This is a genomic window from Pseudomonas pseudonitroreducens, assembly GCF_021603645.1.
In the GTDB taxonomy this organism is placed as follows: Bacteria; Pseudomonadota; Gammaproteobacteria; order Pseudomonadales; family Pseudomonadaceae; genus Pseudomonas; species Pseudomonas pseudonitroreducens.
Genome location: NZ_BQHJ01000005.1, coordinates 286,830 through 341,501 on the forward strand (window position 1 = coordinate 286,830; position 54,672 = coordinate 341,501).

A 54,672-nucleotide genomic window follows, 5' to 3' on the forward strand; every position below is an offset into this window, starting at 1 on the left:
GGCAGCGTGGGGGCGCTGGTCTACCGGGCGATACGCGGCCGCTGATGTCTACACTCGCAGTGGCGCCCCGCAACGCATCGAACGCAACCAGGAGATCGTCATGAATGCCCGCACACTGATTCCTACCGTTCTCGCCGCCGCCCTGTTGCCCTGGTCGCTGGCCCAGGCCGCGTCCCTCGGCGACGTCGCCGGCAGCCTTGGTGGTCTCGGCAACCTCTCGTCGGTGTCCTCCAGCAGCAGTAGCAACGTCGCCGGCCTGCTGGAGTACTGCGCGAAGAACAACTACCTGAATGCCGACGCCGCGACCCAGGTGAAGGACAAGCTGCTGGGCAAGCTGCCCGGCAACACCACCACCAGCGACAGCGGCTACAAGGACGGCGCCAAGGGCATCCTCACCGGCAGCGACGGCAAGAGCCTCGACCTGTCCGGCAGCGGCATCAAGGAGAAGGTGACCAGGCAGGTCTGCGACAAGGTCCTCAGCCAGGGCAAGTCGCTGCTCTGAGCCGTGCCGCGGCCTGAACGGAATCCAGCGCGGACGGCGTCCGCGCTGGATTTCCCTGGCGTTGCGGCCTGCTACGCCGAGCGCCTTTTCTCATAACGCACATCCCGCTCATCCACGCGTTCGGCGAACTGCCAGCCATGGCGGCGGTAGAAGGCGTTGGCACGAATTCCCTCGCCACCATCGGTCACCAGCCAGATGCTCGCGTGCTCGCGGAACAACTGCTCCTCGGCGGCCGCCAGCAACAGGCGGCCGATGCCCAGGCCCTCGTATTGCGGGCGCACGAACAGGGCGAAGAGTTCGCCCGCCGCGTTGTCCACCATGGCGAAGCCAGCGGCGATACCGTCGATTTCGCTGATCCAGGCGCACGGCGCGGCTTCGATCGCCTCGACCAGTGCGGCCGGTGTGATGCCCAGCTCGGTCAGTTGTTCGCGGCTGAGGTGGTTCTCCCGCACGCTGGTGCGGATGTCGAAAAGCGTGTCGATGTCGGCGACGTTGGCGCGACGAATTACGGGGCTCATGCGGATTCCCTCCATGCGTTGCCGTTTGCGCTTTCAGGACGCGGAAAAGGCCGGGTGGTAGGCGACCTGGCCGCTGGCCGCGGAGCCGCCCAAAGGCAGCGCCATGAAGAATTCCGGCGGTACCCCCTGGTAGCGTATCGACGGGTCCACGGCAAAGCCGAAGCGCTGGTAGTAACGCGGGTCGCCGAGCACTACGCAGCCTTGGGCTCCCAGAGCCTTCAACTGTTCCAGGCCGGCACGGATCAGTGCGCTGCCGATGCCCTGGGCGTGCAGGTCCGGACGCACGGAAACCGGGCCGAGGCCATACCAGCCAAGGTCCGCGCCATCCAGGGTGATCGGCGAGAAGGCCACATGGCCGAGCACTTCGCCGTTGCGCTGGGCGACCAGCGAAATGCTCAGCGCCCCGGCTTCGCGCAAGGCATCGACGATGTCGCTCTCGCGACCGTCGCTGTGTTCGGCCACGGCGAAGGCTGCCGCGGTCACCTGGCGGATGCCGGCCGCGTCTTCGGGCCGTTCGTTGCGGATATCTGTAGGCATGTTGCAATTCCTTTTTGTGCAGCCGGGCCGCCAGGCAGCCCGGCTGGCAGTCAGCGGTTATCCAGTTGCGGGCGCACGGCGCCCAGTCCGGTGGCGTTGATGCGATAGGGCAGGCCGCCGCGCGAGACGATCAGCCGCTTGTTCTTGAGCTTCCTGAAGACAGCCAGGGTGCAGTCAGCCAGTACATGCCCGTCGCGGGTATAGCACTCGACGAAGATGACGCGCCCGGAGTCGTCGCGCTGGAAGGAAATATGGCCGCCCTTGGCGAGGACGTGCAGGGTCCGTTGTTCCGGTCTGGAAATGTTCACGGTGGAAACCTGTAGGCAGTAGGTGCGTAGAAACCGCAGACACGACGTCGTGTCCGCCAGCGTTTATGCGCGTCGATAACCGTCCCGCCTTGTGGCAAGGCGCAGGAGGGTTATCGGATTACTGCTATCTCCAACATGAAACCTGTCTCAACGGATCAGCTGATGCCCGGAAGTGGGCCGCGTGATTCTAGGCTTTCAGCGATGCCGGGTTCAACCCGGCAGGCGACCGCACCCCGGCAGGGGCGGCCAGGCTCAGGCGGCTAGATCCGCCGCCACACGCTCGCCAGCCAGGGCTGCTGCTCCCGCGGCAGGCCGGCGGGGCGGTAGTAGTGTTCGAGCTCGCCAAAGCCTGCGTCTTCCAGCAGCCGCGTCCAGTTCTCCAGGTCGTGGTAGGAGCCGTAGCGGCCGCCGTTCCAGCCTTCCTGGTTTTCCCCGCGCGGGTTGGAGCTGAACAGCACACCAGCGGGTTTCAGCGTCCCATGCAACTGGCGCAATACACGCGGCAGTTCGCTGCGCGGGATGTGGAACAGGCTGGCATTGGCATAGATGCCGTCGAAGCGTTCGGCAGGCAGGTCGAGGGCGAGGAAGTCCTGCTGCCAGACTTCACAACCGCTCGCCGCGCGCGCCATGGCGACAAAGTCGGCGCAGCCGTCCAGGCCGACCGGCGCATGCCCCATACCTTTCAGCGCACACAGGTCGCGCCCCGGCCCGCAGCCGAAGTCGAGCACGGCAAAGGGCGCTTCGCCGCGGATATGCCGCAACAGCGCGGCGATGTTCTGGCTGACATCGTGGTCCCAGGTGCCTTCGCGAAACGCTTCGGCGCGCTCCTGGTAGTGCTGCAAGGTGACGCGGCTGATGTCGCGCAGGATCGGGTCTTCGGTGTTCATGGCGGTGATCGGTCAGGACGAGATATCTGATTCTACAGCGGCAATGCGCCGTAGGAGCGGACTCTGTCCGCGAACGATTCATCGCCGCGCCGGTCACCCGGGAGTACGGCCAGCCCATCGCGGACGGAGTCCGCTGCTACACCAATACGGATGCAAAGGCGCCCGGATTGACCGCCTCCTGCGCAGGCAATTTGAAAGTCGGCCTCGGAGCGCGGTGCATTCAGGCGCGGCCCTAGACTGAGGCATTGCCTTCACGGACCGCCGACATGCCCAACCGTAGTAGCCTCACCGAGCAACTGGCCAGCCTCGACTGGTCGACGCTCACCGCCCGGCTCGACGCCGATGGGCACGCGCTGATCCCCGGCCTGCTGGACCGCGCACAGTGCGAAATGCTCCGCGCGCTCTATGAGCAGGACGCGCCGTTTCGCAGCCGCGTGGTGATGGCCCGGCATAACTTCGGCCTGGGCGAGTACCGCTACTTCGCCTATCCCTTGCCGGCGCTGTTGCAGTCGCTGCGCGAAGCCTTCTATCCGCCACTGCGCGCCATCGCCAACTCCTGGCACGAACGCATGGGTACCGGCATCCATTACCCACCGGAGCATGCCGACTACCTCGCTCAATGCCATGCCGCCGGGCAGCGGCGGCCGACTCCCTTGTTGCTGCGCTACCGCGCCGGTGACTACAACTGCCTGCACCAGGACCTTTACGGGGAACTGGCGTTCCCGCTGCAGGTGGCCATCCTGCTGTCCCGTCCGAGCGGGGAGTTCGAAGGCGGCGAGTTGGTCCTCACCGAGCAGCGCCCGCGCATGCAATCGCGGGCGTCCGTGGTGCCGCTGCAGCAGGGCGACGCCGTGCTGTTCGCTGTGGCCCAGCGGCCGGTACGCGGCGCGCGCGGTTATCACCGGGTCAGCCTGCGCCATGGCGTCAGCCGCCTGCATACCGGCGAGCGCTTCACCCTCGGGCTGATCTTCCACGATGCGCTGTGAGGAGTAGCATGGATCGGTCCAGGGAATCGGGAGATCGCCATGCACTACGAAGTGATTCAGCGTCACCGCAGCGAGTACCCCACGCCCATCACCTTCGCCAAGGGCGCGCCGTTGTTCGTCGGCGAGCGCTACGAAGGCAGCCAGGGCTGGGAGGACTGGTATTTCTGCTCCACGCCCGGGCAGCGTGAGGGCTGGGTGCCGGCGCAGGTGTTCAACATGACCGCGCCGGGTGCCGCGGTGGCGATGGAGGACTACACCGCCCGTGAACTCGACGTCGAGGTGGGCGAGCGGCTCGAAGGCGGCCGCGAGCTGGGTGGCTGGCTCTGGTGCGTGCGTTCCGGCGGCGAGGCCGGCTGGGTGCCGCTGGACTGCCTGCAGGAAGTCAGCGCCTGACCCCGCAACGCCTGATCTGCAATCGAGTCAGGCCTTGTAGCGGCGCCCGGCGTGCTGCCTGAGCCAGGCCATCAGCCCGCGTTGCTGCACTACCGTGGGTTGCTCCACCAATAGCGCGGCGCTGGCCTTCTGGCGGAAGTCCAGCAGGCGGCCCATGGCCTCGGCAATTTCCTGGCGCGCTTCCATGCAGGGCGCCAGGGTTTCCTTGTCGAGGTAATAGGCCGCACCGTCGCTGAGGGCGGTGAATTGCGCCTGCCAGCCGGAGCCGGTGAGCACGCCGGCCTCGCCGAAGACTTCGCCCGGCCCCATGCGTCCGGCTTCGATGCTCTGGGCGTCCTGGGGCAGGGTGACGCTGACCACGCCCGAGTCGATGATCAACAGGCGGTCGCTGACATCCCCCGGCGCCAGCAGCACTTCGCCGCGCTTGAAGGGCCGGCGCTGCATGCGCTGCGCCAGCTCGTCGCGCTCCTCATCGCGCAGCGCGTCGAACAACCCCGAGCGCACCAGCAAGGCCCGCGCCCGCGAGGCGCTTTCGCGCATCGGTGCGTCGGCCTCGGCCAGCAGGTTGATGCCGGCAGCCTGCAGGTGGCGGTAGGCGAGGTCGAACAGCTGGTTGCGCACTTCGCGCTTCTCGCCCATGGCGGCGACGAAGCCACTCATTTCGTATTCCACGCCATCCGGTGCGGAGCTGCGCACGCTGACTGCCGGTGGCGGACTGGCCAGCAGGGCGCGGCAGCCGCCGAGGGCATGTTCCAGTGCCTCGATCACCTTGCGCGGGCGGATGTGCGGGCTGACCGTCAGGCTGACGCTGACCCCATACAGATTCGCCGGGCGGCTCAGGTTGAGCACCTTGGCCTTGGCGGCGAGGGAGTTGGGCACCACCGCCAGCGTGCCCTGGGAGGTCTGCAGGTAGGTGGAGCGCCAGTCGATTTCGGTGACCTTGCCCTCGACGCCGTCGATGGAGACCCAGTCGTCCAGCTGGTAGGGCTTGGTGGTGTTCAGCACGATGCCGGAGAACACGTCGCTCAGGGTGCTCTGCAGCGCCAGGCCGAGGACGATGGCGACCACTCCGGAAGTGGCCAGCAGGCCCTTCACCGGCAGCTCGAGCACGTAGCCGGCGGCAGCGATGATGGCGATGAGGAAGATCAGCGCGCCCACCACATCCTGCAGCAGCCGCCCGCCATGGCCGATGCGCTGCACCAGCAGGAAGCCCAGCACCACCGTCAGGCAGCGCGCGGCGAACAGCCACCAGATGATCTGCACGGCGGTGGCGACCATGTGGCTGGGCAGGTCGTCGGCCCAGGGCGCGGCGCGCAGTGGATTCATCCCGGCATTGAACAGCAGCAGGCTGAACAGCAGGAAACCGACCAGCCGCACGGCCAGGCGCCAATGCGGATGGGCCGAACCGACCAGCCGCCAGAGCAGCAGGTCGATCAGCAGCAGCACGGGAGCGGTGAACAGCGGGTGGCTAGTGAGCAGCGCGGGCATCGAGCCTCTCCTTGGAGCGATCGCAAGAAGATGGCACAGAATGCGCTTTCTGGCAGCGGCCTCAGCTCGGGTTGTGCGAGCCCAGCAGTTGCAGCCACTCATCGGTCTCGACTTCGCCGGCGATGCGCAGCTTCGGCTCGCTCTCGTCGAACAGTACCAGGGCGCTGCCGTACTCCGGCGTATCGGTCTCGCGCACCTTGAGGTTTTCCCGCAGCAGGTCGAAGCATTCGCTGTGGGTGACCAGCACCAGGTTGCGGTGCGCGGCCTTGTGCTCGCGGATCTGCGTGGCGAGGTCGCCGTCCTTGCAGGTGAGCAGCCAGTCCTGGCGCGCTATCGGCTGATCGAACATCAGGTCGGCGGTCTGTGCGGTGCGGTTGGCCGGGCTGCTGTAGATGTCGGTGGCGCTGAGGCCCAGGCGGGTGATGCTGTCGCCCATGCTCTGCGCCAGGGCCGCGGCGCGTGCGGTGATGCCATCGGCGGCGCCCAGGCATTGCGCGCTGGAACGGTCGCAGCGCTCCATGTGGCGCACCAGCAGGACCACACCGCCGCGGGCCCAGTTGTGGGCGAACAGGCTGCTGCTCGGTACGTCCTCCAGTGGCGAAGGCAGCGCGCGCCAGGCCACCAGGGCGAGGGTGGTGCAGGTCAGCAGGGAGACGGCCAGAAGGCGAAGGCGGGGCAAGGGGCATCCTCGTGCGGAGGCGTCCGCGCGGGATGCGGGAAGCTTTGCGCGATGCTGCACCGGGTGGGTGACAATCACGCGATGAGTTGATGACCAGGCGGTGATGAAAGTTCCGCCAGCCCATCGGAATAGCGGGGACTAGGGAGCGCTCTCGACCACGCTGACGGTGGCGGTGGTGCCGGCGCGCAGGCGGTCACGGCCCTTGTACTGCGGGTCGATGGCGATGCGTACCGGGATGCGCTGGGCCAGTTTCACCCAGGTGTAGCTCGGGTTGATATTGGCCAGCAGGCGTGCGCCCGGGGCGTTCTCGCGGTCGGTGATGGCGAAGGCGATACTCTCGACGCGGCCATCGAAGCGCTCGCCGCTCATCAGTTGCACGTTCACCGCAGCGCCTTCACGGATACGCGGCAACTTGGTTTCCTCGAAGTAGCCGCCGACATAGAAGGAATCGCTGTCCACCAGCGCCACCAGTGAGTGCCCGGCACTGGCATAGTCGCCGGCGCGGGTCAGCAGGTTGGTCACATAGCCGTTCACCGGTGCCACCACCTGGGTCCGCTCGAGGTCCAGGCGCGCCTGTTTCTGCGCGGCTTCGGCCAGGGCCACGTTGGCCTGCGCCAGGCCCAGGTTGGCCTGTTCGCGCAATAGCTGCGCCTCGGCCACGGTGACGTCGGTCTGGGCCTTTTCCCATTCTTCGTTGGAGATCGCCGAGCGCGCCTTGAGCTCCTTGCGGCGGACTTCCTCGCTCTGCCGCTGGCGCAGCAGCGCCTGATTGGCGGCGATGGCTGCCTGGGACTGGCCGAGCGCGGCTCGGGCGACTTCCACCGCGCGGTCGGCGTGCAGCACCGCCAGTTCGTAACGCGCAGGGTCGATGGTCAGCAGCAGTTCGCCCTTGCTGACGTGCTGGTTGTCCTTCACCCGCAGTTCGACGATGCGCCCGGTGACGTCCGCCGAGACCGTCACCACATCGGCGCGCACGCGCGCATCGCGAGTCCAGGGCGCGCGGGTGTAGTAGGTCCAGGCGAAGTAGCCGAGCACCAGGGCGAGTGCCACCACGGCCAGGGTGATCAGCGTCGGCAGGGCTTTGCGCAGGCTGGCCATTCAGTGCAGGGCTCCCATGAGCAGGATAAGGCCGGCGCAGATACAGGCGTAGAGCGCGCCTTCGAACAGCGCCTCGTGCCAGACCAGGCGCAGCACGCCGAGGCGGCGCAGGCTCCAGTCCAGCAGCAGGAAGATCGGCAGCGCCAGCAGCAGGGCCTGGGCGAGTGGCGGCAGGTAGACCCCGCCCAGTTCGATATCAACGGGCATGCAGCGCGGCTTCCCCTGGGTCGTCGTGGAAGGCGGTGGATTCGCCGTAGAGATCGCGGAAGCGCTCCAGCAGGTCGGCGGCCACCAGCAGCGCCACGCCGCTGACGAACAGCGGGCGCATGGCATCGCCGCTGGGGTAGTTGCCGTGGCTTTGCAGCTCGTCCAGTTCGTTGCCCAGCTCGCGCATTGCCGGCAGCACGCGGTGCAGCGGCGCGGCCGGTGGCTGGTCGAGGCAGGCGGCGAGCTCATCGAGCAGCAGCGACAGGCGGGCGCGCAGGGCTTGTGGCAGGCCGCCGGGGTTGAGGCTTTCGCGGCGCAACTGGTGCAGCACCACGCCCAGGGTCATGCTTGCCAGGCTGCACTGGAAGCGCTCGCCGGACTGCGCATCGCGCGCCGCCGGCAGTAGCCCGAGCATGATCGCCAGGCGATCGACCATCCGGCTTTCGAACAGGAAGCGCCGCGCTTCGCTGGGTTTCGACAGCAGCACCGAGCGCACCTCGGCACGGGTCCGGCGGGATTGCCGGCGCAGCCGCGCATCGGCATCGAAGGGGAACACCCAGGCGTACACCAGCAAGGCCAGCACGCCGGCGCTGACATAGCCACCGGCGAACTCGAACCATTGCAGCGAGGTGTTGATCCACGCGCCCTGGTTCTGCGGGCCGACCAGCAGGAAAGTCGACAGCCCCAGGCCGATACCGATGCCGGCGGTCTGCGGATTGGCCAGGCCGACCGCGATCACGTAGAGCAGCGGGGTGAGGAACAGTGCGAGCATCTCGAAGTCGCCGACGCTGGGCAGCAGCAGGAACTGCAGCAACGCCGCCGCCAGCAGCGCCATGGCCAGGCCGCGCATGTACGCCAGGCTGGCCATGAGTGGGCGCGGGAAGGTGGCGAGCAGGGAGCAGAGGATGCCGATCAGGATCATCCCGGCACGGGCACCGTCCCAGGCAGTTTCCACCCAGATCCAGCCGGCACAGCACAGCGCGACGAAGGCGCGAGTGGCATTCATCGCGGCCAGGTGGAAGTCCAGGTGCAGCGCATGGGCCTGGCTTTGCGGGTACGAACTGCTGCCGGGGCGGCCTTCCTGGATCGCTTCGCTCAGTTCGATCATCTCGTCCAGTTGCTGCATCAGCCGCGCCTGTTCGAAGCGCAGCGCCCAGGCCAGGGAGCGCAGCGAGGTGGGCAGGCCGTCGGCGAGTTCTTCGGCCTGCCGCGCGGCGGCGTCGAAGCGCTGGCGCAGCTGGGTGATGCGCTTGCGGGTGGCACTGGGCAGGTCGCGACCGAACTCGGCCAGCTCGGCGAGGCAGGCCAGTTCGTCCTCGCGCAGGCGCCGCACGGATTCCGGCAGCGGCCCGCTCAGGCGCGCCTCGATCAGCTTGCGCTGGCGCCGCAGGATGGCCAGCCGCGAGGTCATCAGCACCAACTGGTTGGCCAGTTGCTGCACCAGTTCGTCGGCGCCGCGCAGGCGCGGAGCGTCGAAATACAGGTGGCGGCGGAGCATTTCCAGCGCGGCGATCTCGCCCAGCAATTGCTTCTGCCGTTGCTGGAAGTCCTCCTCCAGTTCCTCGCCACGGATCACCGTGGCGGCATGAATGGCGATCAGGCGGATCAGCTGGTCGACCTTGGCGAAGTAGCCGCGCGCCACGCTTTGCGGGCGCGCGAAGAACAGGCTGACCAGGGTCACGCAGGCCACCCCCAGCAGGGTCTCGGTGACCCGGGTGATGGCCAGGGTATAGGTGGATTCGGGCGAGGGCTGGGCCAGCAGCGCGACGATCACGGCGGTAAAGCCGCTGAGCACGAAGGCGTGGGAGTAGGTGAAGCGCATCAGGGTGCCGCCGGCCGTGCAGATCGCCAGCCACAGCGCCAGGGTGACGATGAAGGGCAGCGGTGCCTGGGGGAACAGCGCCATGATGGCCACGGCGACCATGGCGCCGATGCTGGTGCCGATCACCTGGGCAAAGCTCTTCTGCAGTGTCATGCCGGCCAGCGGGGTGCTGATGATGACCACCGTCATGGTCGCCCATTTGGGCTGGTCGAGGTCCAGCAGGAACGCCAGGTATAGCGTCAGCAGCCCCGCGAGCACGGTGCGCAGGGCAAACAGCAGGGTGTCGCGGCCAGGGTGGATGATGGCGCGCAGGTACAGCAGCATGGGTGACATGCCGACTCCCTCGATCGTGGCGGGAAGACGCACGGGCGCTAGAGCGTCGCGAACCCTGTTCAGTGTGGTCGAGGTTTTCCGGCTGTGGGAATTTTCTTAGCCTAGCCGGTGGCGTGCAGGGACTGCGCCAGGCGCTCCTGGATGAAGTCGAGGAAACACTGGATGCGCAACGCCAGCTGCGAGTTGCGGTAGTACACCGCGTGGATCGGCTGGCGGCGTTCGCTGGTCAGCTCCGGCAGCACGCGCACCAGACGCCCGGCGCGGATATCGTCGCAGGTCATGAAGCTTGCCAGGCAGGCGATGCCCTGGGCGCCGATGGCCAGTTGGCGCAGGGTTTCGCCGCTGGACGCGGACAGCGACGGGGTGACCGTGAGGGTGTCCCCGCCGGCATGGCGGATCGGCCAGATGTTCAGGGCTTCCGGTTGGGTGAAGCCCAGCAGCGAGTGGCCGAGCAGCTCATCCAGGCTGGTCGGAGTGCCGTGGCGCTCCAGGTATTGCGGCGCGGCCAGCAGGTTCAGCCGGCTGCTGCCCAGGGCGCGCGCGTGCAGGCTGGAGTCGGCGAGGTGGCCGATGCGGATGGCGATGTCGGTGCTCTGCTCCAGCAGGTCGATGTTGAGGTCGTTGGTATTGAGCTGCAGCTCGATGTCCGGGTAGCGCTCGCGGAAGGCGCCGATGTGCGGGACCACGGCGTGCAGCATGAACGGCGAGGCGGCGTTGATCCGCAGGCGCCCGGCCGGGGATTGCTGGCGCAGCGCCAGGCGCTCTTCCAGGGCGTCCATCTGTTCGAGGATATGGCGGGCGTTCTCGAGGAAGAACTCGCCTTCCTCGGTCAGCTTCATGCGCCGTGTGGTGCGGTTGAGCAGGGTGGTGCCGAGCTTTTCCTCCAGCTTCGACAGCGCCCGGCTCACGGCCGATGGCGTCAGCCCCAGTTGCTCGGCGGCGGCCGTGATGGAGCCGCAGTCGATCACCGTGGCGAAGGTCTTGAGTTCGTCGGAATGGGCTTTCATCGGCGGGCCTGTTCGGGAGCGGCGGGGTGGATTCTAGAGGTTTGGTCCAGGGGGGGCGCTTTTCTGTAGGAGCGAGCTTGCTCGCGAACCGCATCGCAGCGAAGGTTGGTTCGCGAGCAAGCTCGCTCCTACAGGCTGACTTCGGTGCTTCGGTGCTTCGGTGCTTCGGTGCTTCGGTTGTCGTAGGAGCGCCAGGGTGAGGTTAGCGTCAGTACGTCCCCGGATAAGCCCCGCCATCGAGCAACAGGTTCTGCCCGGTCAGATAGCCCGCCTGGGCGCTGCACAGGAAGGCGCAGAACGCCCCGAACTCCTCGGCGCTGCCGAAGCGCCCGGCGGGGATTTCCTGCTTGCCGGCCTCCACCAGCTCCTCTTCATCGCGCCCGCTGAGCTGGGCGGCGCGCTGAAAGCCGCTGCGCAGGCGATCGGTGTCGAAGGAGCCGGGCAGCAGGCCGTTGATAGTCACGTTGTTGCCGGCTACCTGCGGCTGTCGGGCAACCCCGGCAACGAAGCCGGTGAGGCCGCTGCGCGCGCCGTTGGACAGGCCCAGGGTGGCGATGGGGGCTTTTACCGAGCCGGAGGTGATGTTGACGATACGGCCGAAGCCGCGCTCGGCCATGCCGTCGATGCAGGCCTTGATCAGCTCGATGGGGGTAAGCATATTCAGCTCCAGGGCGCGCAGCCAGTCTTCGCGCTCCCAGTCGCGGAAGTCTCCGGGCGGCGGGCCGCCGGCATTGTTGACCAGGATGTCCACCTGCGGGCAGGCGGCGAGCAGTGCGGCACGCACCTCCGGCTGGCTGATGTCGCCGGCCACTTCGCGCACTTCCACGCCCAGCTGGCGCAGTTCCGTGGCGGTAGCGGCGAGGGTGTCGACGTCACGGGCGTTGATCGCCAGGTTCACGCCTTCGCGGGCCAGCGCCAGGGCGCAGCCCTTGCCCAGGCCCTTGCTGGCGGCGCAGACCACGGCCCAGCGGCCCTTGATGCCCAGATCCATGTTGTTCTCCTGTTCATTGCGAGTCGCCGGAGCGTCCGGCATCGGTAGGAGCGGACTCCGTCCGCGATAGGCTGGTCGTGCTCCATGGTTGGCCGGAGCCGTGGCGAAACTATCGCGGACAGAGTCCGCTCCTACGCATGATCGTGCCGCGGCGCGGCGCGGTCAGGCTACGACCTTCGGTGCCGGCAGCAGACTGATCCATTTACCGGTCCCTTCGCCGGACTTCAAGCGACGCAGCGCTGCGGGCAGTTCGGCGAAGGCGAAGAACTGTTTCGCCGGCGCCTGCAACTGGCCGTTGGCGACGCCTTGCATCAGCCGCGTCGCGGCAACGTGCAGCTCCTGCCAGTCCAGCGCTTCGCCATGGGCGTGGATGCTGTTGAGCGCCACTTCGTGCAGCGAGATGGCCGTGCTGAAGGCGGGTAACGGGGCGCTTTCCTGGCGGTCCTGGATGCACACCAGGTGGCCGTTGTAGCCCAGCAGCGGGGCGAGGCCGGCGGCGTGGTTGCCGCTGACGGTATCGAAGATGCCATGCAGGCGGCGCGGGCCGAGGGCCTCACGCAGTTGCTGGGTCCACTGCCCGTCGCGATAGTCGAAGACCCCGGTGACGCCCAGTTGCAGCAGATGCTCGCGGTGTTTCGCCGAGGCCGTCACCCACACGCGCAGGCCGCGTTGCAGGGCAAGTTGCGCGAGCAGATAGCCCACCGCACCGCCGGCGCCAGTCACCAGCACGTCACGGTTGTGGCAGACCGGCAGCTTGTCCAGCGCCTGCCAGGCGGTGAGGCTGGGGCAGGGCAGGCTGGCGGCGGAGGCGTCGTCCAGCGAATCCGGTACCGGATAGACAGCACGCGCGCGCAGCAGCGTGTACTCGGCAAAGCTGCCGCCACGGGTGAGGGATTGGTGGTAGGCGACGCGGGCGCCGACGCGCAGATTCACTTCGTCGCCCACCGCCATGACGATGCCGACGCCATCCACGCCGGGCACCTGGCCCTGCTGCCAGTCGTCACGGCCCCAGTCGATCATCTTCCAGTCCACCGGGTTCAGCGCGACGGCGGTATTGGCCACCAGCACCTCGTCCGGCCCGGGCGTGGGCAACGGCAGGCGGACAGGCTTCAGGCCGTCGATACCGGCGCCGGGGGTCCAGCTCCAGGCCGAATAGTCATTTGCGCTCATGAATACTCCTTGCAAACAGCAAAGCCGCTCCGAGGAGCGGCTGTCGATCAGTGATGGATCAGTCCCAGGCCGGGGCCAGGCTTTCCGGGCTGGTGATGCGCTCGTTGCGCTCCAGCGCGGCGATGGCGGCCATGTCGGCGTCGCTCAGGCGCAGGTCGACGGCGCGCAGGTTGCCCTCCAGGTTTTCGCGCCGGGTGGACGACGGGATCACCGAATAGCCCAGTTGCATGGCCCAGGCCAGCGCCACCTGCGCTGGTGTTGCGCCGTGGCGCTGGGCGATACCGATGATCACCTCGTCGCTGAGCACCTTGCCGTAGCCCAGGGTCATGTAGGAGGTGATGTGGATGCCCTGACTCCGGGCGAACTCCACCACCTTGCGGTTCTGCAAATAGGGGTGCAGTTCCACCTGGTTGGTGGCGATCTGGCTGGCGCCGACCGCGGCGATGGCTTCCTGCATCAGGGCGATGGTGAAGTTCGACACGCCGATCTCGCCGGTCAGGCCCTGGGCCTTGGCTTCGGCCAGGGCGCCCATGAACTCGGCGACCGGTACCTGGTCCTTGGGCGATGGCCAGTGGATCAGGGTCAGCTCGACGCGCTCGGTGCGCAGTTTGTGCAGGCTGTCCTTGAGGCTGGGGATCAGCTTGTCGGCGGCGTAGTTCTCGGTCCAGATCTTGGTGGTCAGGTACAGCTGGTCACGCTTGACCTTGCTGCCGGCGATGGCCTCGCCGACGTCGGCTTCGTTGCCGTAGATCTGCGCGGTGTCGATGGCGCGGTAACCCAGTTCCAGTGCGCTGCGGATCGAATCGATGACGGTCTGGCCCTTGAGGCGGAAGGTGCCGAGGCCGAAGGCGGGAACGCTCATGGAAGAACTCCTTGTGGTCGATCAGTGAGTGGGAACCGCGCCGACGGGGCTCGGTTCCGTGGAATTGCGCCGGTCGAGGCGACCGCTCAGGGCGGTCAGGCCGAATGCGGCAAGGGTGACGACAGCGGCGATCCAGGGCGTATGGGCCAGGCCCAGGTGGCTGACCACCAGGCCGCCGGCCCAGGAACCGCCAGCCACACCGAGGTTGAACGCGGCGATGTTGAAGCCGGCGGCCACGTCCACGGCGTCCGGTGCCACGCGTTCAGCCTGTTGCACCACGTAGACCTGCAGGCCGGGCACGTTGCCGAAGGCGACGGCGCCCCAGGCGAGCACGGTCAACACCACCAGCCAGGGGTTGCCGGCGGTGAAGGTCAGCACCAGCAGCACCGACGCCAGCAGGCCGAAGATGATCTTCAGCGCACTCACCGGGCCGCGCTGGTCAGCCAGGCGGCCGCCCCAGATATTGCCGATGGCCACCGAGACACCGTAGGCCAGGAGCACGGCGCCGACCATGTTCGGGCTGAAGCCGGCGAGGTCCTGGAGGATCGGCGCGAGGAAGGTAAAGGCGATCAGCGAGCCGCCATAGCCCACCGCGGTCATCGCGTAGACCAGCAGCAGGCGCGGCTGCAGCAGCACGCGGGCCTGGCGCAGCAGCGGAGCCGGCGGGGTGTGCTGGATGTTCTTCGGCACGAACAGCAGGCTGCCGAGCAGGGCGACCACGCCAAAGGCGGCCACCACCAGGAAGGTCACGCGCCAGCCCAGATGCTGGCCGATGAAGGTGCCCAGCGGAATGCCGGTGACGAAGGCGACGGTCATGCCGCTGAACATGGTGGCGATGGCGCTGGCGGCCTTGTCCTTGCTCACCAGGTTGGTGGCGATGATCGAACCGACCGAGAAGAACACGCCGTGGGCCAGGCCGGTGAGGATGCGCGCGACGATCAGCGATTCGTAGCTGGGTGCCTGCCAGGCCACCAGGTTGCCGACGGTGAACAGCGCCATCAGGCCGACCAGCAACGCCTTGCGCGGGATGCGCCCGGTCATGGCGGTGAGCAGCGGTGCGCCAATGGCAACGCTCAGGGCGTAGAGGCTGACCAGCAGGCCGGCGGAGGGCAGGGTGACGTCCAGGTCGCTGGCGATGGTGGGGATCAGGCCGACGATGACGAACTCCGTGGTGCCGATGGCGAATGCGCTGAGTGTCAGTGCCAGGAGAGCGAGGGGCATGCTGGGGCTCCGGTCGAATGGGGATGCGATGGGAGCATTGTCCGGAAGTCGGCCCTTGAGAAAAACGCGGCAAACGACAAAGGATAGTTGATCGCAGCTCACGAATCGGGGCGCGAATCAGTGAGCGGCTATGCTGCTCGCACTCATCGGCATGCATCCATCAGGAAGATCAGCCATGCATTACACCGGTACTTGCCACTGCGGCGCGGTGGCCTTTGCATTCGACGCGGAGCTCGATGAACTGGTGCGCTGCGACTGCTCGCTGTGCGGCAAGCGCAATGCGCTGATGGCAACCGTGGCAAAGGACAGCTTCCGCCTGACCCGCGGCGATCAGGCCTTGCGCCTGTATCGCTGGAACAGCGGCGTGGCCCTGCATTACTTCTGCGGGGCGTGCGGAATCTATGTCTACCACCAGCGCCGCAGCAACCCGGCGCTGCTCAGCGTGAATGCCTGTTGCATCGACGGCCTGGACCCCGAGTCGATCCCGACGCGACGGGTGGACGGCAAGAGCATGACTACCGTCGCCGGCCCCGGCCTGTAGGAGCGAGCTTGCTCGCGAACCTGGCCTCGCAGCGGGGCTGTTCGCGAGCAAGCTCGCTCCTACAATTGAGGCCCCGCTGGAGGGCATCCGAGGGGCGCGTTGTTGCCATCCTGCGCCACGGCCCACAAAAAAACGCACGCGACGGGTGGACGGCAAGAGCATGAGTACCGTCGCCGGCCCTGGCCTGTAGGAGCGAGCTTGCTCGCGAACCTGGCTTCGCAGCGGGGGCGTTCGCGAGCAAGCTCGCTCCTACAATGGGGCATCGCTGGGGGTTCATCCGTGGGGCGCGTCGTTGCCATCCTGGGCAATGCCCACAAAAAAGCCCCGCATGAGGCGGGGCTTCTTCTTCATCTATTACGCGATCAGTTGGCGGCGGCTGCGGCGGCCATGTCCGAGACGCTTTCGCCACGGTGCGCGCTGAACTGCGGTGCCAGCGAGCCGATGATCATGCCGATGGCGCTGCAGATCAGGCCCACCAGTTGCGGCGGCCAGAAGTCGCCTTCCTGGTGGCCCAGTTCCAGCGACACCCAGCCGATCAGGCCGCAGGCGATGGCAGTCAGGGCGCCCTGGGTGGTGGCGCGTTTCCAGAACAGGCCGAAGAACAGCGGCACCACGGCGGCGACCAGGGTCACCTTGTAGGCGTTGCCGACCATCTCGTAGATGCTGGCGTTGGACAGCAGGGCGAACAGGCAGGTGGCGACGGTCATCGCCAGTACGCTGCAACGCATGGCCAGCAGGGCCTGGCGGTCGTTCATGTTGGGCAGGAAGTGCTTGACGATGTTCTCGGTCAGGGTCACCGACGGGGCCAGCAGGGCGCCGGAAGCGGACGACATGATGGCCGAGAGCAGGGCGCCGAAGAACATGATCTGGGCGAACAGCGGGGTACGTTCCAGGATCAGATGCGGCAGGATCTGCTGGGAATCTTCGGCCAGCCAGTGCTTGACCATCTCCGGCTCGATCATCGAAGCGGCATAGATCAGGAAGATCGGCAGCATGCAGAACACCAGGTAGCAGCAGGCACCGGTCATGGTGGCGCGCTGGGCGATCTTCTCGGTCTTGGCCGACATCACGCGGGCATACACGTCCTGCTGCGGGATGGAGCCGAACATCATCGTCACCGCCGCGCCGAGGAAGGCCACGATGTCCTTCGCCGAGGTGCCGTGGAGGAAGGTGAACTTGCCTTCGCTCGCGGCGTGGCTGATCACGTTGACCGGGCCGCCGGCCATGTCGCCGATCAGCCAGACGAGGTAGAACAGGCCGCAGACGATGATGATCATCTGCAGGAAGTCGGTCAGGGCCACCGACCACATGCCGCCGAACAGGGTGTGCAGCAGGACGATGATGGTGCCGATGATCATGCCCTGGGTGGTGGTCAGGCCACCGTCGGAGAGCACGCTGAAGACCACGCCCAGCGCGGTGATCTGCGCGGCGACCCAGCCCATGTAGGAAATGATGATCACCAGGCTGGTGAAGATTTCCACGTGCTGGCCGAAGCGCTTGCGGAAGAAGTCACCGATGGTGAGCAGATTGAGGCGGTACAGCGGGCGGGCGAAGACCACGCCGACCAGCATCAGGCAGCCGAAGGAGCCGAAGGGGTCTTCAATGATCCCGGCGAAGCCTTCTTCGAGGAAGGTGGCGGGAATCCCCAGCACGGCTTCGGAGCCGAACCAGGTGGCGAACACCATGGTCACGACGAGGGGGAAGGACATGCTACGACCGGCGGCCGCGTAGTCCGAGGAGTTGTGCACGCGGGTGGTGGCGTAGAAACCGACAGCTACGGTGATCACCAGATACACCGCTACAAACCAGATCAGCATTTGTTCGTTCCGTTGGCTCGCCGGGAACCGTACTGCCGAGACGAAACTCGGGCAGGTGGGCCACGACTGACAAAGTTGTTTTTGTTGGGTTGCGCGGCCGAGGTCATCCGGTGCACCAGGCAGTGGAGCCGGAAAAACGTAACCAGTTGCGACAACGGGCCGCAGTCTGCCAAATCCGTTAAATATGTCAAACACTTGAATCGTTCATGAGCGAAAAAAATTACATCCTTAGACGAATGGTGTAGCTAAAGGATTGATTTGATTGGTTGCTAACGATCTTTGCTGACTGTTTAGTCGTTTATTTTTTACAGTCGATGTTCGATAAGCAGAACATTCGCCAAGCCGCTAGGCTGTTGGCACGGCACGCTTTCAAGGACCCGCATGTTCGAGCACTTCGATCTCGCGCAACTGCTTTCCAGCTATGGCTATCTGGCCCTGTTCATCGGCTGCCTGCTGGAAGGCGAAACCATCCTCATCCTCGCCGGCCTCGCCGCTCACCAGGGATTGCTCGGTTATGCGCCAGTGGTGTTCTGGGCAACCCTGGCCGGCACCCTGGGCGACCAGTTGCTCTACTGGAGCGGCCGGCGCGCCGGTGATCGTGCAGTGCCCTGGCTGCAACGCCGTGGCCTGGCCATCGAACGGGTTACCGGGCTGATCGAGCGGCACCCCATGCTGGCGATCTTTTCCGTGCGCTTTCTCTATGGCATGCGCCTGGCCGGGCCGCTGCTGATCGGTGCAAGTCGGGTAGGGCCGCTGCGCTTTCTGCTGATCAACCTGCTCGGCGCCTTCTGCTGGGCGCTGATCTTCGCCAGTGCCGGCTACTGGGCCGGCGAAGTGCTGGAGCGCTGGCTCGGCAACCTGCGGCCGTACCGCCTGCCGATCTTCCTCGCGGTGCTGGTGCTGGTCGGTGGGCTGGAGTTGTGGCGGCGCCATCGACAGCGGCGCAAGGCACATTCGCCCGAGTCGCGGGAAAGATTGCACAGGCCTTGATGCAGAGCGGTTTGGATTCCCGCGCGAGGCGATTAGAATCGCCGCTCTTTCGTTCAAGGACGCTGTCATGAGCCTTTACCAGCCCGGCATTCTCGCCACCCCGGTTCCCGCCCACGCCCGCCACCTGTTCTTCGATCTGAAGTCGCTGCAGGACCTGCCCGCCGCGCTGGATCGGCTGATGCAGTTCGCCGATGGCGCGCGCGCGGTAGTCGGCTTTGGCGAGTCGCTGGTGCGCGCGCTGGGCCGCCACGTCGAGGGGCTGCGCGAGTTCCCGGCGATCTCCGGCGTGGGCGTCGACAACCCGTCCACCCCGCATGCACTGTGGGTCTGGCTGCGTGGTGACGAGCGCGGCGAGTTGCTGCTGCGCACCCAGGAACTCCAGTCCCTGCTGGCACCGGCGCTGGAGCTGACCAGCCTGACCGAGGCCTTCCGCCATGGCAGCGGCCACGACCTGACCGGCTACGAGGACGGCACCGAGAATCCGCAGGATGACGATGCCATCGCCGCTGCCATCGTCGAAGGTGCCACGGGCCTGGCTGGCGGCAGCTTTGCTGCGATCCAGCAATGGCGCCACCAGTTGCAGGACTTCGCCGCGCTGCCGCAGCACGAGCGCGACGACATCATGGGCCGCCGCCTGAGCGACAACGAGGAACTGGACGACGCGCCGGAATCCGCCCACGTCAAGCGCACTGCCCAGGAGAGCTTCGACCCCGAAGCCTTCATCGTGCGCCGCTCCATGCCCTGGACCCAGGGCCAGGACGCCGGGCTGATGTTCCTCGCCTTTGGCTGCACGCTGGATGCCTTCGAGGTGCAGTTGCGCCGCATGAGCGGCCTGGAAGACGGCATCACCGACGCGTTGTACCGCTTCAGCCGCCCGCTCACCGGCGGCTACTACTGGTGCCCGCCGTGCAAGGACGGGCTGCTGGACCTGAGCGCGCTGCTCGGCTGATCCGCCGCTGTCCCCGAGAGCCCCGCCAGTGTGCGGGGCTTTTTTGTGGGCGCTGGCACGCTGCTTCGCGAGCAGGCTCGCTCCTGCAGAAGAGCCTCGGGGTAACCCTTGTAGGAGCGAGCTTGCTCGCGAACTGCACGGCACCGCCCCCCGATGCAATGGCCCCCCGATCTTCGGCGAAATTGGCTGTTGGTCCGCCACACCCCGAGGCGTAGCGTGAACCCCACGTTCCCACTGCCCGAGGTACCCGCCATGCCCACATCCACGCCCCTGAAACTCCTGTTCGCCGGCCTCGGCCTCGGCCTGGCCCTGAGCCTGCCGGTATTCGCCCACGGCGATGGCGGCAATCCCGAGAAGATCGAAGTCCAGCAGGAGCAGAAGCTTCCCGACGCGGCTGGCAAGAAGGGCCTGATGATCACCGTCGCCTACGAGCCGGGCCAGTCCTCCGGCGCCCACGTGCACAGCGGCTCGGTGTTCGCCTACGTGCTCGAGGGTGCGGTGATCTCCCAGCTGGAAGGGCAGAAACCGGTGACCTACCAGGCCGGCCAGTCCTGGTACGAGGCGCCGAACACGCCGCACCTGGTGTCGCGCAACGCCAGCGACAAGAAGCCGGCCAAGCTGCTGGTGTGGATGCTGCTGGACGAAGGCGCGCCGGTGCTGACGCCGCTGAAGCAGTAGGCGCAAAACGCAGAGCCCCGCCGATTGGCGGGGTTCTGCCTTAAGGTCCGGGGAGGAATTCGTAGGGCGCATAACGCGCCAGCGTTATCCGCCGCTGGAATGCCCGGCGGATAAGCCGTTCCAGGTTATGCGTCCTACGCAGGCTGAGGGTCACTCCGCCGCGCCGGGCACCTTGCGTGGGGCCATGAAGAACATCCAGGCCAGCGCGAGGAAATACATGGTCGGGATGATGGTGAAGAGGATCGCGTAGTTGTTGTGGGTGACGGTGAGGATGTAGCCAACGATCTGCGTCATGAACATCCCGCCAATCGCCGCGAACATGCCGCCAAAACCGAATACCGTGCTCATCAGGTGCTTGGGCGTGTAGTCCATCACCAGGCTCCATATATTCGCCGTCCACGCCTGGTGCGCGCCCACGCCCAGGGCGATGGCGGCCACGGCGATCCAAAGGCCGCTGGCCTTGGCGGCGAAGATCACGCCGATGATCGCGCAGGCGCAGATGAACATCGACAGCAGGCGCGCATGGATGGAGTTCATGCCGCGGCCGATCAGCCAGGACGAAAGGATGCCGCCGCCAATGCTGCCGAAGTCCGCGGTCAGCCAGATCAGCATCAGCGGTATGCCCATCTGCGTGACGCTGATGCCCAGGCCATATTGCTGGTTGAGGAACGGCGGCAGCCAGTACAGGTAGAACCAGAACACCGGTGCGGTCAGCGAGTAGGCCAGGGCGAAGGCCCAGGTGCCGCGCATGCGCAGTACGGCAGTGAACGGCACGCGCTCGGCCGGCGGTTCGTCGGCTTCCTGGATGTAGTCCAGCTCGCTCTGCCTGACCGTCGGGTGTTCTTCGGGGTTGAAGTACTTCAGGCTCCACAGCACCACCCAGACAAAGCCGAGCGCGCTCATGCACAGGAAAGCCGCCTGCCAGCCCCAGGCCGCGAGGATCAGCGGCAGCAGGGCGGGGGTGACCATGGCACCGACGTTGGTGCCGGCATTGAAGATGCCGGTGGCCATGGCCCGTTCGCCGGCCGGGAACCACAGGCGCGTGGTCTTCACGCAGGCCGGATAGTTGGCCGCTTCGGTCAGGCCGAGGATGAAGCGGCAGACCATGAAGCCAGCCGCCGAGCTGGCCAGGCCGTGGGCGCCGGTGGCAAAGCTCCACAGCAGCACGGCGAAGAAGAACGCGCGCTTCACGCCGATACGGTCGATCAGCCGGCCCTGCAGCACGAAGCCGATGGCGTAGCCGACCTGGAACCAGAAGTTGATGTTGGCGTAATCCATGGCCGTCCAGGCCATCTTCTCGGCGAGCACGGGTTGCATCACGCCCAGTGCGGCGCGGTCGATGTAGTTCAGGGTGGTGGCGAAGAACACCAGGGCGAGCATGCCCCAGCGCACCTTGCCGACGGCCATGGCGCCACGCACCTTGGCGAAAATGGAGGAACCGTGCGGAGCGACCGCAGCGAGGGGAGCGGATTGCGACTGGATCATGATCGGGCCATCCGTTATCGGGCTGACGCGCAGCCTCGGGAATTATTGTCGTGCCGCAGGCGTCCCGCTCCACCGCCAATCGGCGGGAGTTGCAGGAAGTGACGTGCGGTGGCTGGCGAAAATCAGTGCGCGCGGCGGTGGCCGAGCAGCCTGCACAGACCCGGCATCAGGCGCGCCAGGAGGGTCTGGCGGTGGGGAATGGAGGCGGCGAGGCGAGGGTGAGGTACGTACATGAGCATTTACCCGTTCTTGAAATTGTTATGGATGACACGCAGGCCATCTCGCAGCGGCTGCCGTGGTTCCAGGGATTGAGGCAGGTCCCCGGGGAGCCGGATTGCGTCGACGTGGCTAAATCTTGAGCAGCGCCCGAAACAGCGTCAATTCGATAAACGGCCTTTGGTTCGGTAATCGAACACAAAACTAACCAGTTAGTACACTTTAAATTGCTGCCGGCCCGGACCGCCAGAATAATCAGACTCAGCCGGAGACCGATTCCAACAAGCCCCTCACACCGCCCGGCAGGAGTCCACCGATGCAACGTTCGATCGCCACCGTTTCCCTGAGCGGAACCCTGCCGGACAAGCTCGAAGCCATCGCCGCCGCCGGTTTCGACGGCGTGGAAATCTTCGAGAACGATCTTCTCTACCATGGCGGCAGCCCGCGCGAGGTGCGCCGCCTGTGCGCCGACCTGGGGCTGGCGATCACCCTGTTCCAGCCGTTCCGCGATTTCGAGGGCTGCCGCCGCGATCGCCTGCCGCGCAACCTCGACCGCCTGGAGCGCAAGTTCGACCTGATGCAGGAGCTGGGCACCGACCTGGTGCTGATGTGCAGCAACGTTGCCGCCGACGCCCTGGGCGAACGCGAATTCCTCCTCGAAGACCTCGGCCTCGCCGCCGAACGTGCCGGCGCCCGTGGCTTGCGCGTGGGCTACGAAGCCCTGGCCTGGGGTCGCCACGTGAACACCTGGCAGCAGGTCTGGGACCTGGTGCGCGAGCTGAACCACCCGGCGCTGGGCGTGATCCTCGACAGCTTCCACACCCTCTCGCTGAAGGGCGACCCGGCCGGCATCGCGCAGATTCCGGGGGAGAAGATCTTCTTCGTGCAGATGGCCGACGCGCCGATCCTGGCCATGGATGTGCTGGAGTGGAGCCGGCACTTCCGCAACTTCCCCGGTCAGGGCGAATTCGACCTGCCGGGCTTCCTCGCGCCGATCCTCAAGAGTGGCTATCGCGGGCCGCTGTCGCTGGAAATCTTCAACGACGGCTTCCGCGCCGCGCCGCCGCGCGCCAATGCCGCCGATGGCCTGCGTTCGCTGCTGTATCTCGAGGAGAAGACCCGCACGCGCCTGCTCGGTGAAGGCATGCCGCAGGAACAACTGGACTGCCTGTTCTCGCCGCCACCGGCCAGCCAGCTGGATGGCGTGGAGTTCCTCGAATTCGCCGTCGACGAAGCCCTTGGCGCGCGCCTGGGCAACTGGCTGGAGCGCCTGGGCTTCGCTCGCGCCGGCGAACACCGCTCCAAGGCGGTGAGCCTGCTGCGCCAGGGCGATATCAACATCGTGCTCAACGCAGAACCCTATTCCTTCGGCCACAGCTTCTTCGAGGCCCACGGCCCGTCGCTGTGCGCCACCGCGTTGCGCGTGCGCAATGCCGCCAGCGCCCTGGAGCGTGCGCAGGGTTACAAGGGTCAGCCGTATCGCGGGCTGGTCGGCCCCAACGAGCGGGAGATTCCTGCGGTGCGTGCGCCGGATGGCAGCCTGATCTACTTGGTTGAAGAGCACCTGGTGGAAGAGCGCGCCAGCGGGCAGACCCTCTATGACGTGGATTTCCGTCTCGACCCGGAGGCGAAACCCAGTGGCCAGTTGCAGCGCATCGACCATATGGCCATGGCGTTGCCGGCAGACGGGCTGGACAGCTGGGTGCTGTTCTACAAGAGCCTGTTCGACTTCGAGGCCGACGACGAAGTGGTGCTGCCCGACCCCTACGGCCTGGTGAAAAGCCGCGCACTGCGCAGTGCCAACGGCAGCGTGCGGTTGCCGCTGAACATCTCGGAGAATCGCAACACCGCCATCTCCCATGCGCTGTCCAGTTATCGCGGCTCCGGCGTGCACCACATCGCCTTCGCCTGCGAGGACATCTTCGCCGAGGTGGCGCGGGCCAAGGACGCCGGCGTGCCGCTGCTGGAAATCCCGCTCAACTACTATGACGACCTCGCCGCTCGCTTCGACTTCGACGACGAATTCCTCAGCGAACTGGCCTACTTCAACGTGCTCTACGACCGCGATGCCAACGGCGGCGAGCTGTTCCATGTCTATACCGAACCATTCGAGGGGCGCTTCTTCTTCGAGATCATCCAGCGTCGCGGCGGCTATGCGGGATACGGCGCAGCCAACGTCGCCGTGCGCCTGGCGGCGATGGCCCAGGCGCGCAACGGCACCACACGGCGGCCGAAGGTCTGAGCTGGCGAGCTTTGCCTGAAGGGCGCGCGGGCGCGCATAATCCGCGCATCCCTTCACCGCACAGCCGGCGCTCTGGCGCCGGCGGACCGATGCCCAAGCCCATGACTGCCGACAGCGCCACCCAGCCGATTCCCGCCGAAACCGCCCGCCGGGGGCGCAAGAACAACCCGGAGAAGACCCGCGAGGACATTCTCCAGGCGGCCATCGTCGAGTTCGTCCAGCAGGGCCTTTCCGGCGCGCGGGTGGACGCCATCGCCGAGCGCATGAACACCTCGAAGCGGATGATCTACTACTACTTCGGCAGCAAGGAACAGCTCTACCAGGCGGTGCTGGAGAAGCTCTACGGCGACATCCGCGGTACCGAGCAGACGCTGCACCTGGCCGAGCTGGAGCCGCTGGAGGCCATGCGCCGGCTGGTGGATTTCACCTTCGACCACCACGACCGCAACGTCGATTTCGTGCGCATCGTCAGCATCGAGAACATCCACTACGGTCAGTTCGCTTCCGGCTCGGAAGCGATCCGCTCGATGAACAGCAACATTCTGCGCACCATCGAGGACATCCTCCAGCGTGGTGCCGCCAGCGGCGCCTTCCGCGACGGCCTGCCGGCCATCGACGTGCACATGCTGATCAGTGGGTTCTGCTTCTATCGGGTGTCCAACCGCCATACCGTCGGCTCGCTGTTCCAGGTCGAGCTGGAAGACCCGGTGATCAAGGCGCGGCACAAGGAGATGATCGTCGAGGCGGTGTTGCGCTACGTGCAGCCCTAGGCCAGCAGGATTCGGAGCGGGGATCGTTCGCGAGCAAGCTCGCTCCTACGGGAACCGCTCGATTTAAGGTCAGGTGTAGGAGCGGACTCCGTCCGCGATGTGCCATCGGCCTGTTCCGAGCGGCCGGGAATCGATCGCGGACGGAGTCCGCTCCTACGCGCTTTGTAAACTCACATCGTCGCGAAATGCGCCAGCATCCGCTCAGCGTTCGCCTTCACGCCACTGAACAGCTCGAACGCCTTCACCGCCTGGAACACCGCCATATTGCCGCCATTCAGCGTGCGGCAGCCCAGGCTGCGGGCGTGGCGGAGCAGTTCGGTCTCCAGCGGGAAGTAGATGATCTCCGCCACCCACAGGCCCGCGTGCAGCAACTCCAGCGGCAGCGGCGCGCCGGGCAGCTTGGCCATGCCGACGGGCGTGGTGTTGACCAGCCCGTCCGCTTCGGCGACCGCGCCGGCCAGGTCATGACCAACCCGCGCGCGCTGTCCGCCGAAGTGCGCGTTGAGGTTGTCCACCAATGCCTGGGCGCGGGCCGAATCCACTTCGAATATCGTCAGTTGTCCAACGCTTTCGCTGAGCAGCGCATGGGCCACCGCAGCGCCCGCGCCGCCGGCGCCCAATTGCACCACGCGTTCGCGCGGCGCATCGCTGAGGTTGCGTCGGAAGCCTTCGGCAAAACCCAGGCAGTCGGTGTTGTGGCCGATGCGCTTGCCATCGCGCAGCACCACGGTATTCACCGCGCCGATGCCGCGTGCCTCATCGGAGAGTTCGTGCAGCAGCGGAATCACCGCCTGCTTGCACGGAAACGTAATGTTCAGCCCGGTGTAGCCCATGCGCTCGGCGGCGGCCAGCAGGTCGGGCAGGGCACCCGGGTCGACGCCCAGGGTGTCCAGGTCGATCAACCGGTAGAGGTAGCGAAAACCCTGGGCGTCGCCTTCCCGTTCATGCAGTGCCGGAGTGCGCGAAGCCTGAATGCCGGCGCCGATCAGGCCGGCCAGGACGGTGCGGTGCTCGCTCATCGGGCTCGCTCCTGCAGCAGCTTGGTGAAGTGCTGGATGCCGGCGCGGTAACCATCGCTGCCAAGCCCGGCAATTACGCCCACGGCAATAGCGGAAACGAGCGAGTGGTGGCGGAACTCTTCCCGCTTGTGCACGTTGGACAGGTGCACTTCGATCACCGGCAACTCCACGGCAGCCAGCGCATCACGGATCGCCACCGAGGTGTGGGTCCAGGCGGCAGGATTGATCAGGATGCCGGCACAGCGGCCGCGCGCCTGGTGAATCCAGTCGATCAGTTGGCCTTCATGGTTGGTCTGGCGGAAGTCGATTTCCAGGCCGCTTTCGGCACCCGTGTGCTGGCAAAGCACGGCGATGTCGTCGAGGGTTTCGTGGCCGTAGGTGGCCGGCTCACGGGTGCCGAGCAGGTTGAGGTTCGGCCCGTTGAGCACGAGCAGAGTGTGAGGCATGGGGAATGGCTCCGTTGTTCTTGTATGGCCGTGATTGAAAGGCCTGTAGGAGAAAAATGTACCAAATGGTTAATTTGGTCAATGTGAGCGAGGTTCAAGGCAGCTTGCGGCGAAAATCCAATAAGAGTGCCTAATGCGCAGGGAACATCGGGGGATTGCCCCGGTTGCACGCCGGATTCGAAGATGCCTGGAAGTCCACTTTCCGTGCGGTGATCGACCATGGGTAGGAGCGGACTCCGTCCGCGATCGGTTCAAGACCGCCGAGAATTTCCAGCAAGCACAATCCCCTGTAGGAGCGAGCTTGCTCGCGAATCAGCGCCGTACGGGACCACAGGTTCGCGAGCAAGCTCGCTCCTACGAAAAGCGTTGGGTAAAACGACCCGCCATGCGGCGGGTCAGAGGGGAAGCCTGGAGAGTGCGGCTTCAGACGTGCAAGGCATGCCCCAGCGCGCGCAGTGCGGCTTCCTGCACTGCTTCGCCGAGGGTTGGGTGGGCGTGGATGGTGCCGGCGATGTCTTCCAGGCAGGCGCCCATTTCCAGGGACTGCACGAAGGCCGTGGACAGCTCGGAGACCGCCTTGCCCACCGCCTGCCAGCCGAGGATCAGGTGATTGTCCTGGCGCGCCACCACGCGGACAAAGCCGTCGCTGGACTCCAGGGTCATGGCGCGGCCGTTGGCGGCGAACGGGAAGTTCGCCGTCAGCACCTCGTAACCGGCGGCTTGCGCCTGCTCGGGCGACAGGCCGACCACCACCACTTCCGGATCGGTGAAGCACACCGCCGGGATTGCCGTAGGGGTAAAGGCGCGGCGCTTGCCGGCGATGATCTCGGCGACCATCTCGCCCTGGGCCATGGCGCGGTGGGCCAGCATCGGTTCGCCGGCGAGGTCGCCGATGGCCCAGACGTCGCGCATGGAGGTGCGGCACTGCTCGTCGATACGCACGGCGCGGCCGTTCATGTCCAGGCGCAGGGTGTCGAGGTTCCAGCCGGCGGTGTTGGGGTGGCGGCCGACGGCGACCAGCACCTGGTCAGTCTCGATCACCCGTTGCGAGCCGGCGCCATCCTGCACGCGCAGGCCTTTGCCGTCCGGCTCCAGGCCCATCACGCTGTGGCCCAGGTACAGCTCGATGCCGAGCTTGCGCAGGGCGTTGGCCACCGGCTTGGTCAGTTCCTCGTCGTAGGCCGGCAGAATGCGCGGCTGCGCTTCCACCACCGTGACCTCGACGCCCAGCTTGCGGTAAGCGGTGCCCAGTTCCAGGCCGATGTAGCCGCCGCCCACCACCGCCAGGCGCTTGGGCAACGCCTTGGGCGCCAGCGCTTCGGTGGAGGAAATCACATTGCCACCCACCGGCAGGAAGGGCAGCTCGACGGATTTCGAGCCCGCCGCCAGCAGCAGGTGTTCGGTGTGGATGTGCTGCACGCCGCCTTCGCTGAGGTCGACCTCGACGGTCTTGCCGTCGACGATTCTGGCCCAGCCGTTGACCACGGTGACGCCGTGCTTCTTCAGCAGTGCGGCGACGCCAGTGGTCAGGCGGTCGACGATGCCGTCCTTCCATTCCACGGTGCGCTGGATGTCGATGCTCGGCGCCTGCACGCTGATGCCCAGCGGCGACTTGCCGGCGAATTCGCGGGCCTTGAGGTATTCCTCGGCGGCGTGGATCAGCGCCTTGGACGGGATGCAGCCGATGTTCAGGCAGGTGCCGCCGAGCGCGGCGCCTTCCACCAGCACGGTGCGGATGCCCTGTTGGCCGGCGCGGATCGCCGCGACGTAGCCGCCGGGGCCGCCACCGATCACCAGCAGGGTGGTTTCGAGAGTCTGGTTCTGTTTCACGTCTCTGGCTCCACTCATCAGTCGATGAACAGGGTGGCGGGATGTTCGAGCAGGGCGCGCACGGCCTGGATGAAGGCCGCTGCATCCATGCCGTCGACCACCCGGTGATCGAAGGAGGAGGACAGGTTCATCATCTTGCGCACGATGATCTGCCCGTTGATCACCATGGGCCGCTCGACCATGCGGTTGACCCCGACGATGGCCACTTCCGGGTAGTTGATCACCGGCGTGCTGACGATCCCGCCGAGCGCGCCGAGGCTGCTCAGGGTGATGGTCGAGCCGGACAGTTCCTCGCGGCTGGCCTTGCCATGCCGTGCAGCTTCGGCGAGGCGCGCGACTTCCGCGGAGTTGCCCCACAGATCGCGGGATTCGGCGTTGCGCAGCACCGGCACCATCAGGCCGTTGTCGCTCTGGGTGGCGACGCCCAGGTGCACCGCGCCGTAGCGGGTGATCACGTCGGCATCGTCGTCATAGCGCGCATTGAGCTGCGGGAAGTCGCGCAGGGCGACGACCATGGCGCGGGCGATGAAGGGCAGCAGAGTGAGCTTGCCGCGCGCCGCGCTGTGCTTGGTGTTGAGGTGGACGCGCAGGGCTTCCAGGTCGGTAACGTCGATCTCCTCGACGTAGCTGAAGTGCGGGATGCGCCGCTTGGCCTCGGCCATCTTCTGCGCGATCTTGCGGCGCAGGCCGATTACCGGGATCTGGTGCTCGTCGTGGCGCGCGGCGTAGCCGGAGGCAATGGTCGCGCCGCCGTGTTCGAGGAAGTGTTCCAGGTCTTCCCGGAGGATGCGCCCGGCCGGGCCGCTGCCCTGGACGAACTGCAGTTCCACGCCCAGGTCGCGGGCGCGCTGGCGCACGGCCGGCGAAGCCAGTGGCTTCTCGCCCGGTGCACGGCGCGGCGCCGGAGAGGGAGCGGGCCGTGCGGCCGGGGCGACAGGTTTGTTCTCGACGCGCGGTGCCGACTTGGGTGCTTCTGCTACCGGTTCAGGCTTGGTCACCGGCTGGATCGGTGCTTCTCCGTGCGGCTTGGCCTGCGCGGCTTCCTTGTGGTTGCCGTGGCCTTCCACTTCCAGGCGGATCAGTTCGCCGCCCACGGCCATCACCTGGCCCGGTACGCCGCCCAGGGCGAGGATCTTCCCGGCCACCGGCGAGGGGATTTCCACAGTGGCCTTGTCGGTCATGACTTCCGCCAGCAGTTGGTCCTCATGGACCTCGTCGCCGACCTGGACATGCCACTCCACCAGCTCGACCTCGGCGATGCCTTCGCCGATGTCCGGCATCTTGATGACGTGAGTGCCCATTCAGACCTCCATGGCGCGCTTGAAGGCCGCGCCGACGCGGGCGGGGCCGGGGAAGTAGTCCCATTCCTGGGCGTGCGGGTAGGGCGTGTCCCACCCGGTGACGCGGGCAATCGGGGCTTCGAGGTGGTGGAAGCAGTTCTCCTGCACCAGCGACATCAGCTCGGCGCCGTAGCCGCAGGTGCGCGTGGCTTCGTGAACGATGACGCAGCGGCCGGTCTTCTTCACCGACTCGACGATGGTGTCCAGGTCCAGCGGCCAGAGGCTGCGCAGGTCGATGATCTCGGCGTCGATGCCGGTTTCCTCGGCGGCGGTCTGGGCCACGTAGACGGTGGTGCCGTAGGTCAGCACGGTCAGCTCGGAGCCGGGGCGGGCGATGGCGGCCTTGTCCAGCGGCACGCTGTAGTAGCCCTCCGGCACCTGGCTGGCCGGGTGCTTGGACCAGGGCGTCACCGGGCGGTCGTGGTGGCCGTCGAACGGGCCGTTATACAGGCGCTTGGGCTCGAGGAAGATCACCGGGTCGTCGTTCTCGATGCAGGCGATCAGCAGGCCCTTGGCGTCGTACGGGTTGGACGGCATGACGGTACGCAGGCCGCAGACCTGGGTGAACATCGCCTCCGGGCTCTGGCTGTGCGTCTGCCCGCCGTAGATGCCGCCGCCGCAGGGCATGCGCACCACCATGGGCACGGTGAAGTCGTTCACCGAGCGGTAGCGGATGCGCGCGGCTTCCGAAACCAGCTGGTCGGTGGCCGGGTAGACGTAGTCGGCGAACTGGATTTCCACCACCGGGCGCAGGCCGTAGGCGCCCATGCCCACGGCGGCGCCGATGATGCCGCTCTCGGAGATCGGCGCGTCGAATACGCGGGAGGTGCCGTACTTCTTCTGCAGGCCCTCGGTGCAGCGGAACACGCCGCCGAAGTAGCCGACGTCCTGGCCGAACACCACGACGTTGTCGTCGCGCTCCAGCATCACATCCATCGCCGAGCGCAGCGCCTGGATCATGGTCATGCTGGTGACGGCCTGGGCGTTCTCGTGTTGCGGGTTCATGGCATTCATACCCCAAGCTCCTGGCGCTGCCGGCGCAGGTGTTCCGGCAGGTCCTTGTAGACGTCGTCGAACAGGTTGGCGGCGCTGAACACGTGGCCGTCGACCAGGGAGCCGTGGCGCTCGGCCTCTTTCTGCGCGGCGATCACTTCGGCTTCCAGTTCCTTCTTCAGCGCTTCGTGCTGGTCGTCGGACCAGATGCCGAGGCCGACCAGGTGCTGCTTCAGGCGGGCGATGGGGTCGCCGAGGGGGAAGTTGGTCCAGTCGTCTGCGGGGCGGTACTTGGACGGATCGTCCGAGGTGGAGTGCGGGCCCGCGCGGTAGGTGACCCATTCGATCAGGCTCGGGCCATGGCCACGGCGGGCGCGCTCGGCGGCCCATTGCGAGGCGGCGTAGACGGCGAGGAAGTCGTTGCCGTCCACCCGCAGCGAGGCAATGCCGCAGCCTACGCCACGGTTGGCGAAGGTGGTGCCTTCACCGCCGGCGATGGCCTGGAAGGTGGAGATCGCCCACTGGTTGTTGACCACGTTGAGGATCACCGGCGCGCGGTAGACGTGGGCGAAGGTGAGGGCGGTGTGGAAGTCGGATTCGGCGGTGGCGCCATCGCCGATCCAGGCGGACGAGATCTTGGTGTCGCCCTTGATTGCCGAGGCCATGCCCCAGCCGACGGCCTGGATGAACTGGGTGGCGAGGTTGCCGGAAATCGAGAAGAAGCCCTTCTCCCGGCTGGAGTACATGATCGGCAGCTGGCGGCCCTTGAGCGGGTCCTGCTCGTTGGAGAGCAGCTGGCAGATCATGTCCTTGAGCGGGTAGTCGCGGGTGATCAGGATGCCTTGCTGACGGTAGGTCGGGAAGGTCATGTCGCCGTCGCGCAACGCCATGGTGTGGGCGGTGGCGATGGCCTCTTCGCCCAGGCACTGCATGTAGAAGGACATCTTCTTCTGGCGCTGGGCGGTGAGCATGCGCGCATCGAAGATGCGCGTCTTGAGCATCAGGCGCATGCCGCGCAGCAACTGCTCGTGGCTCAGCTCCGGGGCCCAGGGGCCGACGGCGTTGCCGTCTTCATCGAGCACGCGCACCAGGCTGAAGGCCAGGTCGGTGGTCTGCGCCGGTTCGACGTCGATGGCGGGCTTGCGTACCTCGCCGGCGGGCGAGAGATGCAGGTAGGAGAAGTCGGTCTTGCAGCCCGGGCGTCCGGTGGGTTCGGGGACGTGCAGGCGGAGTGGGGCGTAGTCGGTCATGGCGGGTCTCCAGTTGTGATCGTGGGTGTGGATCAGCAGACGGAAGAGGCCATGCCTGGCGGGCGCACCCGGCCGGGTAAGGCTACGGTGCGGGTGCCGCGCGGGGTCGCGTGGCGGGTGGTGACATCACTCATGGTGAGGTCCTCGGTTGTTGTAGTTGTGGTTTCAGTATAGGTGTGACCGATTGGTTTTTTGCTCCAAATTGACTAGCTCAGAGCTTACGGATTAGTGTGTTTGCACTATAAAAACAGCACTGAGTAGTACGACCGAAAATGGCTGATCTCGACCGCACCGACCTGAAGATCCTCCGCGCCCTGGCCGACGATGGCCGCCTGTCCTGGCGCGATCTGGCGCAGAACATCGGCCTGTCGCTGACCCCGACGCTGCGCCGGGTCCGCCGCCTGGAGGAGGAGCACTACATCCAGGGCTATTTCGCCCGCCTCGACGAGGAGCGCCTGTCCGGCGGCATGAGCGTGTTCGTCTCGGTGTCCCTGGAAAAACAGACCGGCGACTACCTCGCCCGGTTCGAAGAACGCATCGTCCAGGCGCCGCAGGTGATGAGCTGCTTCCAGATGACCGGCGACGCCGACTACATGCTGCGGGTGGTGGTGAAGGACCTGTCGGCCTACCAGCTGTTCCTGACCAACACCCTGACGCAGATTCCCGGCGTGGCCGGGATCAAATCGGCCTTCGCCCTGAAGTCGGTGATGCTGCGTTCGGCACCGCCGATCTAGCCGGATACCTCGGTGTAGGAGCGAGCTTGCTCGCGAACCTGTGGCCCGGCATTACTTCGACCCGATCGCGGATGAATCCGCTCCTACAGCAGCCGGCACCTTTCCCGCCAGGCGTAGGAGCGGATTCATCCGCGATGGCTCGCCGCAGGCACTGAAACGTCGGCGGAGCGCGGTTCGCGAGCAAGCTCGCTCCTACGAAGAGCACCACAGACCTGCGCATCAGCCGTTGCGGCGGAACTGCTCGCGATACTGCGTCGGCGTCACCCCAAGGTGCTGCACGAACACCAGGCGCATCCGTGCCGGGCTGCCGAAGCCGCAGCGCCAGGCGATTACTTTCAGCGCCAGGTCACCGCCTTCGAGCAGACCTCGTGCGGCATCGATACGGGCTTGCTGAACAAACTCCGCGGGCGTTATTCCGGCCTCACGGACAAAGGTGCGGGCGAAGCTGCGCGGGCTCATCGCCACTTCGGCGGCCAATTGCGGCACCCCCAGCGGCTGCTCCAGGTGCTCCTGCACGTAGCGCTGGATGCGTGCCACGGGTGAAGTTTCATCGGCGGGGGCCTGCAGGAAGGGGCTGAACTGCGATTGCCCGCCCTGACGCTGCGCCACCACCAGCAGGCGCTTCGCAACGGATAGCGCCACCGCCGCGCCGTGGTCTTCCGCCACCAGCGCCAGCGCGAGATCGATGCCGGCGGTGACGCCCGCCGAGGTCACCAGCGCGCCATCGCGAACATGGATGCGATCCGGCTCGACCTGCGCCAGAGGGAACAACTCCGCCAGTCGCCGGGCGTCGCTCCAGTGCGTCGTCACGCGCTTGCCGTCCAGCAGCCCGGCGTGGCCAAGCAGGAACGCGCCGGTGCAGATCGAGCCGTAGCGCGGTGCCTGGGCGCAGGCCGTGCGTAGCCAGTCGAGCAACGGCGCTGGCGGTAACTCTTCAGGCAGTGCCGCGCCGCCTGGCACCAGCAGGATATCGGCCGCGCCGGGACCCTGGTCGATGCTGGAGTCCGCACCCAGCAACTGGCCGTTGGAGGCGCGCAAGGGGAAGGGCTGCGCGGCGAGGGTCAGAGCCTGATAACCCTGGCCAGCAGGCACGAAGGCATTGGCCTCGGCGAACACATCCAGCGGCCCGGAGACATCCAGCGCCTGCACGCCGGGGAACAGCAGCATGGCTACGCGTTTCATGGCATCTCCCGATCCGATCGATGGCGTTCATTCTTGCGGCGTATCGCCCTGGCTGCAATCGGTCAGCGGGAGCGAATCCTGCCATTCAGGCAGCGGGCGGCGTGACAATCAAAGACGAAGGGCTACCGGCAAGGCGTTACTGTTGCGTGAGCTGCAGAAATGCATTGTCGAAGTCGCTCTGGGTCGGTAGGGCCTCATCGGCTAGATTTATCGCAGTGGGCCACGATCGACGCGACCCGCGTGATCCCCCGAGGTGCCTGCCATGCAACCCACCCTTTGCGCGCTGTTCGCCATTCCCGCCTTGCTGCTGTCCTTCACCGCTTTCGCCGAGGAGGCGGCCGATTACCACTACGGCATGCCGCTGGACGTGGCCAAGGTGCTGAGCATCAGCCAACCCAACGAGCGCTGCGAAGTCAGCCAGGCCACCATGGTCTACCTGGATTCCCAGGGCCAGCAGCACACCCTCAAGTACCTGCGCCAGACCCCGTGCTGCAGCGACATCTGAGTCAGGCGCGGAACTGCTCGACCAATCCCTGCTGCCGGCTGGCCAGGTCGTTCAACGAACGACTGGCGCTGGCGGCCTGCTGTGCGTGCTCGGAAATGCTCTGGGTGACGTCGCGGATGCCGGCGATATTGCGGTTGATCTCCTCGGCGACGCTGCTCTGTTCCTCCGCTGCGCTGGCGATCTGCAGGTTCATCTCGCTGATCAGGTTCACCGCCTCGCCGATCCGCCGCAGCGCGTCGATGGCCTGGCGCGCCTGATCGACGTTGCCCTGGGCCTGGGCGAAGCTGCCCTGCATTGCCTGGGTGACCGAGTGGCCGCGGGCCTGCAGGTTCTCGATGACGTTGCGGATTTCCTCCACCGACTCCTGGGTGCGCCGGGCCAGCCCGCGCACTTCGTCGGCGACCACCGCGAATCCGCGCCCGGCATCGCCGGCGCGCGCCGCCTCGATGGCGGCGTTGAGGGCGAGCAGGTTGGTCTGCGCGGCGATGCCGCAGATGACTTCGAGGATCGAGCCGATCTGTTCGTTGCTTGCCGCCAGTTGCTGTAACTCGGCCATGGCCTGGTGCATGCCGGCGGCCAGCAGGTCGATGCCGCTGTTGGTCGCGTCGAGCGTGCGGAAGCCGTCATCGCAGGCCTGTTCCGCCGTGCGTGCGGCGTCGGCGGCGCGTGCTGCGCTGCGCGCGGAGTCCTGGGCAGTGGCGGACATCTCCTGGAGCGCGGTGGCGACCATGTCGATCTCGCGGAACTGTTGCTGCATGCCGTCGCTGGTCTGCCGGGCGATCTGCGCCGAGCGGTCGGCGCTGGAGTGCGCCTCGCGGGTTGCCGACTGCACGGCGGCGATGCTCGGTTGCAGCTTGTCGAGGAAGCGGTTGAAGGCGCTGGCCAGACGGCCCAGTTCGTCGCGGCGCGGGTAGTCCAGGCGGCGGGTCAGGTCGCCTTCGCCGTCGGCGATGTCTTCCAGCATCCCGGCCAGGCGCAGGATCGGCCGGCTGATGCCCAGTGCAGTCAGCGCCACCAGCAACATGCCGAGCAGGCCGGCGGCGATGCCGATGCCGATTTCCAGCGCGGTGCTGCGCCAGCGCAGGTCATCCAGGGTGCCTTTGAGGCGCTCCGCCGGTGCCAGCAGCACCGCGCGCGGCACGCTGAGCAGAATGCCCCAGGGCGCGGCGTCCGGCACCGGCGCGAGGCTGTGCAGCACGCTGATGGACTCGCCGTCGTCGTTGGACTGCGAGCGTCCGGCGGCGATCTGCGCGAGCACGGCCTTGTCGTCGAACTTCTGCCCCAGCTTCGAGGCGTCGCCGCTGTCGCTGGCGACCAGGCCGTTGGGGCTGAGGATGCGGATGCGACCCTGGCCGTCGAACAGGCTGCGACTCCCTTCTGCGCTGCTCTGCTGCAGGGCCGCCAGGTCGATATCGAAGCCTACGGCGGCGATCGCCTTGCCGTTCTCCAGCAACGGCAGGGTGACGCTGCTGACCAGTCGGCGCTGGCCCGAGGCGTCGTCGAAGTAGGGGTCGAGCACGCAGGGCCGGGCGTGCCCGGTGGAGCAGGTGAAGAAGGCGTTGTAGGGCTGGCCGGCGGGGCCGGGCGTGGTGTCGCCGAGCACCTGTTCGGTGCCGATGACCCGCTGGGTGTCCTTGCCGTTCTGCAGCAGGTAAAGGGCGAAACGCCCGGTTTCGTTGCTGCCGAGGTCTTCACGGGCGGCGAACTGGCTGTCGGCGGTGTCCAGTGCATTGGGCTGGAACACCAGGAACAGGCCGAGCAGTTCCGGGTGTGCGCCGAGGGTGTCGGCCATCGCCTGGTTGAGTTCGGTACGCAGCGTGGCGGAATCGAGGACGCCCCGATGCTGCTGCGCGCGCAGGGTCTGCACGGTGCGCAGCAGGCCTTCCCCGAGCAGCAGGTTGTTCTGCAGACGCTCGCGGATCAGCAGCGCCTGCACCTGGCCCTGGGTTTCCAGGTTGTGCCGCGCGGCAACGGCGAACAGTTCGCCGCTGTCGTGCGCGATGGTGCGGCTGTCCTGGCGCGCCTGGTACAGCGAAAGGCCGATCAGCACGCTGGCGACCAGCAGCAGGCAGAGGCCCGCCAGCCAGGTGATGCGACCCTGGATCGAAGTCAGGAGGCTGGGCATGGCGGGCTCGTTGTCGTCGGCTCAGAAGGTGGTGGAGAACAGCAACTGGCTGTACAGGTTGCTGTTGTCGTTGCCGATCTGGGTACCGCCTTCGGCCGCGCTCTTCTTCGGCTGGTACAGGCCCACCAGCGGGATGATCACCAGGTGCTCGTTGATTGCCCATTCGGCGTAGAGGTCCAGCTCGCGGCCGTCGGTGTTGCCCAGGTCGGTATCCAGGGTGTGGAAGTCGAAGAACTGCGCACCGATGGAGAGGTTTTCCAGCGGCGTGACCTTGGCGCCGATGTTGTGTACGCGGGTGTTGTTGTTGAAGGGGCCGGAATAGTTGCCCGCCACCTCGCCCTGGAACCAGGTGCCGAAGCCGCGGCTGAAACCGTAGAAGAGGGTGTCGTAGCCTTCCGAGAAGCGGCTGAAGCGATAGCTGACGTAGGGCTTCCAGGTGACGTCGGAGAAGGTCCAGCCGGCCTCGAGGTACCAGGCATTGGCGGTGTCGTCGCTGTACTGGGCGTTGTCCTTGTCCTGCCAGGCGTATTCGCCGGAGAGGAACAGGTTCTCCACGCCGGCATTGCCGGTGCCGCGCAGGCTGTAGGTCTTCATGTCCTTGCGGTCGAGCTGGATCGGCGAGGCGTAGCGCTCATCGATGTCGGTGACGTCGATGTAGGTCAGGCCGAAGGTCGCTTCCGGGGCAACGTGCTCCAGGGTGGCGACGTACAGCTCGGAGTTGGCCTGGGCGCGGTTGTCCGACTTCAGGCGCATCAGGTCGCCGCGCCAGCCTTCCTTGCCACCGATGCGCAGCACCGCGGTTTCGTCGAAGTCACGGCGTGCCGCCAGGTAATAGCCGCCACCGCGGTTGTATTCGCCATCGGCCAGGCCCTTGCCCATGTTCAGCGCGTCGCCGTCGATCAGGAAACCGTCGCCGACCACGATGTTCTGGCGGCCGACGGACAGGTCGATGCCATCCTCGCCCAGCATCGGGAACAGGCCTGCCGAGCGCCAGCCGGCATAGGCGTCTTCGATCTTGGTGGTGCGCTCGGAACCGTCGCTGAAGCCGGCGGCATCGCCGTCGCCCCAGGTGCCGGAGCTGAGCAGGTTGAAGGCGCCATAGGCGGTGCCTGCGCCGCCCAGCTTCTGGTCGCCGCTGAGGCCGTACTTGATGAAGCCTTCCTGCCAGGAGGAGGAGCCTTCATCCAGGGTGCCGGTCATGTTGTAGCGTTCCTGACTGTGAAACAGCCCGAAGGTCGCGGAGAGGTCGGCATTCAGGTGCGTGTCGTCGGTCGCGTACAGCTCGTAGGCGCTGGCGGAACTGGCCCCGGCGATGAGCAGGGCGAGCAGGGTGGGGCGCAGCACGGCGGCGTGGGTCATGGTGAAGGCATCCGTTTCGTTATTGTCGATTGAGGGGATGTGACTTCTGCCGATGCTAAGTAAGGGCTGGCGTTGTGCCGTTGCTCCTGTCTGCCAAGTGATTGGGTGTGGTTGCCAGAACCGACAGTGGTGCTTTTTGCAGGAGCGAGCTTGCTCGCGAACGAGTCATCCGACGGTGCCAGCGTCAAGCGGGGTTCGCGAGCAAGCTCGCTCCTACAGGGGGCAGGATTCAGCGCGAGCGCGAGATCAGTGACGGTTGTTCCGCGTACAGGCGCTTGTACAAGGTCGAGAAATGGCTGGAACTGGCAAAGCCCAGGTCCAGCGCCAGGTGGGTGATGCTCTGCTGCGGCTCCTGCTTGAGCCGCCGCCGTGCCTCGGCCAGGCGCAGGCTGAGGAAGAACTGCTGCGGCGTGCTCTGGCAGATCTGCCGGAAGCAGTACTGCAGGGTGCGCTGGCTGGTGTTCAGGCTCTGGCTCAGCTCCAGCAGCGACAGCGGTTGGGCGAAGTCCGCCTGCATGCGCTCGATGGCCGCGAGGACCAGCCGGCGATGTTGCTGCAGCGAGCGCGGCGCACCTTCACGGCCATTGCCGGGGAGGATTTCCTCCAGCGCCTGCAGCACATGGCTGAGCACCAGGGCAACGGCATGCCCGGCCTGCTGTGGGTCGTCGACCCGCCAGGGCTCGCTCTCGAAGGCGGCGATGGCATCGCACAGGCTGCGCCGCAGGCACCCGGCTCCGCTCGGCGAAAGTTGCAGGCGACCCTCGGACAGCGCGCGCTCGAACAGTTCGCGCTCTTCGGCGCCGAGCAGGCGTTCCAGCTGCGGCTGGCTGAAGGTCAGGCCGAGCATGTGGATTTCCCCGGCAGCGCAGATTTCCATTTCACGACCGCCTTCGAGCACCAGCAGGGTGTCGTCGTGCAACGCCTGGCCGTTGAAGCGCGAATCGGCGCTGGCGCGCAGTGGAATACCGATCACCAGGTGGCCGGCCGGTGGCGCCATGTTCTCGTGCAGGTGCAGGTTGGAGTGTTCGTAGATCAGCGCGGCATCGGGCAACTGCACATGCAGCAGCTCCGCCTGCAGGCGGCCGTGGCCGAGCTGGGTGTAGTCCTGGCTCCAGCCGGCGAGGGCGCAGGCCAGTTCATCGGAGTCGGTTGCCTGGTGGCGGGCTATGCCGGTCATGGCGGTTCACCTCGGTTGTGCGCCGAGTATCGGTCAGCGCTGGCGCGCAGGCTTGTGCCTGCGCGCCAGGGTATTGCGGCGCTCTGCCAGTTTCAGCGGCCGGCGAGGTAGGCGGCGGCCAGTGTACAGGCCCGCTCGATGAGCATGGGCGCCAGTTCCCGAGCGGTTTCGCTGTTGCGCCGGGTGTGCACCCAGCCCAGGTAGGTGGTGCCGCGCAGGGCGAGGAACAGCGGCAGCGCGGCGCGGTCGGCGGCGGACAGCGGCTTGACCGAGTCGTAGCCGGCCAGCAGTGCCGCCTGGATCTGCGCCAGGCGCGGATCGTCCAGGCAGAAGTACAGCGCGGTGGCCAGTTCGAACATGTGCCAGCCGAAGCCGGCATCGTCGAAGTCGATCAGTTGCAGTTCGTCGCCTTCGAGCAAGAGGTTCTCCGGCACCAGGTCGGCGTGGATCATGCCGAAGTTGCCCAGGCTCCGCCCGTAGCGGCGCAGGTCCATGCGCGCCTCCTGGCGGGCGCGTTGGAGCAGCTCGCGCTGCTCGTCACTGAGCAGGTCCAGTTCCCAGAAGGGCCCCCAGAACGGTTTGGCGCCGACCAGGCCTTCTTCGTCCCAGGCATGCCGGGTGAATTCGTTGGGCTGGTGCCACTGGGCCGAGTTCAGGTGGATGCGCGCGGCGACGGCACCGGCCTGATGGAACAGCGCTTCGATGTCGCCGCTGGCGCTCAGGCCCTGCTCGGCGGAGCCCAGGGTGCTGCCGCCGAGCCAGCCGAGCATGTCGACGTAGCGCGGTTCATCAAGGGCGGCGCTGTGCACTTCGGCCAGGTGTTCGCCGTTGCGGGTACGGATGATGCTCGGCACGCCGATACCGCCGGCGGCCAGTTGCTCCATCCAGGTCAGCTCCGAGCGCAGCGCCGCTTCGCTGTGATAGCCGCCGCGGTGCACGCGCAGGGCGCTGCGCGTGCCGTCGCTGCGGGTGGCGCAGAACACCGCGTTCTCGCGGTACTTGAGCAGTTCCAGGCCGACGAAATCGCCGTCCCAGTGGCGCAGGGCGTCCAGCGCCAGGTCGCGCAGGCAGGCGATCTGCCGGTCGTGATCGAGCATCGAGAAGTCAGTCATGGGCATTCTCTCCATCGGTATGGCCTCAGAGCTCGCCCAGGACCTGGTCCAGGGCGTCGATGAAGTGCTCGCCGTGCTCGGCCTCGAACACCAGCGGCGGACGGATCTTGAGAATGTTGTCGGCGCCGCCGATCTTGCTGATCAGCACGCCGCGCTGGCGCATGGCATTGACGATGCGCCGCGCCTCGAGCCCGGCCGGCTCGCGGCTGGTGCGGTCGCGCACCAGTTCCACGGCGAAGAACAGGCCCTGGCCGCGTACGTCACCGATGATCGAGTGGCGCTCGGCGAGTCGATGCAGTTCGGCGCTGAGCAGCGCGCCCTGGCGCCGGGCGTTGCCCTGCAGGTCTTCCTCGGCGATCACATCGAGCACCGCCTGGCCGACGGCTGCGGCCACCGGTGAGCCGCCGAAGGTGTTGAAGTACATATTGCTGCGGCCGAAGGTTTCCACGCGCTCGCGGTTGGTCACCACGCCGGCCAGGGGGAAGCCATTGCCCATGGGTTTGCCGAGGGTGACGATGTCCGGCACCAGCGGGTGCGACTGATGCCCCCACATATGCTCGCCGGTGCGGGCGAAGCCCGATTGCACCTCGTCGGTGATCAGCAGGCCACCGGCCTCGCGCACCAGCTTCGCCACGCGCTCCAGGTAGCCGGCCGGCAGGCGCGGAATGCCTTCGTTGGCGAACAGGGTGTCGATCAGCATGGCGGCCAGGCCGACACCCGCCGCCTGCAGTTCGGCGATGGCTTCGGCGACCTTGGCCACGTAGCGCTCGGCGACCTGCTCGGGCGTGCCGTTGGCGTGATACAGGCAGGGGATCGGCACGGCCCGCGCATGGGCCGAGAATGACTCCGAGCTGGGCAGCGCGGTGGTGACCGCTGCCAGGCTGGTGGTGTTGCCGTGGTAGTTGTAGTCGCTGACGATCACACCCCGGTTGCCGGTGGCGAAGCGCGCCATGCGCAGGGCCAGCTCATTGGCCTCGCTGCCGGTGCAGGTGAACATCAGGCTGTCCAGGGGCTCGGCGAAGGTCGCGGTGAGGTTCTCGGCGTAACGCACCACGCGCTCGTTGAGGTAGCGGGTGTGGATGTTCAGCGTCGCCGCCTGCTCGGCCATGGCGGCCACCACTTTCGGGTGGCAGTGGCCGACGCAGGGCACGTTGTTGTAGCAGTCCAGGTAGCGCTTGCCGGCGGCGTCGATCAGCCAGACGCCTTCGCCCTTCACCAGTTCCAGCGGCTCGTCGTAGAACAGTGGCGAGGCATCGCCCATCACCTGGTGGCGGCGTTGCAACAGGGTCGGTTCAGACATTCTCGGCATTCTCCAGAGGCTTTTCTGCGCGGGCGGCGCGCAGCAGGTAGTTGAGGACCAGCGCGGCGACCACCAGGGCCAGGGCGCTGAGCATCGCCACTTCCAGCTGGAAGCAGGCGGCGATCACCACCAGTGTCAGCAGCATGCCGACGCTGGCGATCAGCGGGCCGCCACGCAGGCGGAACGGGCGGGCCAGGCCGGGCTGGCGGCGGTGCAGGCGCAGGTAGGCGGCGAACAGCACCAGGTGGCAGCTGCCCAGCAGCAGGACGATGCACAGCAGGAGTTTTTCCGGCGGCACCAGGGTCAGCGGCAGGCCGATCACGCTCAGCACCAGCAGCGCGACATAGGGCGCGCCACGACGGTTGGTGCGGGCCAGAGCAGCGGGGAAGAAGCCGTCGCGGGACAGGGCGAACAGCTGGCGGGAGGCGGAGAACACCACCGAGAAGAAGGTCGCCAGCAGGCCGCACACGGCGCCGGAGCCGACCAGCAGCGGCAGCCAGTCGCGCTCGCCGTAGAGTCCGCCGTGGGTCATGGCGGCGTACAGCGGGTCGCCCGCATTGCCGACCACTTCCACGCCGGCTGCGCCCGGCGCGCTGATCACCACGGTCAGCGCGGTCAGCAACAGGGTGCCGACAGCGGCGATGATCCCGCGCGGCATGTTGCGCCCCGGATCGGCTGCCTCTTCGGCGGCGGAGGCGACCTGCTCCAGGCAGATGAACATCCAGATGGCGAAGGGCACGCAGGCGAACACGCCGGCGACGCTCACGCCGGGCAGCGTGCTATCGGTGGTTGCCAGCAGGTTTTCCCAGTGCACGTGGGGCAGCATGGCGCCGCCGAAGGCCAGCAGGGCGATGGCCGCCACGGCGCCGGCGAGCAGGGTCAGGCCGAGGGCTTCACCGACACCGATGAGGTGGATACCGATGATCACCGCGAACAGGCCGATGCGCACCGGCCAGCCGCCGAAGCCGAATACCGACTCCATGTAGGCGGCGAGGAAGTTGGCCGCCGCGCCGGTGCCGATGGTCAGTGCCAGCGCGCACGCCGCCCCGACCAGGTAGCCGACGAAGGGCCCGAAGGCCAGCTGCGCATAGGCGAACACGCCGCCAGCGTGCGGCCGCGCCGTGGACAGTTCGCACACGCACAGCGCCAGGCCGCCGCAGAGCACGGCCATCAGCAGGGTAGCGATGAGCATATTGGCCCAGCCACTGCTGGCCAGGCCGTAGTTCCAGCCGGAGAACTGCCCGGCGACGACCAGTGAAATGCCGAGTCCGGCGATCTGGGGCCAGCGGAGTACGCCTTGTTTGAGCATGTTGAGTGTCCCTTGCCTGTGAGTGATGAGGGGGGGAGCGGCAGTCAGCCGCGTGCGCCGGAGCGCAGCGGGCAAGGGAGGGCGCCGGCGATTGCCGACGGTCGGATGCGTGAAGTCATGGAGCGGCCCTTCTTGTTGTTTTATGGGGTATGCACGCGCACGCCGTCAGGTACGGCGGGCAGGGAGAAGGTACGAAGGGCGCGGGATGGGCGATATCAGAAATGCGCAAAGACGCAAGGCGGGGATTTTCGCGGGAGAAGGCAGAGGGGAGCCAGGCGGCTCTGATGGAGGCGGAAACTTGCAGGAGTAAGCTTGCTCGCGCACAGCATGCGCATGATGCGTCAGGTGCGAGGCAGGTTCGCGAGCAAGCTCGCTCCTATGAAGAGCCGGTCGTGCCGGTTCCTGAAGGGGCGAGCTTGCTCGCTGGCAGCGATATCAGGCCAGACCGACGTAGAGGTTCTGTACGTCGTCGTTGCCGTCCAGCGCATCGAGGAAGGCTTCGACTTCCTCCAGTTCCGCGCCGGACAGGCTCACCGGGTTCTTCGCCTTGTAGCCGAGCTTGGCCGAGGCAACGGTGAAGCCGTGCTCGGGCAGGGCGCGGCAAACGGCGTCAAGGTCGGTGGAGTCGGTGAGGAACAGGGTGTCGCCGTCTTCCTCGCCCGGCTCGAAGTCCTGGGCGCCGGCTTCGATGGCGGCCAGTTCCGGGTCGGCGTCAGCGCTGGCCGGGGTGGCTTCGACCAGACCCAGGTAATCGAAGTCCCAGGCTACCGAGCCGGATGCGCCCAGCTGGCCCTTGCGGAACAGCACGCGGATTTCCGCGATGGTGCGGTTCACGTTATCGGTCAGGCACTCGACGATCACCGGTACGCGGTGCGGGGCGAAGCCTTCGTAGACCACGCGCTCGAAGGTGGCGGCGCCGTCCAGCAGGCCGGCGCCCTTCTTGATCGCACGCTCCAGGGTGTCGCGGGGCATCGAGGCTTTCTTGGCCTGCTCGACGACCAGGCGCAATTTCGGATTCATGTCCGGGTCGGCGCCGTTACGCGCGGCGATCATGATTTCCTTCGACAGTTTGCCGAACACGCGGCCTTTGGCGTTGGCGGCGACTTCTTTATGTTTGGCTTTCCACTGGGCGCCCATAGTGATCTCTTGCTGGCGGTTGCTGATGGGCTGCAAGTCTAAGGCCTCGCGCGGGCTCTGGCGATATTTGCGGCGATATCCGGCGGTTCAGCGCTGCGCCGGCACGGCGAACACAGCGCTGGCCTGGGCCACCACCTTGTCGCCCACCGACAGCAGGGCATTGGCGAACGCCATCTGCCGGCCGCGGCGGCTGTGCAGCAGGCGGATGCTCAGCCAGTCGCCGACCTGCGCGCTGGAGACGTAGTCCAGGGTCAGGCTGGCGGTGACCAGCGGCTGCGGCGGCTGGCTGGCGAAAGCCATGGCGTAGCCCATGCCGATGTCGGCCAGGGTGGCGAGGATGCCGCCGTGTACGCCGCCGCGGCTGTTGGTGTGGCGCTCGTCCAGCAGCAGGCCGAGCTCCAGCGATTCGCCTTCACCACGCACCAGGAATGGACCGAGCAGGTCGAGCAGCGGGTTGCGCCGTTGCAGCGGCTGGAAACCCTCGGGATAGCCCAGATCGGCGAAAGCGTTCATTGCCAGCCTCCGGTGTGCTGCTGCAGCACGGCGCGGACGGTTTCGATCACCCGTTGCGGCACCTGGTAATCCGGGTGCGCGCGGAACACCGCCGCCGCGTCGGCCAGGCGGGTGAGGGCAAGCAACTCGCTTTCGGCCTTGCGCGTGTCGCTGGCTCCGGGTGGCAGGGCCAGCGCCTGGCGCTGGCAGGAGCAGGGCGCCTGGGGATTCACCAGGGCGCAATGCTGTTGCATGAACTCATCCAGCCGCTGGCGCGCTCGCGACAGGCGCTTGCGGTAGGTCGCCGGTTCGACCTCCAGCACGGCGGCGGCGGTTTCCGAATCCAGGCCGAAGGCGATGTCGAGGACGTAGGCCAGGCGCTGATCGCGCTCCAGGCACATCAGCATGCCCTGGGTGCAGGCCAGGGCGATGCGTTCGGCGACCAGCTTGTCCGCCGGCTCCAGCGGACGATCATTGGCCTCGGCCAGGCGCAGGCCAAGGTCGAGCTTTTCGGCCAGGGCTTCCAGCGACACGGTGGGCGTCTCGCGGACCTTGGTGCGCGCGGTCAGCAGCGCATTGCTGGCAATGCGGAAGGCCCAGGTGGAGAACTGGCTGTCGCCGCGGAAACTGGCGAGGTGGGTGGTGATGCGCAGGAGGATTTCCTGGCTGGCGTCCTGGGCGTCTTCACGGCGGCCGAGCATGCGCAGGGCGAGGTTGTAGACCGGTGCCTGCAAGGCCAGCAGCAAAGCGTCGAGTGCGGCGGGTTCGCCCTGCTGGGCGCGTTGCAGTTGTTCGTTGTCGATGGCTGGGAATTTCACGGTGTCCTCCTGACGTGGCCGGGGAAATTCCGGCTGTTCTTCCTTGGACTCGGCACTCACGAACTTTGTGACCGCTAGGCCGAAAGAGCGGCTCGGTAGTTTGGCTAGGAGCGAGCTTGCTCGCGAACGGGCTCTCCCGGAAGCTCCGGGCCCTGGGCGGTTCGCGAGCGAGCTCGCTCCTACACGGGGGCATCTCCTTGAGCGGAGAGGAAGCTGTACAGCCGCTCATCCAATGAATGCGCCACGTTGAAGCGCATCCACGGCACGCTGCGGCCATCGGGCATGAACAGCTGGCCGGGGAACAGCAGGATCTTCGCCTCCTTGGCGCGCCCGGCGAGCAGCGTGGCGTCGTCCACAGCGCCATGTCGGGCCCAGAGGAACAGCCCGGCGCGCGGTTCGTGGAAGATTTCCAGACCGGCTGCCTCCAGGCGCCGCGCCACGCTGTCGTGGGCTTCGCCGAGTTGGTCGCGCAGCTGGCGCACATGCTTGCGATGGCGGCCCTGCAGGAGGATATCCAGGGCCAGGGTTTCGGTGAGTTCGGAACTGGTCAGTCCGCTGACCATCTTCAAGGGCACCAGCTCTTCGATCAACTCCGGGTGGGCGGCAATAAAGCCGGTGCGCAGCGCCGGGGCGATGACCTTGGACAGGCTGCCGATGTAGATCACCCGTGCCAGCTGGTCGAGGTTGGCCAGCAGCAGTTGGCCGGCGGGGTCGAGCTCGGCATAGATGTCGTTCTCGACGATGAGGAAATCGTACTTCTCCGCCAGTTGCAGCAGGCGGTGCGCGGCAGCCAGCGACAGGCTGCCGCCGGTGGGGCTCTGCAGCCGCGCCTGGGTGAAGTAGACCTTGGGCCGGTGCTCGCGGGCCAGTTGCTCCAGGCGGTCGAGGTCCAGCCCGTCGGCGCTGCGCGGCACGCCGAGCAGTTGCGCGCCCTGCAGGCGCAGGTTGAGGAACAGGTTGTGGTAGCCGGGTTCGTCCACCAGCACCGGGTCGCCGCGTTGCACCAGGTAGCGCACGCTGAGGTCCAGCGCCTGGCTGGCGCCGGCGGTCAGCAGGATCTGCTCCGGGCTGGCGGCCACGCCGGCGTCGCCCAGGCGGTCGGCCAGCTTGCCGCGCAGTTTGAGGTTGCCCTTGCTGTGGCCGTAGTTGCCGAACTGTGTCGGCTCTTCCCGGGCCAGGCTGCGCAAGCCGCGCTGCAAGCCTTCGCCGTCGAGCCAGTGCTCCGGCAGCAGGCCGACACCGGGGCGGATCTCCATGCCCAGCGGCTGGAAGACCTTGTGCAGCAGCAGGTGCGCGTCGAAGTCGAACTCGGTGGGCGTTTCATCGCTGCTGCTCTCGTCCACGGCTGGCCCGCGAACGTAGAAGCCGGCGTTGGGCACGGCGTTCAGGCAGCCGCGCGCCACCAGCCGGTCGTAGGCCTCGACCACGGTGAAATGGCTGACGCCATTGGCCTGGGCGAACTTGCGGATCGAGGGCAGCTTGGCGCCGGGGCGCAGGCGCTGCTCGTCGATGGCCTGGGCAATGCCATCGACGATCTGGGTGACCAGGGGAATGTCCGAGGTGGGGTCGAGCAACAGCATCCAAAGGTCCGATTCTTGTGTGGGTGGGCGGTGGGGCAATCTGTACAGGTCGCCAGACCATAACAGCACTGCAGAATCTGCGTTGTCCCTGTGCATGGCGCGGGCCGGGCGTGCCCAGCACACTCGCTCCCAGACGGCGGCAATACGCCGCACAGCCTGAATAAGAACAAGGACCGCCTGTCATGCGTGACACAGCTTACAACATCGACCCATCGAGCATTTCCGCCGAAGAGTGGCAGGCCCGCTGCGACCTCGCCGCGCTGTACCGGCTGATCGCGCACTTCCGCTGGACCGATCACATCGACACCCACATCTCCGCGCGGGTACCGGGCGAGCCGGGCCACTACCTGATCAACCGCTACGGCGTGCTGTTCCACGAAATGCGCGCCTCCGACCTGGTGAAGGTCGACCACGCGGGCGACGTCATCGACCCGCGCTTCGGGCCGAAAAGCGTCAATCGTGCCGGCTTCAACATCCATTCCGCGGTGCATGCCGCCCGCGAGGACGTGGCCTGCGTGATCCATACCCACACCGCCGCCGGCATTGCGGTGTCCGCCCAGGAAGACGGCCTGCTGCCGATCAGCCAGCACGCGCTGAAGTTCTACAACCGCCTGGGCTACCACGACTACGAAGGCATCGCCCTGGACCCGGACGAGCGCTCGCGCCTGGTCAACGACCTCGGCAGCCACATGGTGATGATCCTGCGCAACCATGGCCTGCTGGCCACTGGGCGCTGCATCGCCGAAGCCTTCAACCAGATCTACTTCCTCGAACGCGCCTGCCAGGCGCAGGTCCAGGCCCTGGCCGGCGGCCGCCAGCTGCGTTACCCGGCACCCGCGGTCTGCGAACGCGTTGCCGTGCAGGAAGAAGAAGCGCTGACCGACGGCCTGCACCTGCTGGCCTGGGAATCGGCGCTGCGCCTGATCGAGGATGGCGAGGCCGTCTACCGCAGCTGACCCTGATATCGTGCCCCGGTCCGCAGAGACCGGGCGCCTGCGTGCTTGAACCATCTGCCAACAACAAAGCCAAGAGGTGGAAATGAAAAACCCGATTCTGGGAGCCCTGCTCATGGGCGTGGCGTCCGGCGCCATGGCTGCTGACCTGACCGTGATCTCCTTTGGAGGCACCAGCAAGGACGTGCAGACCGAAGCCTTCTATAAACCCTTCGAGAAGAAGGAAGGCATGAAGGTGATCGCCGGCGAGTACAACGGCGAAATGGGCAAGATCAAGGCCATGGTCGACACCGGCAGCGTCAACTGGGACGTCGTCCAGGTGGAAGGCCCCGAACTGCTGCGCGGTTGCGAGGACGGCCTGTTCGAACCGCTCGACCCGGCCATTCTCGGTAAGGCCGAGAACTACGTGCCCGGGACCATCTCCGACTGCGGCGCCGGCCTGCTGGTCTGGTCGATGGCCATGGTCTACGACGGCAAGCGCTTCGCCAACGGCCCGACCGGCTGGACCGACTTCTGGGATACCAAGAAATTCCCCGGCAAGCGCTCGCTGCGCAAGGGCGCCAAGTACACCCTGGAGATCGCCCTGCTGGCCGACGGCGTGAAGAAGGAAGACCTGTACAAGGTGCTGGCGACCAAAGAGGGCGTGGACCGCGCGTTCAGGAAGCTCGATGAGATCAAACCGTCGATCCAGTGGTGGGAGTCCGGCGCGCAGCCGATGCAGTTCATTGCCAGCGGTGACGTGGCCATGAGCACCGCCTACAACGGCCGCGCCTTCGCCGCCCAGGAAGAGGGCGCGCCGATGAAGGTGGTGTGGAACGGCAGCCTGTATGCCATCGACTCCTGGGCGATCCCCAAGGGCAGCCCGAACAAAAAGGCCGCCGAGGACTTCATCGCCTTCTCGCTCCAGCCCGAGCAGCAGAAGATCCATACCGTGAAGCTGGGCTACGGCTCGGTGAACCTGGGGACCACGAAGCTGCTCGATCCGAAGCTGGTGGAGCGCCTGAACACGGCACCGGCCAACCTCGAACAGGCAGTGCCGGTGAACTTCGAGTTCTGGGTGGACCACGGCGAGGATCTGGAACAGCGCTTCAACGCCTGGGCGGCGAAGGGCTGATCGGTATCGCCTGCATGACCGGTTCATGAGTGCGGGAATCCGCTCCGTCGATGGCGTTGGCCGCGTAGGAGCGGACTCCGTCCGCGAACTGTTCACTCCGCTCCCGCCAATCAGGGAGGCCGCCCTACGCTCCGGCACAGCGCCAAGGTATCACCTGTAGGAGCGAGCCTGCTCGCGAACAGGCTCCGTGCCGTGCGGTTCGCGAGCAAGCTCGCTCCTACGAAAAGCCGGAACGTGCGGTGAGTTGTACGTAGGAGCGGACTCCGTCCGCGAACTGTTCACTCCGCTCCCGTCAATCAGGGAGGCCGCCATACGCTACGGCACAGCGCCAAGGCATCACCTGTAGGAGCGAGCTTGCTCGCGAACCGACTCCGTGCCGTCGTGCCGTGCGGTTCGCGAGCAAGCTCGCTCCTACAGAAAGCCCGAACGTGCGGTGAATGGTGTGTAGGAGCAACTGTCTTCTCTGGAGAGTCCGTCGCGGCGTCTTCCCCCTCTCCCCTTGGGAGAAGGCTAGGGTGAGGGATGGCCCAAGCGCAGAGGGTTTTCGCAGGAGCGGACTCCTTCCGCGATTGACGCGGCGCCGCTCCGGATAAACAGGCAGCGAGGCCAGCCCATCGCGGACGGAGTCCGCTCCTACGCGAGGGGTACGCCGGGGTTGGTCTGGGAGCGCGTCTGATACGGTAAGATCCGGCGCTTTCCCAGCGTTCCATGCGGAGAACGATCCATGGAAGACCTCAACACCCTCTATTACTTCACCCAGGTGGTGGAGCAGGGTGGTTTCGCCGCTGCCGGCCGTGCGCTGGACATCCCCAAGTCCAAGCTCAGCCGGCGCATCGCTCAGCTGGAAGAACGCCTCGGCGTGCGCCTGCTGCATCGCACCAGCCGGCACTGTTCACTGACCGAAATCGGCCAGGAGTACTACCAGCGCTGCGTGGCCATGCGCATCGAGGCGGAAGGCGCTTCCGAGGTGATCGAACGCAATCGCAGCGAGCCGCGCGGGCTGGTGCGACTGGCCTGCCCGACGACGCTGCTCAATTCCTGGGTCGGGCCGATGCTCACCCGCTACCTGCTCAAGTACCCGCTGGTGGAACTGTTCATCGAGAGCACCAACCGCCGTGTCGACCTGCTCCACGAGGGTTTCGACATCGCCCTGCGGGTGCGCTTCCCGCCGCTGGAGAACACCGACATGGTGATGAAGGTGCTGGGCAACAGCACCCAGTGCCTGGTGGGGCGCCCGGACCTGCTCGAGCGCCTGGCCGGCGACAGCTCGCCCATGGGCCTGGGGCAACTGCCCAGCCTGCACTGGGGCAGCATGCAGCGCGAGTACCAGTGGGAGCTGTTCAACGAGGAAGGCGAGCGCCTGCTGATCGCGCACAAGCCGCGCATGGTGACCGACGACCTGCTGGCCCTGCGCAATGCCGTGATCGCCGGTGTCGGCGTCGCCCATGTGCCGCGCGTGGCGGTGCGCGAGGACCTGGCGGCCGGGACGCTGGTGGAGATGCTGCCGGGCTGGTGGCCCAAGTGCGGCATCGTCCACGCGATCTTCCCCTCGCGCCGCGGGCTGCTGCCGTCGGTGCGCACGCTGATCGACTTCCTTGCCGAGGAGTTCATCCAGAGCGACATGGCCTGATGCCGCACGCCGGTCGGCGCACCGGCATCGCCGGCGCTCAGTGACTGTCCGCGCTGGGCTGCGCCGGCGGGGCGATCTTGCGCATCAGTGGCACCAGCAGCAGGGTCACCGCGAAGCACGCACCGACCAGCAGGAAGGCGTCGGCGAAGGTCAGTGTCTGCGCCTCACGCCAGGTCAGCTCCCACAGGTGCTTGAGCGCCTGCTGCGACGGCTCTCCGTTGATCTCCAGCGACGGCGCCAGCCAGTGATTGAGCGCTTCGTTACTGCTGTTCAGGTGTTCCGCCAGGCGCAGGAAGTGCAGATTGGCGCGGTCGTTGAGTACCGTGGCGCAGGCGGCGATGCCGATGGCGCCGCCGAGGTTGCGCATCAGGTTGAACAGCCCGGAGGCGAGCTTCAGGCGTTCCGGCGGCAGCGAGCCCAGAGCCAGCGTCACCGTGGGGGCGACGCAGAACTGCTGGGCCATGCCGCGCAGGGCCTGCGGGAACATCAGCTGCGCGGCGCCCCAGTCGTGGGTCAGCGGGGCGAACTCAAGCATCGACAGGGTGAACATCAGCATGCCCAGCAACAGGATCCAGCGCAGGTCGAAGCGCCGCGCCAGGGCGGCGTAGAGCGGGATGCTCATGATCTGGAAAATGCCCGTGGAGAACACCGCCAGGCCGATGTCCAGCGCGCCGTAGCCACGCACCCGGCCGAGGAACAGCGGGGTCAGGTAGATGGTGGCGAAGATGCCGATGCCGGTGACGAAGCTGAACAGGCAGCCGAGGGCGAAGTTGCGCTCCTTCAGGGCGCGCAGGTCGACGATGGGGTGCGCGGCAGTGAGGCTGCGGTAGATGAACGCGACGCCGCACAGCGCGGAAATCCACGCGGTGGCGACGATGGTGTCATCGCTGAACCAGTTCCAGCGCGGGCCTTCCTCCATGGTGTATTCCAGGCAGCCGAGAAACAGCGCCATCAGCAGGATCGCCGGATAGTCGGCGCCCTTGAGCAGCGACAGGTCGGGCTTGTCGATGCGCACCATGATCGGAACCACGATGGCGACGAACAGCCCCGGCACCAGGTTGATGTAGAACAGCCAGGGCCAGGAGGAAATGTCGGTGATCCAGCCGCCTACCACCGGGCCGAGGGTCGGTGCCAGTGAGGCGATAGCGCCGATGGTGGCAGCGACTATCACCCGCTGTTTGCCGTCGAAGTAGAGAAAGCCGGTGGTGAACACCATGGGAATCATCGAGCCGCCGAGAAAGCCCTGCAGCGCGCGGAAGGCGATCATGCTCTGGATGTTCCAGGCCATGGCGCAGAGCAGGCTGGTGAGGGTGAAGCCCAGCGCCGAGGCGGCGAACAGCCAGCGCGTGGACAGCACCTTGGACAACCAGCCGGAGAGCGGGATGACGATGATCTCGGCGATCAGGTAGCTGGTCTGTACCCAGGCCAGTTCATCGGCGCCGGCCGAGAGTCCACCGCCGATGTCGCGCAGCGAGGCGGAGACGATCTGGATGTCCAGCAGCGCGATGAACATCCCCAGGCACATGCAGGCGAAGGAAATCACCTTGCGCCCGGTGGCAAGACTTTCCACCGGGACCACCTCGTTGCTCCAGAAATTCACGGCCGGAGGCTCTGGGCGACGCGCGGGTCGGCAGCGCCATGCTCATGGCTGCGGGTGTCCACTTCCACCAGTACGGAAAGGCCCGGACGCAGGTTGCCGAGACGACCGTCGGCGTCGTCCAGCTGCACGCGCACTGGCACGCGCTGGACGATCTTGGTGAAGTTGCCGGTGGCGTTCTCCGGCGGCAGGATGCTGAACTGCGCACCGGTGGCCGGGGCGAGGCTGTCCAAATGACCGTGGAAGACCTTGCCCGGCAGGATGTCGGCGGCGATGGTCACTGCCTGGCCAGGCTGCATGCGCGCCAGTTGATCCTCCTTGAAATTGGCGTCCACCCACAGTCCCTGTGCGGGGACCACGGCGAGCAACTGGGTGCCGGCGGCGACATAGCTGCCGACTCGCGCGCGGCGGTTGCCGATGTAGCCGTCCACCGGAGCGCGCAGCTCGGTGTAGCCGAGGTCCAGGCGCGCCAGGTCGCGGGCAGCCATGGCCTGCTCCAGCGCGGCCTGGGCCTGCAGCCGCTGGCTGTGGATCACGTCCAGCTGGCGGCGCGCGGCGAGCAGGCTGGCGTGGGCCTTGTCGCTGTTGGCGCGGGCGGATTTGAAGCTGGCGTCGGCGCGCTGCGCGGCTTCCACCGACACGGCATTGGTGCGCACCAGGGTGGCGTAGCGGTGCTGGTCGTCGCGGGTGCGCACTTCTTCGGCAGCCGCCGCGTCGATCTCCGCCTGACTCTGGCGAATCAGCGCTTCCTGCAGCGAGGCCTGGGCATCGACATTGGTCAGCGCCGCCTCCTCGGCATGCACCGCGCCGTCCGCCTTGGCCAGCGCGGCGCGGTAATCGCGATCATCGATGCGGGCGAGCAGGTCGCCGGCATGCACCAGCTGGTTGTCGTTCACCTTCAGCTCGGCGATATAGCCGGCCACCCGCGGGCTGATCACCGTCACGTCACCACCGACGTAGGCATCGTCGGTCTTCTCCAGGAAGCGACCGTCGAGCCACCAGTGCCCGGCGTATGCGCCCGCGCCGAGGATGGCTGCCGCGGCGACAGCGAGCTTGAGGGCCTTGCGCGACTTCGGCTTCGCCGTGTCGACGGCTGGCGTGGCGGGAATGGTGACGGGCTGGTTCATGGCGGCCTCGCTCAGGCGTGATCGGCTTGGGAAACGGTTTGCGGGAAGACGGGGACGAGCTGGTCGCCCTCGCGGCGATGGATCTGGTGGTGCGCACCGATGGCTTCGCCGCTGTCGGCGTCCACCAGGGCGATGCGCACGGGTTGGCCCGTGCGGGTGTCGACCAGCGCGGCGGCAGTGGCCATGGCGGCATGGCGCTGGCCCCACTGCAGCAGGGTCAGCAGTACCGGGCGCAGGTCGCGGCCGCGATCGGTGAGCAGGTATTCGAAGCGCGGTGGATGGTCGTGGTACTGGCGGCGCTGCAGCAGGCCGCTGTCCACCAGTGCGCGCAGGCGCCGGGTCAGTACGTTGCTGGCGATGCCCAATTGTGCGTGGAACTGGTCGAAGCGGGTGGAGCCGTAGAAGGCTTCGCGCAGGATCAGTACGTTCCAGCTATCGCCGATCAGGTCCAGCGCCTGGGCCACCGGGCAGGGCAGGTTTTCGAAGCTGGATCGGCGCATGGTGACCTCTCTTTACATGAATATCATCATCTAATGAGTCCGCCTGGCTACGGGCCTGGCAGGGCAGCAGGCGAACGGCGGCTTGAAAGATTATGGTTGTAATCTAATGGGGTCGCTTGCTTTGCGCAAGTGACTCATCGAAGGGGAAACGGACGTGGAGATGAGCGGTATGCCGAGGCGCTATGACCACCACGGAAAAGTTGCCCAATGCTGCAGAAGTTGTACGAAGAAGTTCTGCGAAGTTGTCTTGAAACTGTCTTTGCAAGAGCAGGAAGTTGGCCGAAAGAATTATCCGGAAATAGCCTGGAAGGTGTGTTCGATAACTTTCCAGCAGGCAAAAAAAGGCCGCCTGGGGAGGCGGCCAAACCAAAGGATGATGAAGTGGAGCAATCCTCCGGACGCTCTGGAGCGGGCATCCGGGACTCATGTTCTTCATCGGGGCGCAAGCTTAATGGCGCTAGCGACAAATGCTTAATCATTCGTTTCGATATCGACTATCGACAAGGCTGGTTGGAGGGCAAAGCAGCGGATTGTTATTTCTTCGCTCGCTCTGCCTAGGGCAGGGAAACATAAGAAAGTTGTGCAGTACCCAATCGATACACCTGCCAAGACAAGTCCAAAAAAGGGGTAGCAGATGTCCGCGTTCCGACTCACCTTGCTCGGCGCGTGCCTGGGGGCAACCGCCGCCGGCATGCCGTTTCAACTGGCCCATGCGGCCGTGGTTGCCGACCAGTCCGAAGCCACCGGCTTCATCGAAGGCAGCACGGCTTCGCTGCTGATGCGCAACTACTACTACAACAGTGACCACAAGTCCGGGGACCGTGACCGCAAGGACTGGACCCAGGGCTTCACGCTGAACTACAGCTCAGGCTTCACCCAGGGTACCGTCGGTTTTGGTGTCGAGGCCTTCGGCAACTGGGGTATCCGCCTGGATGGCGGCGCCGGCACCTCCGGGACCGGCAACCTGCCGGTGCGCGAGAATGACTCGCCGGAAAGCCAGTACGGGCGTGCCGGCGGTGCGGTGAAATGGCGCGTCTCGAAGACCGAGCTGCGCTGGGGCGACCTGCAGCCCACCGCGCCGGTGTTCGCCGCCGGCGGCACGCGCCTGTTCCCGCAGACGGCCACCGGCTTCAACGTGCTCAGCAGCGAGATCGAGGGCCTGGACCTCGACGGCGGTCACTTCACCGGCGGCAACGGCCCGGTGACCACCAACGGTGACCATGGCATCTGGGCTTCCTATGCCAACGTCGAGGCCAGCAGCATCGACTACGTCGGCGGCAAGTACGCGGTCAACGACGCGCTGAACTTCTCGCTCTACGCCTCCAGGCTGGAGGACGTGTGGCGCC

The 54,672-nt window shown here is 66.6% G+C and carries 53 protein-coding genes and 1 pseudogene (2 of these 54 running past the window's edge); 17 read left to right on the forward strand and 37 right to left on the reverse strand.

Annotated features, from left to right (window positions below):
* Together aqpZ and L6D89_RS14305 are read left to right on the forward strand one after the other, a co-directional pair.
* Positions 1-45, forward strand: partial view of an aquaporin Z gene (gene aqpZ, locus L6D89_RS14300; protein WP_236200187.1) — the end only. Its footprint begins 642 nt before the window's first position; 45 of the gene's 687 nt are visible here — the last part of the coding sequence; the start codon falls outside the window, past its left edge; it ends in the stop codon at positions 43-45.
* A 55-nt stretch (positions 46-100) separates the two neighbouring features.
* Positions 101-502, forward strand: a complete 402-nt coding sequence (locus L6D89_RS14305; RefSeq protein WP_236200188.1) for a YjjA family protein — start codon at positions 101-103, stop codon at positions 500-502.
* Between the two features lie 71 nt (positions 503-573).
* Here L6D89_RS14305 and L6D89_RS14310 read toward each other — a convergent pair whose 3' ends face one another.
* From L6D89_RS14310 to L6D89_RS14325, 4 genes are all read right to left on the reverse strand, one after another.
* On the reverse strand, positions 574-1,020 hold the full coding sequence (locus L6D89_RS14310; protein WP_236200189.1) for a GNAT family N-acetyltransferase: 447 nt from the start codon (positions 1,018-1,020) through the stop codon (positions 574-576).
* Between the two features lie 33 nt (positions 1,021-1,053).
* Entirely contained in the window at positions 1,054-1,557 is a 504-nt protein-coding gene (locus tag L6D89_RS14315) for a GNAT family N-acetyltransferase (protein ID WP_236173422.1), read from the reverse strand.
* 50 nt (positions 1,558-1,607) lie between these two features.
* Positions 1,608-1,865, reverse strand: coding sequence for a YjhX family toxin (locus L6D89_RS14320; RefSeq protein WP_236173421.1), 258 nt, complete (start codon positions 1,863-1,865; stop codon positions 1,608-1,610).
* 260 nt (positions 1,866-2,125) lie between these two features.
* Positions 2,126-2,752, reverse strand: a complete 627-nt coding sequence (locus L6D89_RS14325; protein ID WP_236200190.1) for a class I SAM-dependent methyltransferase — start codon at positions 2,750-2,752, stop codon at positions 2,126-2,128.
* A gap of 266 nt (positions 2,753-3,018) precedes the next feature.
* Between L6D89_RS14325 and L6D89_RS14330 the strand changes: the two genes are divergently transcribed.
* Positions 3,019-3,738 carry a 2OG-Fe(II) oxygenase gene (locus tag L6D89_RS14330; RefSeq protein WP_236200191.1) on the forward strand — a complete coding sequence of 240 codons (720 nt, stop codon included), beginning with the start codon at positions 3,019-3,021 and terminating at the stop codon, positions 3,736-3,738.
* A 39-nt stretch (positions 3,739-3,777) separates the two neighbouring features.
* Positions 3,778-4,131, forward strand: coding sequence for an SH3 domain-containing protein (locus L6D89_RS14335; RefSeq protein WP_236200192.1), 354 nt, complete (start codon positions 3,778-3,780; stop codon positions 4,129-4,131).
* A gap of 27 nt (positions 4,132-4,158) precedes the next feature.
* Here the strand turns inward: L6D89_RS14335 and L6D89_RS14340 are convergent, their stop codons facing one another.
* The 10 genes from L6D89_RS14340 to L6D89_RS14385 all read right to left on the reverse strand — a co-directional run bounded on the left by L6D89_RS14340 (position 4,159) and on the right by L6D89_RS14385 (position 15,009).
* Positions 4,159-5,619, reverse strand: a complete 1,461-nt coding sequence (locus tag L6D89_RS14340; protein ID WP_236200193.1) for a mechanosensitive ion channel domain-containing protein — start codon at positions 5,617-5,619, stop codon at positions 4,159-4,161.
* Between the two features lie 61 nt (positions 5,620-5,680).
* Positions 5,681-6,298, reverse strand: coding sequence for a lipopolysaccharide core heptose(II)-phosphate phosphatase PmrG (gene pmrG / locus L6D89_RS14345; protein ID WP_236173416.1), 618 nt, complete (start codon positions 6,296-6,298; stop codon positions 5,681-5,683).
* 138 nt (positions 6,299-6,436) lie between these two features.
* Positions 6,437-7,396 carry an HlyD family secretion protein gene (locus tag L6D89_RS14350; protein ID WP_236200194.1) on the reverse strand — a complete coding sequence of 320 codons (960 nt, stop codon included), beginning with the start codon at positions 7,394-7,396 and terminating at the stop codon, positions 6,437-6,439.
* Positions 7,397-7,603 (reverse strand): DUF1656 domain-containing protein, encoded by a 207-nt coding sequence (locus L6D89_RS14355; protein WP_045207441.1) that lies wholly within the window; start codon positions 7,601-7,603, stop codon positions 7,397-7,399.
* Positions 7,593-9,758, reverse strand: coding sequence for an FUSC family protein (locus tag L6D89_RS14360; protein WP_236200195.1), 2,166 nt, complete (start codon positions 9,756-9,758; stop codon positions 7,593-7,595). Before L6D89_RS14360 ends, L6D89_RS14355 begins: the two co-directional genes overlap by 11 nt.
* A 101-nt stretch (positions 9,759-9,859) precedes the next feature.
* On the reverse strand, positions 9,860-10,765 hold the full coding sequence (locus L6D89_RS14365) for a LysR family transcriptional regulator (protein ID WP_236173413.1): 906 nt from the start codon (positions 10,763-10,765) through the stop codon (positions 9,860-9,862).
* A gap of 208 nt (positions 10,766-10,973) precedes the next feature.
* Positions 10,974-11,756, reverse strand: coding sequence for an SDR family oxidoreductase (locus L6D89_RS14370; protein WP_236200196.1), 783 nt, complete (start codon positions 11,754-11,756; stop codon positions 10,974-10,976).
* Between the two features lie 162 nt (positions 11,757-11,918).
* Entirely contained in the window at positions 11,919-12,926 is a 1,008-nt protein-coding gene (locus tag L6D89_RS14375; protein ID WP_236200197.1) for a zinc-binding dehydrogenase, read from the reverse strand.
* A 58-nt stretch (positions 12,927-12,984) separates the two neighbouring features.
* Complete coding sequence (dkgB, locus tag L6D89_RS14380) at positions 12,985-13,788, reverse strand: 2,5-didehydrogluconate reductase DkgB (RefSeq protein WP_236200198.1); 804 nt, start codon at positions 13,786-13,788, stop codon at positions 12,985-12,987.
* 21 nt (positions 13,789-13,809) lie between these two features.
* Positions 13,810-15,009: an MFS transporter gene (locus L6D89_RS14385; protein WP_236200199.1), complete on the reverse strand. Its 1,200-nt coding sequence runs from the start codon at positions 15,007-15,009 to the stop codon at positions 13,810-13,812.
* Between the two features lie 175 nt (positions 15,010-15,184).
* On the opposite strand from L6D89_RS14385, the gene L6D89_RS14390 reads away from it, so the two are divergent.
* The gene (locus L6D89_RS14390; RefSeq protein ID WP_236173408.1) at positions 15,185-15,550 is read left to right on the forward strand and encodes a GFA family protein; all 366 of its coding nucleotides are present in this window, start codon (positions 15,185-15,187) and stop codon (positions 15,548-15,550) included.
* A gap of 362 nt (positions 15,551-15,912) precedes the next feature.
* Here L6D89_RS14390 and L6D89_RS14395 read toward each other — a convergent pair whose 3' ends face one another.
* On the reverse strand, positions 15,913-17,367 hold the full coding sequence (locus tag L6D89_RS14395; RefSeq protein WP_236173407.1) for a high affinity choline transporter 1: 1,455 nt from the start codon (positions 17,365-17,367) through the stop codon (positions 15,913-15,915).
* Positions 17,368-17,748: 381 nt separating this feature from the next.
* Here L6D89_RS14395 and L6D89_RS14400 point away from each other — a divergent pair, with 381 nt between their 5' ends.
* From L6D89_RS14400 to L6D89_RS14410, 3 genes are all read left to right on the forward strand, one after another.
* The gene (locus L6D89_RS14400; RefSeq protein ID WP_236200200.1) at positions 17,749-18,357 is read left to right on the forward strand and encodes a DedA family protein; all 609 of its coding nucleotides are present in this window, start codon (positions 17,749-17,751) and stop codon (positions 18,355-18,357) included.
* Positions 18,358-18,424: 67 nt separating this feature from the next.
* Positions 18,425-19,306: a Dyp-type peroxidase gene (locus L6D89_RS14405; protein ID WP_236200201.1), complete on the forward strand. Its 882-nt coding sequence runs from the start codon at positions 18,425-18,427 to the stop codon at positions 19,304-19,306.
* Positions 19,307-19,558: 252 nt separating this feature from the next.
* Positions 19,559-19,984: a cupin domain-containing protein gene (locus tag L6D89_RS14410; protein WP_236200202.1), complete on the forward strand. Its 426-nt coding sequence runs from the start codon at positions 19,559-19,561 to the stop codon at positions 19,982-19,984.
* A 150-nt stretch (positions 19,985-20,134) separates the two neighbouring features.
* Here L6D89_RS14410 and L6D89_RS14415 read toward each other — a convergent pair whose 3' ends face one another.
* Entirely contained in the window at positions 20,135-21,469 is a 1,335-nt protein-coding gene (locus L6D89_RS14415) for an MFS transporter (RefSeq protein ID WP_236200203.1), read from the reverse strand.
* A gap of 532 nt (positions 21,470-22,001) precedes the next feature.
* On the opposite strand from L6D89_RS14415, the gene quiC reads away from it, so the two are divergent.
* Entirely contained in the window at positions 22,002-23,927 is a 1,926-nt protein-coding gene (gene quiC / locus L6D89_RS14420) for a 3-dehydroshikimate dehydratase QuiC (protein ID WP_236200204.1), read from the forward strand.
* 101 nt (positions 23,928-24,028) lie between these two features.
* On the forward strand, positions 24,029-24,697 hold the full coding sequence (locus L6D89_RS14425) for a TetR/AcrR family transcriptional regulator (protein ID WP_236173466.1): 669 nt from the start codon (positions 24,029-24,031) through the stop codon (positions 24,695-24,697).
* A 170-nt stretch (positions 24,698-24,867) separates the two neighbouring features.
* Here L6D89_RS14425 and L6D89_RS14430 read toward each other — a convergent pair whose 3' ends face one another.
* The 6 genes from L6D89_RS14430 to L6D89_RS14455 all read right to left on the reverse strand — a co-directional run bounded on the left by L6D89_RS14430 (position 24,868) and on the right by L6D89_RS14455 (position 31,575).
* On the reverse strand, positions 24,868-25,716 hold the full coding sequence (locus L6D89_RS14430; RefSeq protein WP_236200205.1) for a shikimate dehydrogenase: 849 nt from the start codon (positions 25,714-25,716) through the stop codon (positions 24,868-24,870).
* Positions 25,713-26,162 (reverse strand): type II 3-dehydroquinate dehydratase, encoded by a 450-nt coding sequence (aroQ, locus tag L6D89_RS14435; protein WP_236200206.1) that lies wholly within the window; start codon positions 26,160-26,162, stop codon positions 25,713-25,715. Before aroQ ends, L6D89_RS14430 begins: the two co-directional genes overlap by 4 nt.
* A gap of 423 nt (positions 26,163-26,585) precedes the next feature.
* Complete coding sequence (gene lpdA, locus L6D89_RS14440) at positions 26,586-27,992, reverse strand: dihydrolipoyl dehydrogenase (RefSeq protein WP_236200207.1); 1,407 nt, start codon at positions 27,990-27,992, stop codon at positions 26,586-26,588.
* A 17-nt stretch (positions 27,993-28,009) separates the two neighbouring features.
* Positions 28,010-29,293: a dihydrolipoamide acetyltransferase family protein gene (locus L6D89_RS14445; protein ID WP_236200208.1), complete on the reverse strand. Its 1,284-nt coding sequence runs from the start codon at positions 29,291-29,293 to the stop codon at positions 28,010-28,012.
* Positions 29,294-30,346: an alpha-ketoacid dehydrogenase subunit beta gene (locus L6D89_RS14450; RefSeq protein ID WP_017518320.1), complete on the reverse strand. Its 1,053-nt coding sequence runs from the start codon at positions 30,344-30,346 to the stop codon at positions 29,294-29,296. It lies immediately after the preceding gene.
* A complete protein-coding gene (locus L6D89_RS14455) occupies positions 30,343-31,575 on the reverse strand; it encodes a 3-methyl-2-oxobutanoate dehydrogenase (2-methylpropanoyl-transferring) subunit alpha (protein WP_233299807.1) in 1,233 nt (410 codons plus the stop codon). Before L6D89_RS14455 ends, L6D89_RS14450 begins: the two co-directional genes overlap by 4 nt.
* Positions 31,576-31,847: 272 nt before the next feature.
* Here L6D89_RS14455 and L6D89_RS14460 point away from each other — a divergent pair, with 272 nt between their 5' ends.
* Complete coding sequence (locus L6D89_RS14460) at positions 31,848-32,309, forward strand: Lrp/AsnC family transcriptional regulator (RefSeq protein ID WP_024762520.1); 462 nt, start codon at positions 31,848-31,850, stop codon at positions 32,307-32,309.
* A 219-nt stretch (positions 32,310-32,528) separates the two neighbouring features.
* Here the strand turns inward: L6D89_RS14460 and L6D89_RS14465 are convergent, their stop codons facing one another.
* Positions 32,529-33,491, reverse strand: a complete 963-nt coding sequence (locus L6D89_RS14465; protein WP_236200209.1) for a GlxA family transcriptional regulator — start codon at positions 33,489-33,491, stop codon at positions 32,529-32,531.
* Positions 33,492-33,753: 262 nt separating this feature from the next.
* Here L6D89_RS14465 and L6D89_RS14470 point away from each other — a divergent pair, with 262 nt between their 5' ends.
* Positions 33,754-33,996 carry a DUF2790 domain-containing protein gene (locus L6D89_RS14470; RefSeq protein ID WP_236200210.1) on the forward strand — a complete coding sequence of 81 codons (243 nt, stop codon included), beginning with the start codon at positions 33,754-33,756 and terminating at the stop codon, positions 33,994-33,996.
* A 1-nt stretch (position 33,997) separates the two neighbouring features.
* On the opposite strand, the gene L6D89_RS32790 is transcribed toward L6D89_RS14470, so the two are convergent.
* From L6D89_RS32790 to L6D89_RS14520, 11 genes and pseudogenes are all read right to left on the reverse strand, one after another.
* Positions 33,998-34,753 (reverse strand): methyl-accepting chemotaxis protein, encoded by a 756-nt coding sequence (locus L6D89_RS32790; protein ID WP_373874956.1) that lies wholly within the window; start codon positions 34,751-34,753, stop codon positions 33,998-34,000.
* Between the two features lie 102 nt (positions 34,754-34,855).
* Positions 34,856-36,121: pseudogene (locus L6D89_RS32795) on the reverse strand (HAMP domain-containing protein); the annotation flags it as partial.
* A gap of 21 nt (positions 36,122-36,142) precedes the next feature.
* On the reverse strand, positions 36,143-37,480 hold the full coding sequence (locus tag L6D89_RS14480; protein WP_236200212.1) for an alginate export family protein: 1,338 nt from the start codon (positions 37,478-37,480) through the stop codon (positions 36,143-36,145).
* A 229-nt stretch (positions 37,481-37,709) separates the two neighbouring features.
* Entirely contained in the window at positions 37,710-38,657 is a 948-nt protein-coding gene (locus tag L6D89_RS14485; protein WP_236200213.1) for a helix-turn-helix domain-containing protein, read from the reverse strand.
* A gap of 92 nt (positions 38,658-38,749) precedes the next feature.
* Complete coding sequence (locus tag L6D89_RS14490) at positions 38,750-39,769, reverse strand: phosphotransferase enzyme family protein (protein WP_236200214.1); 1,020 nt, start codon at positions 39,767-39,769, stop codon at positions 38,750-38,752.
* Positions 39,770-39,794: 25 nt separating this feature from the next.
* Complete coding sequence (locus L6D89_RS14495; protein WP_236200215.1) at positions 39,795-41,069, reverse strand: aspartate aminotransferase family protein; 1,275 nt, start codon at positions 41,067-41,069, stop codon at positions 39,795-39,797.
* Positions 41,062-42,378: an amino acid permease gene (locus L6D89_RS14500; RefSeq protein WP_236173390.1), complete on the reverse strand. Its 1,317-nt coding sequence runs from the start codon at positions 42,376-42,378 to the stop codon at positions 41,062-41,064. Before L6D89_RS14500 ends, L6D89_RS14495 begins: the two co-directional genes overlap by 8 nt.
* Before the next feature lie 435 nt (positions 42,379-42,813).
* Positions 42,814-43,515, reverse strand: a complete 702-nt coding sequence (locus L6D89_RS14505) for a YebC/PmpR family DNA-binding transcriptional regulator (protein WP_024764403.1) — start codon at positions 43,513-43,515, stop codon at positions 42,814-42,816.
* 87 nt (positions 43,516-43,602) lie between these two features.
* Positions 43,603-44,028: a PaaI family thioesterase gene (locus tag L6D89_RS14510; protein ID WP_236200216.1), complete on the reverse strand. Its 426-nt coding sequence runs from the start codon at positions 44,026-44,028 to the stop codon at positions 43,603-43,605.
* Complete coding sequence (locus tag L6D89_RS14515) at positions 44,025-44,825, reverse strand: RNA polymerase sigma factor (protein ID WP_236200217.1); 801 nt, start codon at positions 44,823-44,825, stop codon at positions 44,025-44,027. Before L6D89_RS14515 ends, L6D89_RS14510 begins: the two co-directional genes overlap by 4 nt.
* A 179-nt stretch (positions 44,826-45,004) precedes the next feature.
* On the reverse strand, positions 45,005-46,405 hold the full coding sequence (locus L6D89_RS14520) for an aminotransferase-like domain-containing protein (RefSeq protein ID WP_236200218.1): 1,401 nt from the start codon (positions 46,403-46,405) through the stop codon (positions 45,005-45,007).
* 182 nt (positions 46,406-46,587) lie between these two features.
* Between L6D89_RS14520 and L6D89_RS14525 the strand changes: the two genes are divergently transcribed.
* The 3 genes from L6D89_RS14525 (at position 46,588) to L6D89_RS14535 (ending at position 50,102) form a co-directional block, all read left to right on the forward strand.
* Positions 46,588-47,361, forward strand: coding sequence for a class II aldolase/adducin family protein (locus L6D89_RS14525; protein ID WP_236173386.1), 774 nt, complete (start codon positions 46,588-46,590; stop codon positions 47,359-47,361).
* An 82-nt stretch (positions 47,362-47,443) separates the two neighbouring features.
* Positions 47,444-48,472 carry an ABC transporter substrate-binding protein gene (locus L6D89_RS14530; RefSeq protein WP_236173385.1) on the forward strand — a complete coding sequence of 343 codons (1,029 nt, stop codon included), beginning with the start codon at positions 47,444-47,446 and terminating at the stop codon, positions 48,470-48,472.
* A 724-nt stretch (positions 48,473-49,196) separates the two neighbouring features.
* Positions 49,197-50,102 (forward strand): LysR substrate-binding domain-containing protein, encoded by a 906-nt coding sequence (locus tag L6D89_RS14535; RefSeq protein ID WP_236173384.1) that lies wholly within the window; start codon positions 49,197-49,199, stop codon positions 50,100-50,102.
* 37 nt (positions 50,103-50,139) lie between these two features.
* On the opposite strand, the gene L6D89_RS14540 is transcribed toward L6D89_RS14535, so the two are convergent.
* From L6D89_RS14540 to L6D89_RS14550, 3 genes are all read right to left on the reverse strand, one after another.
* Positions 50,140-51,627 carry a DHA2 family efflux MFS transporter permease subunit gene (locus tag L6D89_RS14540; RefSeq protein WP_236200364.1) on the reverse strand — a complete coding sequence of 496 codons (1,488 nt, stop codon included), beginning with the start codon at positions 51,625-51,627 and terminating at the stop codon, positions 50,140-50,142.
* Between the two features lie 71 nt (positions 51,628-51,698).
* Positions 51,699-52,826 (reverse strand): HlyD family secretion protein, encoded by a 1,128-nt coding sequence (locus L6D89_RS14545; RefSeq protein WP_236200219.1) that lies wholly within the window; start codon positions 52,824-52,826, stop codon positions 51,699-51,701.
* Between the two features lie 11 nt (positions 52,827-52,837).
* Positions 52,838-53,326: a winged helix-turn-helix transcriptional regulator gene (locus tag L6D89_RS14550; RefSeq protein ID WP_236200220.1), complete on the reverse strand. Its 489-nt coding sequence runs from the start codon at positions 53,324-53,326 to the stop codon at positions 52,838-52,840.
* Positions 53,327-53,533: 207 nt separating this feature from the next.
* Here L6D89_RS14550 and L6D89_RS14555 point away from each other — a divergent pair, with 207 nt between their 5' ends.
* Together L6D89_RS14555 and L6D89_RS14560 are read left to right on the forward strand one after the other, a co-directional pair.
* Complete coding sequence (locus tag L6D89_RS14555; RefSeq protein ID WP_236200221.1) at positions 53,534-53,884, forward strand: hypothetical protein; 351 nt, start codon at positions 53,534-53,536, stop codon at positions 53,882-53,884.
* A 133-nt stretch (positions 53,885-54,017) separates the two neighbouring features.
* Positions 54,018-54,672, forward strand: the 5' portion of a protein-coding gene (locus L6D89_RS14560) for an OprD family porin (RefSeq protein WP_236200365.1). The gene runs 629 nt beyond the window's last position; only the first 655 of its 1,284 coding nucleotides appear in the window; the start codon lies at positions 54,018-54,020; the stop codon falls past the right edge of the window.

Coding starts and splice junctions, on each gene's coding strand:
- L6D89_RS14305 (WP_236200188.1), top strand. CDS start 101: ATGAATGCCCGCACACTGATTCCTACCGTTCTCGCCGCCGCCCTGTTG.
- L6D89_RS14310 (WP_236200189.1), bottom strand. CDS start 1,020: ATGAGCCCCGTAATTCGTCGCGCCAACGTCGCCGACATCGACACGCTT.
- L6D89_RS14315 (WP_236173422.1), bottom strand. CDS start 1,557: ATGCCTACAGATATCCGCAACGAACGGCCCGAAGACGCGGCCGGCATC.
- L6D89_RS14325 (WP_236200190.1), bottom strand. CDS start 2,752: ATGAACACCGAAGACCCGATCCTGCGCGACATCAGCCGCGTCACCTTG.
- L6D89_RS14330 (WP_236200191.1), top strand. CDS start 3,019: ATGCCCAACCGTAGTAGCCTCACCGAGCAACTGGCCAGCCTCGACTGG.
- L6D89_RS14335 (WP_236200192.1), top strand. CDS start 3,778: ATGCACTACGAAGTGATTCAGCGTCACCGCAGCGAGTACCCCACGCCC.
- L6D89_RS14340 (WP_236200193.1), bottom strand. CDS start 5,619: ATGCCCGCGCTGCTCACTAGCCACCCGCTGTTCACCGCTCCCGTGCTG.
- L6D89_RS14350 (WP_236200194.1), bottom strand. CDS start 7,396: ATGGCCAGCCTGCGCAAAGCCCTGCCGACGCTGATCACCCTGGCCGTG.
- L6D89_RS14355 (WP_045207441.1), bottom strand. CDS start 7,603: ATGCCCGTTGATATCGAACTGGGCGGGGTCTACCTGCCGCCACTCGCC.
- L6D89_RS14360 (WP_236200195.1), bottom strand. CDS start 9,758: ATGTCACCCATGCTGCTGTACCTGCGCGCCATCATCCACCCTGGCCGC.
- L6D89_RS14365 (WP_236173413.1), bottom strand. CDS start 10,765: ATGAAAGCCCATTCCGACGAACTCAAGACCTTCGCCACGGTGATCGAC.
- L6D89_RS14370 (WP_236200196.1), bottom strand. CDS start 11,756: ATGGATCTGGGCATCAAGGGCCGCTGGGCCGTGGTCTGCGCCGCCAGC.
- L6D89_RS14375 (WP_236200197.1), bottom strand. CDS start 12,926: ATGAGCGCAAATGACTATTCGGCCTGGAGCTGGACCCCCGGCGCCGGT.
- dkgB (WP_236200198.1), bottom strand. CDS start 13,788: ATGAGCGTTCCCGCCTTCGGCCTCGGCACCTTCCGCCTCAAGGGCCAG.
- L6D89_RS14385 (WP_236200199.1), bottom strand. CDS start 15,009: ATGCCCCTCGCTCTCCTGGCACTGACACTCAGCGCATTCGCCATCGGC.
- L6D89_RS14390 (WP_236173408.1), top strand. CDS start 15,185: ATGCATTACACCGGTACTTGCCACTGCGGCGCGGTGGCCTTTGCATTC.
- L6D89_RS14395 (WP_236173407.1), bottom strand. CDS start 17,367: ATGCTGATCTGGTTTGTAGCGGTGTATCTGGTGATCACCGTAGCTGTC.
- L6D89_RS14400 (WP_236200200.1), top strand. CDS start 17,749: ATGTTCGAGCACTTCGATCTCGCGCAACTGCTTTCCAGCTATGGCTAT.
- L6D89_RS14405 (WP_236200201.1), top strand. CDS start 18,425: ATGAGCCTTTACCAGCCCGGCATTCTCGCCACCCCGGTTCCCGCCCAC.
- L6D89_RS14410 (WP_236200202.1), top strand. CDS start 19,559: ATGCCCACATCCACGCCCCTGAAACTCCTGTTCGCCGGCCTCGGCCTC.
- L6D89_RS14415 (WP_236200203.1), bottom strand. CDS start 21,469: ATGATCCAGTCGCAATCCGCTCCCCTCGCTGCGGTCGCTCCGCACGGT.
- quiC (WP_236200204.1), top strand. CDS start 22,002: ATGCAACGTTCGATCGCCACCGTTTCCCTGAGCGGAACCCTGCCGGAC.
- L6D89_RS14425 (WP_236173466.1), top strand. CDS start 24,029: ATGACTGCCGACAGCGCCACCCAGCCGATTCCCGCCGAAACCGCCCGC.
- L6D89_RS14430 (WP_236200205.1), bottom strand. CDS start 25,716: ATGAGCGAGCACCGCACCGTCCTGGCCGGCCTGATCGGCGCCGGCATT.
- aroQ (WP_236200206.1), bottom strand. CDS start 26,162: ATGCCTCACACTCTGCTCGTGCTCAACGGGCCGAACCTCAACCTGCTC.
- L6D89_RS14445 (WP_236200208.1), bottom strand. CDS start 29,293: ATGGGCACTCACGTCATCAAGATGCCGGACATCGGCGAAGGCATCGCC.
- L6D89_RS14450 (WP_017518320.1), bottom strand. CDS start 30,346: ATGAATGCCATGAACCCGCAACACGAGAACGCCCAGGCCGTCACCAGC.
- L6D89_RS14455 (WP_233299807.1), bottom strand. CDS start 31,575: ATGACCGACTACGCCCCACTCCGCCTGCACGTCCCCGAACCCACCGGA.
- L6D89_RS14460 (WP_024762520.1), top strand. CDS start 31,848: ATGGCTGATCTCGACCGCACCGACCTGAAGATCCTCCGCGCCCTGGCC.
- L6D89_RS14465 (WP_236200209.1), bottom strand. CDS start 33,491: ATGAAACGCGTAGCCATGCTGCTGTTCCCCGGCGTGCAGGCGCTGGAT.
- L6D89_RS14470 (WP_236200210.1), top strand. CDS start 33,754: ATGCAACCCACCCTTTGCGCGCTGTTCGCCATTCCCGCCTTGCTGCTG.
- L6D89_RS32790 (WP_373874956.1), bottom strand. CDS start 34,753: ATGCAGCAACAGTTCCGCGAGATCGACATGGTCGCCACCGCGCTCCAG.
- L6D89_RS14480 (WP_236200212.1), bottom strand. CDS start 37,480: ATGACCCACGCCGCCGTGCTGCGCCCCACCCTGCTCGCCCTGCTCATC.
- L6D89_RS14485 (WP_236200213.1), bottom strand. CDS start 38,657: ATGACCGGCATAGCCCGCCACCAGGCAACCGACTCCGATGAACTGGCC.
- L6D89_RS14490 (WP_236200214.1), bottom strand. CDS start 39,769: ATGACTGACTTCTCGATGCTCGATCACGACCGGCAGATCGCCTGCCTG.
- L6D89_RS14495 (WP_236200215.1), bottom strand. CDS start 41,069: ATGTCTGAACCGACCCTGTTGCAACGCCGCCACCAGGTGATGGGCGAT.
- L6D89_RS14500 (WP_236173390.1), bottom strand. CDS start 42,378: ATGCTCAAACAAGGCGTACTCCGCTGGCCCCAGATCGCCGGACTCGGC.
- L6D89_RS14505 (WP_024764403.1), bottom strand. CDS start 43,515: ATGGGCGCCCAGTGGAAAGCCAAACATAAAGAAGTCGCCGCCAACGCC.
- L6D89_RS14510 (WP_236200216.1), bottom strand. CDS start 44,028: ATGAACGCTTTCGCCGATCTGGGCTATCCCGAGGGTTTCCAGCCGCTG.
- L6D89_RS14520 (WP_236200218.1), bottom strand. CDS start 46,405: ATGCTGTTGCTCGACCCCACCTCGGACATTCCCCTGGTCACCCAGATC.
- L6D89_RS14525 (WP_236173386.1), top strand. CDS start 46,588: ATGCGTGACACAGCTTACAACATCGACCCATCGAGCATTTCCGCCGAA.
- L6D89_RS14530 (WP_236173385.1), top strand. CDS start 47,444: ATGAAAAACCCGATTCTGGGAGCCCTGCTCATGGGCGTGGCGTCCGGC.
- L6D89_RS14535 (WP_236173384.1), top strand. CDS start 49,197: ATGGAAGACCTCAACACCCTCTATTACTTCACCCAGGTGGTGGAGCAG.
- L6D89_RS14540 (WP_236200364.1), bottom strand. CDS start 51,627: ATGTGCCTGGGGATGTTCATCGCGCTGCTGGACATCCAGATCGTCTCC.
- L6D89_RS14545 (WP_236200219.1), bottom strand. CDS start 52,826: ATGAACCAGCCCGTCACCATTCCCGCCACGCCAGCCGTCGACACGGCG.
- L6D89_RS14550 (WP_236200220.1), bottom strand. CDS start 53,326: ATGCGCCGATCCAGCTTCGAAAACCTGCCCTGCCCGGTGGCCCAGGCG.
- L6D89_RS14555 (WP_236200221.1), top strand. CDS start 53,534: ATGCTGCAGAAGTTGTACGAAGAAGTTCTGCGAAGTTGTCTTGAAACT.